The organism is Anaerococcus tetradius ATCC 35098 (assembly GCF_000159095.1).
Lineage (GTDB): Bacteria > Bacillota > Clostridia > Tissierellales > Peptoniphilaceae > Anaerococcus > Anaerococcus tetradius.
This window is the reverse complement of the sequence record NZ_GG666295.1, coordinates 227,022-283,642: the sequence shown is the minus strand read 5'-3', so window position 1 is coordinate 283,642 and position 56,621 is coordinate 227,022. Positions and strand designations below refer to the sequence as shown.

Sequence of the window (56,621 nt, the reverse complement as noted above, 5' to 3'; positions counted from 1 at the left end):
AAATCTATCCAACTTTAGAAAGATGGTCATAAAAAACGAAGTAGGTAATGATGTTCATTTGACAATGGATCAGAATATTCAAAATATAGTTTATGAGAATATGAAGGGGATTGTAGGAGCTTGTGTGGTTATGAATCCAACTACTGGAGAAATTTTAGCCCTAGTATCCAATCCGACCTATGATCCAAATAATGTAGATGAGAATTGGGATGAACTAATCCAAAACACCTACGGACCTTTAGTAAATAGGGCAACTTCTGGATCATATAGACCAGGATCTACCTTTAAAATTGTAACTGCTACAGGTATTCTAGACTATAACATAGATACAAGTTACTTTGATGATGGGGTAGAGAAAGTTCAAGGATATAACATCAAAAACTTCTCTGACCAAACCTTTGGTCAACTTAATTTAAGGTCTGCATTCGTAAATTCAGTTAATACTTATTTTGCAGCAAAAACTAATTTGATTGGTCATGAAAAATATGAAAAATTAGCCGGAAAATTTATGATAAATAAGGATTATGATTTTGATTTGGAAAAAAATAAATCTATAATACCTTTTAAAGATTTAAATGATGTCGACTTAGCTATGACTGGTTTTGGTTATGGTAAGAGTCAAATTACTCCCCTACACATGGCTATGATAACCTCAGCCATTGCTAATAATGGAAAGATGATGCAACCAAGGCTTGTAAAGAAGATTGTCGATAAGGATGGAAAGGTTGTTTCTGAAAGAAAAGCAAAAGTCCTATCTGAAGTGACAAGTCCTGATACTGCAAATATTATAAGAGATATGATGGTGGCAGTTGTAAACTATGGAACAGGAACTAGTGCTTATCTAGATTCTGTTCAAATTGCAGGAAAAACTGGAACAGCTGATAAAGAAAATGGATTACTTGATGCTTGGTTTGTTGGTTTTGCTCCAGCCTATGATCCTAATTTGGCAATTGCCCTAGTAGTCGAAGACAGCGAGGATACTGGAGGAGTAGCCGCTGCTCCTATAGCGAGGGACATTATAAGAGAAATCTATCAAAATGTAAATATTAACTAATCACATTAACTTATTCTTGATATTATTCCAGTAATGGTTTCTATTGAGAATAAGTTTTTTTATTTTAGTATCAGAAACATTGATTCTAATTTTATAATCCTTAGCAGAATATTCTCTGCCATCAAAAATGAAGACTGTATGAAAATTGTCTCTTTTAGAAATAGAAATATCAATTGTGGCATCATTCGGAAGCACGACAGGAGACCTTAAGGCCTTATTCATGTTAGAATAAATTGGTGCGATGGGTGTTAATTGAAAACCATTTAAAGATTGATGAAGAATGGCGCCTCCTGCAGATAAGTTGTAAGCAGTAGATCCATGAGGTGTAGAAATAATAAGGCCATCACCTGAATAATACTCAATAAAATTACCGTCTATAAAAACTTTTAATCTAACAATTTGATTTCGATTGCTTTTTATTACTACTTCATTTATAGAATTAATCTTTTTTCCTGCAAGGTGTGACTCTAGGACTGATAAATTTTCTACCCTATAATCTTTTTGATCGAAGGATCTTATAAAACTTTCTATCATATTTGTTTCAACTTCTTGATAAAAACCTAGATGACCTGTATTTATACCGATAAAGGGTATATCAGAAAATTCTGATTGATGAACAGCGTTAAGGAAGGTGCCATCGCCACCGATAACTAGATTTAATATAGCATCATGTTCATAACTACTTGTTAAAATATAGCCATAATTGTTGAAAATATTCTTGCACTTTTGATATATTGATTTTGAAAATTTTGATTTATTCTTAAATACATTAACCTTGTTTGTCATTTCCTTCACCTCTCATATAGTATAATATATTATATCATAAGGATGGCATATGAAATACATAAAATATAAAATTAATAATAATATTACTGTCCGAAAGTTTTTGGAAGCTAAAGATTATTCTAAGAGAAGTATAGATGAAATTTTGAATTCTGCTTATCTTCTAAATGGAAAGCTTAAAAATAAAAGCTTTGATTTAAAAAAAGGCGACGAGTTTAAAATTATTATTGAGGATGAAGATTTAGACTATGAGCCAATAGAAGGAAAATTAAAAGTACTTTTTGAGGATGCTAATAGCCTTGTAGTAAGTAAAACTTCAAATTTAACAGTCAATTCCAAAAATCAAGTGAATTTATCCAACTATCTGGCCTATTATTTTAAAGAAAATGATATAAGGAATAAGATTAGATTAGTAAATAGACTTGACATGAATACTTCAGGCTTAATGCTTGTCGCAAAAAATAAATATGCTCATGCTTATTACCAAAGGCAAGTAGAAAATAATTTGATTAAGAAAAAATATTTGGCAGTTGTTGATCCTAATACTGACTTAGATTTACTCTATGAAGCAAGAATCTCTTATGATGAGGAGAATAAAAAGTATATAGCTAGTAATAATGGGAAATTAGCTAGGACTTATTTCAAAACAATTGATAAGAATGATAGTTATTCCCTCATAGAATGTGAAATTTTTACAGGAAAAACTCATCAAATTAGGGTGAGTCTACAAAGTCTAGGTCACCCAATTTACGGAGATAAGTTGTACGGCTCAGATAAGGATTTAGATAGATTTTTACTACATTCATACAAGTTAGAATTCAAAACTTTTATAGATGAGGAAAACATCAAATTAGAAGATTGGCCGAATTTCATGACATTTCTTTGTGAAAAGTGAAAACAATTTGATTTGCAAAAATCCTTTTCATATTATATAATTAATATATCCTAAGGTGTTTGGTCCAAATTTAAACCTACAACTTTTATAAGGGATTGCGGAGTTCTAACTTTGATGGCAAGCCTCCTTCGAGAGGACGTCAGAGATTTTAGACAGCTTGCCCACCTTCACTTACGCGAAGGTCTTAAAGATAGGGCCCCCTTGGGATTTAATTAAATTGGTTATAATTTGACCTATAAGGGTATGAATATAGTAGAATTAAATAAAAGGAGATAATATGTCAATATCAGATTATATCGAACAAAAAGCACTAGCTAAAAAGAGAGAATTAAAATACGAAATTTGGAAAGCTAAAAATCATGATAGCAGAATGAGAGCACAAGGAGCTATTTTGGGAACATTACTTGGGGCTGCTGCAGGTCTACTATTGGCTCCAAAATCTGGAAGAGAAACTAGGGCAGATATAGTTGATGCCTTTAATGATACTGTTGATACAGTAAGAGATAGCGCTAAGACAGCAGTAGATAATGCTAAAGATGGTTATGAAGATTTAAGATTCAGAGCTTATACTGATTTGAAGCCAATCAAAGATGGTTTTGAACATGGAAGTGAAATTGTAAAAGAATCAGGTAGCAAAATCAAAGAAGCTTCAATAGATGCACTTGAAAATATCAAAGACGGAGCTAGAGAAGTTAAGGATATAGTAAAAGAAGGTGCCAAAGAGGCAAAGGATGTTGCTAAAGAAACTGGAAAAGAAGTTAAGAAAGATGCTGAAAAAGCAAAAGATCAAGCAAAAGATGCTGCTAAAGATGTGAAAAAAGAAGCGGAAAATACAGCAAAAGAAGTTAAAGAAGAAGATAAGAAGGCAAAGAAAGAAACCAGTAAAAACTAAGGAGAATTAGATGCTAACAATTAATGTAAATCTTCTTGGTAACATAATACTAACAGTCTTGGGAATTATTGCCTTGGTGTTTTTGATATTGTTATTAAAAAATATCAATTCATTAATCCAAAAAATCCAAGGAGTTCTTGACAAGAATTCTGATAATCTTGATCAAGTGATAGATAAATTACCTAGATTAGCTGCTGAAGCTAATACTCTTGTAGAAAATGTTAATTCAATCGTAGCTGATCCTAATCTAAAGATGGCAATAGCTAAAGCTAATGATACTATGACAAATGTAAATAGCATCACCGACGACATAAGAGATACTGTAAGTTATGTAGGAGTTACTGCTGTTGACAGTGTTGATACATTAGGTGCTGGAGTTGCCTCTATTACAGACTATTCGACATTAATTATGGATGTAATTGATATAGCGAGAAATGTAATATCAGGTAGATAAAGTTAAGGTCATCGACGATGGCCTTTATTATTTCATAATTTAAGGAGGGAAAATGGGTCAACCAACAATTAAAGATGTAGCTAAACTTGCTGGCGTATCAATCTCTACTGTATCCAGAGTGATGAATAATTCTAAGCCTGTAAGTCCTGAAGCAAGAAAAAAAGTTCTTGATGCTATAAATAAACTTGATTTTAAACCAAATGAGCTTGCTAGATCATTAGTTATGAGAAAGTCAAATTTGGTTGGTGTCATAGTTGAAGATATTGGCATTGAATATATGGCTCAACTTATTAGAGGCATAGAGGAAATAGGTAGGGTATATAAATACGATATTTTACTTTCAAGTTCTTATGGTGATGAGGAAGCCTTAGAAAACTCAATAGATTTTTTGGCTACCAAACAAGTAGAAGGTCTTGTTATTATAACAGAAAACATATCACCAGAAGTTTTGGTAAAATTAAGAGATAGAAGGATACCTTTTGTACTATTAGATAAGTATCATACTTATAAAAATGTTAAGTCAGTAAAGATTGACTACGCCCAAGAGGAAAAGAAACTTGTGGAAAATCTTATAAAAGCTGGTCATGATAATATTTTATATATCAATCATGATGATAATAATATACTTAATGAAAATATGCTAAGAGGTTATAAAGAAGCAGTTGAATCTTGTGGCAAGAAAGCATATGTTTATGATACAAAAGGTATAAAATCAGACGATGGCTACAATATCGGAGAAGATGTAATTAAATTAGTCAAAGAAAAAAATATTACAGCGGTTTCTTGTGTAAATGATGAGGTAGCTATAGGTTTTATAAACTATTGCGTTGATAACAATATATCTGTTCCTGATGATTTATCTGTAACCGGTTTTGGCGATTCAAATATAGCAAGTATCTATAGACCAAAGGTAAGTACAGTAGCTATTCCATATTATGATATTGGAGCTATATCTATACGTGCTTTGATTAAAAGAATCAAGGAAGAAGAAGATATTCTAGAAGAAGATTGGATTATAGATGGTCAAATCATAAAGAGAGAATCTACCAAGGCTATAAATTAATGATAAATGGATTTATTGTTAAATCCAAAAAATATAGTAAAATAATAATGTAATATAAATTTAGGAGGCATGCAATTATGGCAGAAAGAAAAGTCGTAGTAGCTAATGAAACTGGCCTACACGCTAGACCAGCAGCATCATTAGTTCAATTTGTTAAAAATTACCCAGGTGAAGTTAAGATAATTAAAGAAAACAAAGAAGCAAATGCTAAATCAATCTTCAACGTTATGAGCCTTGGAATTGCTAAAGGAACAGAAATTACCTTAGTAGTAGAAGGTGAAGATGAAGAAAAATTTGCAGATGAATTAGTTGAATTTATCAATAACTTATCTGAATAATACTAATGTATAGAAGGATACTGTTAAGTATCCTTTTTTTAAAATAAGGAGAAATTAATAATGGCCGAAAGATATAAAGGTTTAAAAGCTAGCGGTGGTTTAGCCATTGGAGAATTATACCTATTCACCAGAGACGAAATTGTAGTTGATGATAGAAAAATTAGCGAAGCAGAAACCAAGGCTGAATTTGCTAAGGTAAAGAATGCTATTGATGAATATGTGAAAGAATTATCAAATCTTGATGGAGCAAGCGAAGCACAAGCTAATATTGCAGCTGCCCACACTGAGTTGTTATCTGATCCATATTTTACTGATACAATTGAGTCTAAGATCACAAACGAACTTAAAAATGCAGAGCTTGCCTTAGATGAGACCATTAAAGAAATGGTTGAAATAATGAGTCAACTTGATGATGATTATCTAAGAGAGCGCGCAAGTGACTATAAAGACATAGGTTTTCAAGTTATGTATAAATTGAAGGGAATAAAAGCAAAGGATTTATCAAATCTTGCTAAGGGAAGTATTGTAATTTCTAAGGAGCTTACCCCTTCAGACACATCAAATATGAATAAGGAAGCTGTAGTTGGTTTCGCTACAGATCTTGGTGGTAAGACTAGCCATACTTCAATCATTGCCCAAACTCTTGATATGCCAGCCCTAGTGGGTATGGGAGATATTTCAACTAAGATTAAGGGTGGAGAAAAAGCTATACTTGATGGCAATGAGGGATTATTAATTGTTAATCCATCAGAAGAAGAAATAGCTAAGTATGAAGTTCTAATTAAAGAGCAAAAAGAAAAGAAGATAAGACTTAGAGAAATTAAAGATAAAGTTGCAATAAGCAAAGATGGTAAGAAAGTTGAAGTTTCAGCAAATATTGGAAATCTTGATGATTTAAGGTTAGCTATAGAAAACGGATGCGATGGTGTTGGTCTATTTAGAACAGAGTTTTTATATATGCAAAGCTCTGATTTTCCAACAGAAGAAAGTCAATTTGAAGTTTATAAAGAAGCTACACAAATGCTTGGAGATAAGCCACTTATTATAAGAACACTCGATATTGGCGGGGACAAGGGTTTAGATTATTATGATTTCCCTAAAGAAGAAAACCCATTCTTAGGTTATAGAGCAATAAGGTTATGTTTAGATAAAAAGGATATGTTTAAAAAGCAATTGAGGGCCTTGGTAAGAGCTTCAGCTTTTGGAAATCTTAAAATAATGATACCTTTTGTAGTAAATATTGATGAGCTAAAAGAAGCAAGAAGAATGGTAGATGAAATAAAAGTTGAACTAGATAAAGAAGGAATTGCTTATAACAAAGACCTTGATGTTGGAATCATGGTAGAAACATCTTCATCAGTAATTATGGCAGATAAATTTATTAAATATGCTGATTTCTTCTCTATAGGAACCAATGATTTAACCCAATATACCTTAGCTGTAGATAGAGGAAATGAAAATATAGCCAACCTTTACTCAAACTACAATCCAGCTGTATTAAGAGCTATTAAACATGTAATAGATGTTTCTCACGAAGCTGGAAAATGGACAGGAATGTGCGGGGCTTTCGCTTCTGATACAGATGCAGTAAAACTTTTGTTAGGTTTGGGTCTTGATGAATTTTCAGGTTCATCTGCAAAAATAGCTGAAATTAAGGATACAATTATTAATTCAAGCCAACAAGAAGAAGCAATATTTGCAGAAAAAATTCTGGATTGCGAACTAACAGAGGAAGTAGAAAAATTAGTAAAAGAGCACAAATAAAAAATGACTAATAATTATGATTTTTTGAAACGTAGCAAACTTTTTGAAAATAAAAAAAAGATACAATCAGTTGTTAAAATTTCTGAAAACAAATTTAAAATTAATGCCGATGACAAGTCATATGTTTTTGCCTTGTATGATATGGATTATCATGAATCAATAGCTAATGAAGGATATTTACAAGATATTCTTAAAAATATTGGTTTGGAGCCACTTGAGATTTATGAAGAAGGCATTATGCCAGACAAAAATAAAGCCTATAAAATTTTCGAATATAGGAAAGAAAAATCTCTAAAGGAATTTTTGGCAAAAAGTGATGAAGAAAAGCAGTTTTCTATTGGTAAAAAATTTGGTTTTCTTTTGGAAAAGTTTCACAAAAGCAAAATAACAGAAAATATTGATTGGGAGAAAAAATTCTTAACTAAATCTAATTATCTATTCTATATTCATGGATTATCTGAAGACATAGGAGATAGGGACTATATATTGATTGATTATATTCAAGACAATATTCACCTGACAAAGAATACTCCTATCAATCTCTTGCATGGAAAAATTAATGATAAAAACATTAGGGTCTACGATGGTGACAAACTAGACTTTAGGGGATTGAAAGAAATAGAATATGGCGATGGAGTTTTTGACTTCGTTGATATAAATAAAATTGCAATAGATTATCCAAAATTTGCTCAGGGAGTTTTGGATGGATATTTTAATGGCAAGAGACCTTCTAGAAAGTTTTTTAGGCTATTAAGCTTATACCAAGCTTATGTGATTTTATATAACAAGGTCGATAAGAACATTGATAAAGATCATAATTTAGACGAAAATCAAATTGATGATTTGATGAAAATGTACGATGATTTTAATCGTTTACTCCCAAGCTGGGCAAAGTGAAATGGAGGATGTTGTATATAATCTTAATACAGCATCCTTTTTAAATAATAAAATTTAATTAAGATTGAATATATGATGATTTTATGATAACATTTTATTATACATAACGGAGGAAGCATATGAAAAAATATATGTGGATATTTTTTGGGACCTTTTTAATTTCATTTGGCCTCTATTTTTTCTTAATACAACATGATATTGCAGCTGGCGGTATATCTGGATTTTCACTAGTATTATCAACAATTTTTCCAGCTTTAAGTGTCGGAATATATACCCTGGTTTTAAATATATTTGTTTTAGGACTAGGAATTTGGATTATGGGTTATGATTTTGCAAAAAAATCTTTGCTTGCATCCTTTGCTCTATCAGGCTTTATTATTATATTTGAAAGGTTATTTCCGCATCTTATATTAAGTCATGATAAGATTATAAATATTATATTTGGCGCTATAACAATGAGTCTTGGACTTGCTATAGTTTTTTACCATGGGGCTTCTACTGGTGGAACTGATTTGATTGCATCAATTGTAAACAAATTAACAAATCTACCTATACATATTTGCATGTTTTTAGCAGATTTTGTAGTAGTTAGTCTTTCTGTTTTTGTATTCGGAATAGAGCTTTCCCTATATGCAGTTTTAACTATAATGATTCAATCAATTGGTATTGATTATTTTATCCAAGGTTTTGGAAGGAAGATTGCTATTTTGATCATATCGGATAAGTATAAAGAGGTAAATACAGCTATATTAGAAAAGCATAAGAGGGGAGTTACCTTGCTAAAGGCTGAAGGAGGCTACTCTCAAAAAGAAAAGAATGTAGTAATGACGGTAACTACAATTAGAAATTACCCAAGAATTAGACAAGAAGTTATGAAAATTGATGATAGGGCCTTTATTTTCACATATCAAGTTTCAGAAGTATTAGGTGAAGGCTTTACATTTAGTAACTAACTTATTATTAGGAGAATATTATTAACAAATTTACAATTAAAAGATTTAGCAAAAACAAGGCTTACCTTAAAAGTAAATTGGGTGAAGCTGTAATAGACAAAAAAGAACTAAAAGGGACAAAGCTTGGTGATCAAGTTGATGCAATTATTTTTCATGACATAAATCAAGTACTTAGGGCATCGGTATCTTTCCCTTTCCATATAGGAAAGATTTATTCGCTCAAGGCTAAGGATGTTGATAAAAAGGGTGTATATTTTGAAATTAATGATAGGCAAAATATTTTCATGCCCTTTGCTGAAAGAACCTATAAAGTCTTAGTGGACATGACCTATCCTGTTGCATTCAAAGAAGATAGGTATGGATATGTATATCTTACTTCTAAGATTCGAGATTTATTGACTAATGAACATCCTTATGGAGAAAATGATGAAGTATCAGGAAGGATTTATTCTATTAATAAGTCTATAGGTGCATTTATAGCAGTTGACAACAAGTATGATTCTCTCTTAAGGATTAATGAGCTAAGGGGAGTGCATACAGAAGGTGAACTTATAAATGCTAGAGTAAAAGAAGTAAAGGATGATGGTAAGATTGAGCTATCTTTAAGACAAAGAGCATACTTACAGATGGATAGTGATAGCGATAGGATACTTGATTATCTATATGAAAATGATGGAAGGGTAAATTTATCAGACAAATCTTCACCAGATAAGATTTATAGAATATTTAATATGAGTAAATCTGCTTTCAAAAGAGCCATAGGCAGACTCTATAAGAATAATGACATAGCAATCTATAATGATAGAATTGAACTAAAGGAAGGTAAGAATGAAAGAAGATACTAATAAACTTTTAGCTGAAGTAAATGGCAAAAAGATTTATCAAGAAGATGTTTATCAATTAATGCAAAATATAGAGGATAATCAGAGATTCAATAGCGAAGAAGGACTTCATATTCTTGCAGATGAAATGATTAATCAAGAAATTTTATTAGCAGATGCCTACAATGAGGGCTATGATAAGGATAAGGAATTTGTTGACGAACTTGAGCTTGTAAAAAATAATATGCTAAAAAATTATGCTATGCATAAGATTTTTGAGCAGGTAAAACTTGATGAAGCTGAAGTTAAACAATATTATGAAGCCAACAAAGAAACTTTAAATCCACCTGTTTTGTATGAAGCTTCTCATATTCTGGTTAATGATTTGGCAGAAGCTCAAAAAATCAAGGAAGAAATAGATAAGGGCTTAGAATTTGCTGTAGCTGCAAAAAAATATTCTATTGACCCATCTAAAGCTAATGGTGGCTCTTTGGGAAAATTTCCTAAGGGTGTAATGGTAAAAGAATTTCAAGATGGATTAGATTCTATAAATATTGGCGAAGTATCAAAACCAATTAAATCTCAATTTGGCTATCATTTAATAAAACTGGAAAACAAAGAAAATGTTGATACACCAAGTTTTGACAAAATAAAGGATCAAGTTTATCAAAGATTATTGATGGTGAAAAGACAAGAAGCTTACTTGGATAAACTATCAAAAATAAAAAAGGACTTGGATATAAAGAAATATTACTAGGAAATAAATATGGATTGTAGGTCAGTCAAAGAGAATCTCGATAATTATATAAATAGCCTAAAAGGAGACGATAATCAGCTCCTTTTGGGTCCTTTAGAAGAGTTTATTATAAAAAAAGCAAAAGAAAAAAATCTTGAAATTATTGGGTTTTCTAACTTTTGGTATATTAAAAAGGGTCAAAGTCCCAAAATTTTACTTCATCTAAATATTGACGATAGAAAAGAAAAAAGCTCTGTTTTTTTTGATAACATCGAAAACGTTGACCTAATAAGATCGAATAATAATATAAATCTTATTACATCAGCCTTACTAATCAACTATCTAATCGAATATAGTGATGAAAGCTTTGATATACTATTAACTAATAATAATATACATATAGAAAATGATAATTTTATCAATCTTAAAAATATTATTAGATGCGATAATGTAGTAAACTTGAATTTAAGACAGGCTGATTGCATAGCAAATGAATTTTCAGCTCTTAAATTGTTTTTGAATCAAGTAAAAGTCAGAAGGTTTCAACCAGAATTTCCCTTCAAAACATATAGAGTTTCCTTAAATGGTCTAAGTGGAGGCCATGCTGGTGAAGAGGCTGATAAGGTAAAACTAAATTCAATCAAACTTATTATTGGCATTATAAGAAAGATAAAAGCCAAGGTAGACATTGATATAATCTCTTTAACAGCTGGTGAGAGATATGATTATATACCATCACAAGCCCAAGTAGATTTTATAGTTAAGGACGATTTTGAAGGTGAACTTTTAAATATATTTGATATTGTAAAAAGCGAAAGTATAGAAAAAAATCTAAAATATGAACCAGACATGAACCTAGAATTGGCTAAGCTTGAGGAAAGAAAATACTTACCAATAGATAATGAATCTTTTAACCATCTAGCTTCATTCATTGAACTTACTCCCACGGGAAGTTATTTTGTAAACTCAGTTGATGAGCAAATCGTAAGTTCAACTAATCTTGCAACTGCAAGAAGCCTTAAGAATTATATAAATATGATAATCGTCTTAAGATCTCTTTCAGATGAAAGTATGACGACTATGGTTGATAAGATAAAACTTTCTTCAAAAATATCTTCTTCGGTCATTACCGAAAGATTCAACATTGATAAGTGGAAAAATGATGATAATTTAATGACTGACGTTTTTATAAAGTCTTATATAGAATTATTCAATAGAGATTTAAAGTCGATTAAAACACAATTTTCCCTAGATTCTAGTATTATATTTAAAGATATAAATGTGAAAATCTTATCACTTGGGGTAAAATATAAACAAGGTGATAAGATATATTATTCGAGTATTGGATGGCTAGTTGAGCTAATTGCCTTGCTTGAATATGTACTTAAAAAAATTTAGTAAAAGATAGGAGAGACTATGGCTGAGAAATTTAATCTACATGGTCATGAGGTAGAATTCGGAAAAAATGAAGGCAAGGCTATTATTGAGATAGGCTTTGATGATAACACTGACCAATGTTACCTTATTGATATTTTCACTGTTGATGAGACTGATTATGTAGCCTTATTATTAAGTGAAAGCTCACAGGTTTACTTATTCTACTATAACGATTCATTTGACAATGACGAAATTAATTTAGAGATTATAGAAGACGAAGAAGAAATGGACGAAGTTTTTCATCTATTCTCCCATTATTGGGATGAGGAAGCTTTAGATAATCTAGTTGAGGATTATGAAAGCGATATGGATGATGAAGATATGATTGATGAATAATGGAGTTTATTATTCAGTAAGTGAGTATTACAAAGATACTTACAAAACTAAAGTATATAAATTACCTATAAAGCTTTCCCTTACATGTCCCAACAGAGATGGGGCTTGTTCGAGGGGTGGTTGTATATTTTGTTCAGATGCTGGTGGATCATTTGAGAATTTGCCGAGTTTTATGACAGTAGAAGAGCAACTAGAAAAAAACAAAGCCTATATAGGTAGTAGATATAAAGCGAACAAATTCATAGCATATTTTCAAAATTTCTCAAACACTTACATGTCACTAAAAGAATTCAAAGAAGTAATTAGAGCTTGTAATAAAGACTATATAGTAGCAATTTCTATTTCTACTAGAAGTGATTGCCTTAGCAGGGATAAACTTGATTTTTTGAAAGAATTCAGACAAAAAACTGGAATTGATATTACATTCGAGTTGGGTCTGCAAACAGCTAATTATAAAACACTAGACGTCTTAAATAGGGGAGAGTCCTTAGCTGACTTTATAGCTGCTTGTATTCTTCTAAAGGAGTATAAGATTAGGATTTGTACCCATGTTATTTTATCCCTTCCGTGGGATAATTTGAGAGATGTCATTGAAACTGCAAGGATAATTACTGCATTAGGAGTTAATGAAATTAAGATTCATTCTTTATTCGTGGTGAAAAATACAAAACTTTCTAAGATGTATGAAAATGGCGAAGTGAGTATGATTTCAAAAGAAGAATATCAAAGAAATGTGATTGAATTTCTAAGGTATATAGGCGAAAATATAGCTGTTTCGAGACTTGTAGGAAGGGCTCCTCAAGAAGATACAATTTTTTGTAATTGGGATACATCTTGGTGGCTTATTAGAGATGAAATAGTTGAATATATGAAGAAAAATGGAATTGTTCAAGGCGACAAAAGCAAAAAAATAATTTTTGACAAAATTAAGGGGGAAGAAAATGATTTATTTAGTATTAGGTGAACAAGGTGTTGGCAAAACAAAATATTTAGTAGAGCAAGCTAACAAAGAAAAGGAAAAAGGTAATAACAATATAGTTTTTGTCGATACTGACGATAGTCAAATCAATACCTTAGATCATAAAGTAAGATTGATTAACGCAAAAAGCTACAAAGTTTCAAATATAGACGGACTTTTGGGCTTTGTTGGCGGTATCCTTGCCCGTGATTATGACATTGGAAAAATTTATCTTGATGGAATATATGATATTATTGATATTAACAAAGATAATATAAAAGAAGTTAGTGAAAGACTTAAAAATTTATCTGAGTATTCAAAATCTGACATATACCTAGGATTAGATTGGAAAAAAGAAGACGTTCCTAGCTCTCTAGATGCAGAGATTATTGAATTGAAACTAGAAGATTAGTTATGACCGTCTCAGTTGAGACGGTTTTTTATTATGAACATAGAAGACAAAAAATTAACTATATTTGAAAATTGGAGAAAGGAATCCATTGATTTATTAGAGAAAGCTAAGATTGAGAAAGATGAGTTTTTGGATTTGAATTACAATTTTTTTAGAAAATTAGAACTTAAACCCTTCGCTCAAATAGATACACCACTTAAAGCGATATATAATTATCAATATTATAATGTCATGGCAAAGAAATCTAACTTCGAGGCTAGTTTATACCAAAATTTGAAAAAAAAGAAAAAGTTATATAATAAACTGATAAATGATAGGGAAAACTACTATTATCTCAAGGACTTGGCTACACAAAGATTACTAGAGATTATTGATTACAAAAATTTAGAGTGCTATTACATAAAATTGCAATCTAAAAGACTAAAGGGTAGTATTTATGAAATTCATATACTGGATAGAGAAAAACTTATCCTTCATTCAAAAAACAAGACGATTTTAGATAACTTAAAAGAAAAAGGTGTTTTCAGCGACTTAGCAAGGCAGTCTCTTATTGACTCTTACGTTAATAAATCTTATTAATATGATAGAAATAGTAATAAATGAAAATGATGGGGGTCAAAGATTTGACAGATTTTTGAGGAAATATTTCGAAAATGCTCCCTTATCATTAATTCAAAAGAATATAAGAAAGAAAAATTTTAAGATAAACGATAAAAGAGCTAAGAAAGATGATTTCGTCTATCCTGGTGATTCAGTAAAAATGTATATAAATGATAGTGATTATGACAAATGGCTCACTAGGACTGACTTTAAAGCTCAAGACTTTAATTTGGATATTGTTTATGAGGATGATAATATTATCATTATGGATAAGAGAGAGGGACTTCTAACCCACAGCTCATCAAGAAAAGATTATGGAAATAATCTTGTCGATAATATGTTAGCTTATCTTTATAAGACAAAGTCAATTGATATGACTGACAAAACATTTAAGCCAGCAGTTGTAAATAGACTAGATAGAAATACTGCAGGTCTTGTTATAGGGGCGAAAAATGCCAAGGCTCTCAGGTCTTTAAATAGGGCAATAAGAAATAAGTATATAGATAAGTATTATATGACTATTGTTAATGGTCATATAGATAAAGATTTTTCTATAAGAACAACTATAGCTAAAAATGAAAATAAGAATAGGATCCGAAAATCAGAAGATGGCAAGGAGATAATCACTCATTTTAGGCCTTTAGACTCTAACAAGAAATTCACTCTTTTGGAATGTAAATTAGAGACGGGCAAAACTCATCAGATTAGGTTTTCATTAAAGGAAAACAGGACTCCTATTATTGGCGATAGAAAATATGGAAGTGTCAATAGTAATAGAAAGTTAGAAAAATTTGGCATTCATAACCAAGTTTTATTAGCTTATAAGCTTAGCTTTAAAAAATTTGATGGCTTAGAATATTTAGAGAACAAGGAATTTTATTCAAGTAGAAAGAATTCGATTTTAGAATTAAAAGATAGAATTTTTAAGGAGATATGATGGCTAAAGTAATAGGAATAGATATTGGTGGAACTAAAATTAATGCATGTCTTGTTGATGATAGTGGAAATATTTTAGAAAGAAAAGAAGTTCCTACTAATGCAAATAGGGGACGTGATGTTGTTCTTGATAACATCAAAAACGCAATTTACTCACTATCTTATAAGGATGCTAGCGCAATTGGAATTGGAACACCAGGATTTATAGATTCTAAAAATGGAATTGTTACCTTTGCGGGTAATATAAAAGGATGGACAGGCTTAAATCTTAAAGAAGCCGTTGAGAAATTTGTAGATCTACCAGTTTTTGTGGAAAATGATGCTAATATTGCCCTTGTAGCTGAAAAATGGATAGGATCTTGCAAAGATTATGACAATGTTGTAATGATTACCTTGGGCACTGGACTTGGTGGAGCTATCTATACAAAAGAAGGGGGCTTACTAACAGGTTCTCATTTCCAAGGAGCTGAATTAGGTCATATGATTCTTCATGCAGGAGGAGATCCTTGCACATGTGGGCAAAATGGTTGTGCTGAAAGTTATTGTGCAGGCAGTGCTCTAACTAAGGATTATAAGAAATTGACAGGAAAAGAGCTAAGTGGACAAGCTATTTTTGACCTAGTAGATACAGATGATGCTGCTAGAAAGGTGCTTGAAAACTATCAATCAAATCTAGGATATCTTTTAACATCTTTAAGAAACATTTTTGACCCAGATGTCATAGTAGTTGGTGGCGGAGTAATTCATGCCAAGGATGTATTTTGGGATGGTATGATTTCAAAATATCAAGAGTATTGCAATAAACCTAGTGAAGTGGACATTATTCCTGCAATGTTTTTGAATAATGCCGGAGTTATAGGTGCAGCAAAGATTGCCTTCGAAAGGAATGATAATGGAGAATAAAAAGATTTTAATAGTGGATGATGAAGATCCAATAAGACAGTTTATGAAGATTAATCTTGATTATCAGGGTTATCAAACTGTAGAAGCTGCTAGCGGAGAAGAAGCTATTAAAGTTTTTGAAAAAGAAAGGCCAGCCTTAGCAATTCTTGATATAATGCTTCCTGGTATGAGTGGCTATGAAGTTTGCGAAAAAATAAGGACTGAAGCTCCTATGACTGGAATCATTATGGTTTCAGCAAAATCTCAAGATATTGATAAAATCCTTGGTCTAGAAAAAGGAGCGGATGATTATATAATTAAGCCTTTCAATCCACAAGAGTTAATACTTAGAGTAAGATCTCTTATGAGAAGGGTTAACTTTAGTCAAGACAAGGCAAACAACAAGATTAAAGAAAGTATTAGCGATGGTCCATTTACTCTGGATTTATACGCAAAAAGTTTCTACAAAAATGAAAGAGAAATAGACGTCACACCTACTGAATTTACAATTCTCCAATACTTTATTCAGAATAAAGGAAAGGCCATGACTCGTGATGAAATAATGACAAAGACATGGGGTGAAAATTATAGTAACGATACGAAAATCGTCGATGTGAATATTAGAAGGATAAGAGCTAAGATTGAGGATAACCCTGCAAAACCTGAATATATAGAAACAGTATGGGGTACAGGTTATAGATGGAAATAATAAATAGTGAAGAGTTTATTGATAAGGAAATAAGGTCATATAATAATCAAAATCCAAACGATAGTATTAAATTTACGGTTATAAAGATTATCATGCTTTTTGTAGTAACCATAGTTATAGGTTTTGAGATTTTTGCATACAATAGTATTAGGTCTTACTATGAATCAGCCTTAACTGATTCTATGAGAAATCAAGCAAGAATTAGCCAGCTACAATATAGCAATTATATGAACAGATACGATCTTAATGACATAATCATTGGTGATAAAAATATATTCTATAGGCAAAGCGATACGCAGGTTCAAATTCTTGATAATTCTGGTGTTGTTTTGTTTGATTCGATGGCATCTGATAATGTTGGCACTAATTTAGTAAGTCCTGATGTTAGTGCTGCTATCGAAGGTAAGCAAGATTTTTCTAAAAACAAGATTGAAAGCACAGGAGAAAATGTATTATCTTTGTCTTATCCCTTGTTATCAGCAAATCAGCAAGTAGGGATAATTAGACTTACAAGTTCTATGGATAAGGTAAACAAGAGGGTAAATGATGATGCCTTTTGGTATATTCTTTTTGGTACAATTGTAACGCTTGCTGCCTTAGTTGTTTCATTTTTCGCTGCTTCAAGCTTTATTAAACCAATTAACGGTTTAATAAAGGTATCAGAAAAACTTGCTAGTGGCGATTATTCCGCAAAAGCCGAAGTTAAAGGAAACAATGAGATTACAGAGCTTGCAAATACTCTAAATAATTTAAGCGAAAATATAATCAAAAGGGAAGATATGAAAAATGAGTTTATATCTTCTGTATCCCATGAACTTAGAACACCATTAACATCAATAAAGGGCTGGGCTATTACTTTACAAGCTCCAGAAATTCAAAAAAATGAAGACATGATGAGTCAGGGTTTAAAGATTATAGAAGATGAGGGAGATAGGCTATCAATGATGGTTGAAGACCTTCTAGATTTTTCAAGGTTATCCTCTTCAAGTTTTAAATATGATAAGGAAAAATTAGATATAGTTGCACTTTCCCTACAAGTTTACAGGCAACTTTATCCTAGAACTGAGAATCAGAAAATTGAATTTAATTTTGTTACAGTATATAAGTCAATACCCGTATTTGCTGATAAGAATAGGATTAAAGAGGTTCTGATAAATATAATTGATAATGCTATAAAGTTTACTGATGAAGGGGGACAGATTGATTTAATAATTGATCAAGAAAATGACAAGGTCCTCATAACTATAAAGGATAATGGGGAAGGTATAAAAGAAGATGAAATAGCATTTGTTGCTAGTAAATTCTATAAGGGCTCATCCTCTAAGTCCCAAACTGGTTTAGGTCTTTCTATATGTGAAGAAATAGCAAAAGCCCATGGTGGTAAATTAGTTATAAAGAGCCAGTACGGAAGTGGAACTTCCGTCACTGTTGAAATTCCGAGGTTTAATGATGAAAAAGATAAGTAAATTTTTATTATTTATACTCTCATTTATAATACTTTCATCATGTTCTAATAATAATCCTGAAGAATTAAATAACCTAATTCAAACCCCTAAACAAGGGCAACTATCAATTAATGGAACATGGGAAGTAAAAGAAGTTAGAGGCAAGAAAAACATAGATGAAAAGGACGTTCCACAAAAAGGTGATTTAATATATATTGACAAGAACTTGCTTGCTATTGGCGATAGTTATGCCTTCCCTCCTAGCTTTTCTTCAAAATACGTAAATTTGTCTAAGTATCTGAAAAACAGGGGAATCGAAGAAAATAAAATCGATAAAGATAAAAATGTAGTTGTGATAAATGCCTCCCAGGGACAACTATTCTCGAAGGATTTTATAAAGTTTAGTGATACTGAAATGGCAATAATATCAAATGATAACTTTATTAAACTTGAAAAAATATCTAATAAGGTTGATACGAAAATTTTAAATGTCTATTCGAAAAGGGCAAGCAAAGAAAGGACAACTACAGCTGAGGGTCAAGAGATAGCTGAAGATACAGCCTTACTTGTTGGTGTAAGAGAAAGAGTCGATAATAGCCTTGATGATTCGTTAAATAACTATTACACATATCTTATTAGAATAAAAGATGACGGAAATATTTCCTATAAAAAAGCCTATGGAATTTTCTTAAAGAATAAGGAAGAGTATTGGTTGGTAAATACAAAAAACAATAACATAACCAATAACTATGATGAGCTTTTAGCCTATCCTATAAGACTAAAATCTAAAATGTCAGATCCATCTCTAAGAGCAAAATATTCATTTAAAGATATCAATTTGAACATTAGATTGAATTATGTATCTAATGATTTCATATCAATTGATTATACTAGTATTGCCAATGACAATCCTATTAGAAAGTATGCAATCTTAGAGACTAATGCAGTAAATAATGGAGCATTCCTATCACTTCAAGAATTTACAGGCGAGGAAGACTCGGATCTAATCTTTAGAGAAAGAGTTCTAGAAGAAGCAAATATAAACTTTAAGGGTTTCGATGAGAAAAATCTTTCCTTTGATAATACTAATTTCGGAATAATAAGAAATCAAGGTCAATGGATTTTCCAATCTTCTATTTTCACAGGTGATGGAAAGAATTTTGTACAAAACTTTTTCCCTATGGAAATTGCTATCGGCAATCAGATGCTTAACAAAAATTCTGATAAAAATACTATAACTAGAGATCAAGTTAGAAATATTAATGGTCAGTTTAAAGATTACTACATTCTATCAAATGGTAACTATATAGTAATCCAAACACCTGATGAACTACTAGTCCATAGAATAAAAGATAAACTAATAGAGAAAAAACCTATTTATTCAATACCAACAATAAATTCGACAAGCATAGTAAGCCTGGCTGAACAATCTGGAAGCGGTGCGGAGAATCTAGAATCAGCTTTTGACAATAACAATGAAATAGTAGAGCAACAAAATTAATAACTTGACTAAGTCTTTATATTTCTGTTAAAATTTTAAGAGGAGATTTTATGGAACTATTATTTGCAAGTGGCAATAAAGATAAATTAATAGAGGTAAGAAAACTATTATCTAGCGAAGATATAAAAATGCCGCAAGATCTAGGTATTACTAATTTTGAAGTTGTAGAAGATGGAGAAACTCTAAAAGAAAATGCCTATAAGAAAGCCTATGCTTTGTACAAATTGACTGGAAAGCCGGTATTCTCCGATGATACTGGATTATTTGTCAAAGCTCTTGATAATAGACCGGGTGTTTATTCACATAGGTACGCTGGAGAAAACTGTTCATACCAAGATAATAGGGATAAACTTTTAAGAGAATTAAAAGATAAAGATGATAGAAGTGCATGTTTTAAAACTGTTATTGCCTATATAGATGAAAATGGTTACGATAGTTATTTTGAAGGCATCTTGGAGGGAAGCATTAGCGAGATTGAAAAAGGCAGTGGGGAATTTGGTTACGATAAGATATTTATACCTACTGATACTGACCTAAGTCTTGCTCAGATGACTACCGAAGAAAAAAATCAAATCTCACATAGGGCAAGAGCTATGCAAAAATTCAAAGAGTTTCTTAATTTATGAAAAAAATACTTGTAACAAGCGATACTCATGGCATGTATGATGCTATAAGTGATTATATATTACTTCACAATGATATAGATTTATTGATACATGCTGGAGATTGCCTGGAAGATGCAAAAAAAATAAATTACGAGACTGGCATAGATTACTATGCGGTTAAGGGAAACAACGATTACTTTGTCAATGATGAATATGATAAAATTATTGATATAGAGGATAAAAAGATTTTTCTTAGCCATGGTCACAGGTATGATGTCGATTTCACCTACGAAAAGATATTAGAAAAGGCAAAAGACTCATCTTGTGATATAGTAATATTTGGTCATATACATAGGTTTGTAAATGAATATAGAAATGGAATTCTCTTATTAAATCCTGGCTCTCCATCTCTAGCTAGGGATGGTTTATATGGTTTTGCAATTTTAGAGATAGGTGAAGATATCAAGGTTAAAAGGGTAGAAGCAAACTAGTGGAGGACTAATGACTGGCTTAATCAATCTAGTATCCCAATATTCATCAAGCTTGGCAATTTTGCCTATAGTTTCTTTTATAATGGGAGCTATTTCAGTAATAATATATTTAATAAATAAGAAAAGAATAGTTAAATTTATTCCTTCTATAATTACAGGTATAATTTCAATAATTCTTGCTATTATCTCTATTTCTACTTTTACAAGCAAATCAGGCCTAAATATTGCGTGGATAGCAATATTCTTAGGAGCAGCTTCACTAGTAGGAATTATAACTTGCTATATGATAGAATTAGTAGAAGATATTAGAGCTAAAACGGAGTTTTTGAATAATTCTGTGGCTAGAGCTAATGCTAGGAATTCAGAAAGATCAGCAAAAAAAAGAAAAGCCAACAAAGTTAACGATAAGGAAGTTTAAGATGAATAAAAAAAGGGCGGCTTTTTTCGATATAGACGGTACACTTTTTAGAAATTCATTACTAATAGAGCATTTCTTAAAACTATGTGAAGATGGAATCCTATCTAAGGATATATGGACAAATGAAATAGGTCCAATTTATTATAAATACCAAAATAGACTTGGAGCCTATGAAGACTATCTAGATAAGGCAGCTCTAGTTTACCAAAAGAGTATGATAGGATTAGATCGTAAGTTAATAGATGATTATTCCAATTTAGTTATTGAGGAAAATAAAAATAAAGTTTATATGATTACGAGAAAAGCTGTAGAGATGCACATTGAAAATGGTGATCTTATATTCTTTATTTCTGGATCACCTAACTTTCTTGTTGATAATTTTGCAAAATTCTATGGAGCTACAGAATCTATATCTACTGATTATGTTTTTGATGAAAATGATAAATTTACGGGTAAAGTAATACCTATGTGGGATGGCAAGAGTAAGCTTACGGCGATTAGAGAATTAGACGAGAAATATAAGATAGATTTAGATAATTCTTTTGCTTATGGTGATACTAATGGAGACATAACTATGTTTGAAATGGTTGGTAATCCCCATGCTATTAATCCAAGCTTTGAACTCATAGAGAAACTTTTCTCTGATCCTGAATTAAGACAAAAAGCGACAATTAATATCGAAAGAAAAGATGTTAATTATAATTTCAAATTAAGTGACATGCAAGTTGATTTTAAAAAGTTTTAAAAATTTTCTTGTATAATATTTTATTGTAAAATTCATAGTAGCTAAATTTAAAGAAAAATATTCAAAAATAATTTTTTCTTGAATATTATTTCTTTTGTTTAGCTATTTTTCTTCCGACTTCAAAAAATAATTGATTATTGAAGATTATTTTATGGTAAAATAGTATAAGAGGTAAGAATGTAATGAAGGCAAATTTAAGTGAACAATATCCTATAATTGAAAAACTTGAATATAATTATTTAGTAAATGAAGATATATACTCATTGAACACCCTTATGTCTTTATTGCATGATAAAAATTTCATCTATTTTTCTAAAAATAATTACTATGTTAAAGACTATGTTTTAAAAAATTTAAAAAAATATTTTTGGAATTTGAGAGATATTGATCAAGTTATAGACTCTCTAGATAGATTGATTTCTTCAGCTATTTATAGGTATGAATATATAATATCTATTAAAGCTCAATATAGGGCCTTTAGGGAAAAGAAAATGGTTGACCAGCTAGAATATGTGATTCTAGACCAACTTGGAGTTGACTATCTTATAGAAAGCACAAATTTCAACTACAATAGATTTGATCCTAAAATCATTGAAATATCTAAGAATTTTAAAAACAAAATATACGAAGATAGGTCTTTGGTTAAGGAACTAAACAAAGATATCAGGGTTTATGCTGACAAGATGTTGATGAAGAAAATTTATAATATTGATACAACAACTCATAAACAATTAAGTTTTGATACTGATTCAATTTATACTGAAGATATAACCAGTCAACAATCAAAGAAAATGTATGAAAAAACCCTTACTTATCTTTATAAGTCTATAGTAGATACATATGCGGAGTATTATTTTAGAGGTTTGATTAGAGAGGTGTTTAAAAGATATCAATAGGGCTTAGAGCCCTTTTTATTTTGGAGATTATGATTATATTAGGGATAGATCCTGGAATAGCAATAATGGGCTATGGGATAATTGAATTTAAAGAAAACAAGGTTAAAGTATTAGAAAATGGTGTTGTAACTACTTCCTCTAAAACAAAAACAGGAAGGAGATTGGAACTTTTGTATGATAATTTGCATCAGATAATAAAGGAGTTCAAACCTGATGAGTTTGCTATTGAAGAGTTATTTTTCAATTCTAACGTAAAAACGGCTATAACAGTTGGTCATGCTAGGGGAGTTCAGGTGCTTTGTGCTCAACAAAACATGCTCCCAATTTATGAATATACACCCTTACAGATCAAGCAGGCTATCACTGGTTATGGAAGGGCAAGTAAAAGTCAGATGCAATTAACGGTTACTAGGCTTCTAAATCTTAAAGAAATGCCCAAGCCAGATGATGCAGCAGATGCTTTATCTGTAGCCTTATGCCATGCTTTAAGCCAAAGATTTAAAGAAAGATTTAGGTTAAATTAATGATTTCATATATTATAGGTCATGTAAGAAATATTGATGAAGAAAGTTTTATAATTGAAAATAATAATATTGGATATTTGATTTATTCTTCTTTAGCTACCCTCAGCAATCTAGAAATAAATAGCGAATACAAGATTTATACTTCTATGCAAGTTAGGGAGGATGACATATCCTTGTTTGGATTTTTTACTAAAGATGAGTTGGAGATGTTTAGTCTGCTAACTTCAGTTTCTACAATAGGGCCCAAAACAGCTATGGGAATCCTATCATCCATATCTGTAAATGAAATAAAGACTGCGGTTGTTAATAATGATATAGACAAGTTAACCCTAGCTAAGGGGATTGGCAAAAAATCTGCTTCTAGAATAATATTAGAGCTTGTAGATAAAGTTAAGAAGATGAGTTTTGTTCCAGTAGAGAATATAAAACAAGATGATATGCTAAATGAAGATTTTGAAGTTGCCAAAGAAGCTCTTCTTAATCTTGGATATCAGAAAAATGATGTCGACAGGGTTTTATCTGAATTAAAGGATACAGATTTAAGTCTTGAAGGCCTGGTTAAAGAGAGCCTTAAAAGGTTGATTTAGGTGATTAAATGTATGATGAAAATAAAAGAATAGTAGGAAGTAATGAGCAAATAGAAGACCTTCAATCTGAAAATAGCATAAGACCTAAGTGGCTTAAAGATTATATAGGCCAAGACAAGGTTAAAGAAAAGCTCGATATATTTATCAAATCTTCACTTTCAAGAAATGAACCTCTTGATCATGTACTATTGCAAGGGCCACCTGGTTTAGGAAAAACTACCCTATCTACAATTATCGCTAACGAGTTAGGAGTTAATCTTAGAGTTACTAGCGGACCAGCCATAGAAAGGCCATCTGACCTTGCAAGTATCCTAACCAACCTGTCAGATGGTGATGTTTTATTCATAGATGAGATTCATAGGATTAATAGGTCTGTAGAAGAAATCTTATATTCTGCTATGGAAGATTTTGTTTTAGATATAATTGTAGGCAAGGGACCCAATGCACAGTCGATTAGAATTGACCTTGATAGGTTTACCCTTATTGGAGCAACGACTAGGGCAGGAATGTTATCAGCTCCACTTAGAGATAGGTTCGGGGTACTCTTAGCCTTAAATTTATATGATACAAAAGATTTGACTACTATAGTTAAAAGATCTGCCCAAATTTTAGGTATAGCTATTGATGAAAAGGGGGCAGTAGAAATTGCTAGACGTTCTAGAGGGACTCCAAGAATAGCTAATAGACTATTAAAAAGGGTCAGGGATTTTGCTATAGTAAGGGCAAACGATCAAATAGACTACGAAACTAGTAAAAAAGGCCTTGAACTACTTGAAATAGATCCTATGGGCCTTGACACTATGGATAAGAAAATAATTATGACTATGTATGATAATTTTGCAGGAGGCCCAGTTGGAGTTGATACTATTGCGGCCTCAACTGGAATTGAGAATGTTACTATAGAAGATGTATACGAACCATATCTTTTGCAAATAGGTTTTATAAGCAGGACACCTAGGGGAAGAGTTTTGACTAGGAAAGCCTATGAGCACTATGGTCTAAAAATAGAGGAGTAAGATGAAAACAGAAGATTTTGATTATTATTTACCAGAAAAATTGATAGCCCAACATCCATCAGATAAGAGGGATGGGGCAAGAATGATGGTTTTAGATAAAAAAAACGGAGCGATAGAGGATAAATACTTCTATGATATTATTGACTATCTAAATCCAGGCGATGTTTTAGTTATGAATGATACGCGTGTTATACCAGCCAGGCTTTTTGGTCATAGAAAAGACAAGGAAGAATCCATTGAAGTTTTCTTGCTCCACAACATAGAAGGAAAGGTCTGGGAGGTTCTTGTAAGACCAGGCAAGAAGATGAAAATAGGAGCTGAAGTTATATTTTCAGAAGAACTATCTTGCAAGGTAATAGACATCAAAGAGGATGGCAACAGGATAGTTGAGTTTACTTATGATGGAATTTTCAATGAAATATTAGATAAGCTCGGCAATGTTCCCTTGCCACCATATATAAAAGAAAAACTTAAAGACCCTGAAGAATATCAAACAGTTTACTCTAAAAATCCCGGTTCGGTAGCAGCACCAACAGCAGGCCTTCACTTTACAAAAGAATTACTAAAAAGAATAGAAGATAAGGGAGTAAAACTAGCATTCTTGACTTTAAATGTTGGACTTGGAACCTTTAGACCAGTAAATGAAGAAGATATAACCGATCATAAGATGCACTCAGAGTTTTATACTTTAAGCAAAGAAACAGCATCTATAATAAATGAAGGTAGAAAAAATGGCAATAAAATTATAGCGGTAGGAACAACCAGCATAAGAACACTAGAATCTGTCTTTAAGAAATGTGGTGAGATTAGAGAAGATTCAGGTTGGACGGACATATTTATCTATCCTGGCTTTGAATACAAAGTTGTTGATTCCGTAATAACTAATTTTCATTTACCAAAATCAACCCTTATTATGTTAGTTGCTGCCTTTACATCAAGAGAAATCATTCTCAACGCTTACAACTATGCAGTAAAAGAAGAGTATAGATTCTTTTCTTTTGGTGATTGCATGTTCATTCATTAAGGAGAAATATGGCTTTAAAATACGAATTAATTAAAAAAGATAAATATTCAAATGCTAGAGTAGGGGTTATCCACACAGCTCATGGGGACATACCAACACCGATATTTATGCCAGTTGGCACACTTGGCACAGTAAAGACCATGACACCAGAAGACTTAAAGGAAATGGGAGCAAAAATTATTTTAGGAAATACCTATCACCTCTACCTAAAACCTGGAATGGATATAATGAAAAAAGCAGGTGGTCTTCATAAATTTATGAATTGGGATAGACCAATATTAACTGATTCAGGTGGTTTTCAAGTCTTCTCTCTTTCCGACAATAGAAAAATAACAGAAGAAGGAGTTACTTTTAGATCTCATATTGATGGAAGCAAGCATTTATTTACTCCAGAAAAATCTATAAGCATCCAAAATGACATCCACTCTGATATAATGATGAGCTTTGACGAATGTGTCGATGCTAGGGCCTCTTATGACTATGTCGAAGATTCTATGAAAAGAACCCTTAGATGGGCAAAGAGGGGGTTAGAATATCACAAAACCCACTCCCATCCTGATCAATCCTTGTTTGGTATTGTTCAAGGGGGAATGTTTAAGGATCTAAGAGAAATATCAGCAAAAGAAACTACAGCTATGGACTTTGATGGCTATTCTATTGGTGGACTTTCTGTTGGTGAAACGAAAGAAGAGATGATAGATATATTAAATTTTACAACACCACTTCTACCAGAGGATAAGCCTAGATACAATATGGGAGTTGGAACACCAGATTATCTATTCGAATCTTTCCAGGCTGGAATTGATATGGCAGATTGCGTACTTCCAACAAGAATTGCTAGAAATGGGACAGCTCTTACATCAAGGGGGAGATTAGTTGTAAAAAATGCTCCATATAAGGATGATTTTACAGCATTAGATCATGACTGTGATTGTTATACATGTAGAAATTATTCTAGGGCATACATTAGACATCTTATGAATGTTAATGAAATTTTGGGTGCTAGACTACTTTCATACCATAATTTGTATTTTTTACTAAAGATGTGTGAAAACATAAGAGAAGCAATAATGAATGATCAGTTCTTAGATTACAAGAAAGAGTTCTACGAAAAGTATGGTTACTAATGAAATTAGAATATTTAATCCTAATAATTTTATTAATATATTATTATAAGACAAGCATAAAAGATAAGCTTTCAGATGACAAAAACAAAAAGTTTATCAAGGAGAATCTAAAGCTGGGTTCAAAGATTATTACAAAATCAGGTATAATTGCTGAAGTTATAGAAATAGATAATCCTTATTTGCTTGTAGTTACTGGAAATAATATGAACCAATCATACCTTAAGATAGAAGTAGATTCTGTAAGGGCGATAATAGATATGTGATTAGGGAGGCTTTAGCCTCTCTTCTTTATAAGATAAATTAATGTAGTATAGTTTATATGATAAGTAGGGGGCAAAATGGCTAATTGGTATATATACAATAAGAAAGAAAATTACATAAATAATTTAAAAAATAAGGACATAACTAAGTTACAGGCATTAGTATTAGCGAATAGGGATATAGTAGATCCTAAAGTCGTTGATATGTATATAAAACCAAGCCTCGATAAACTTCATGACCCTCTACTTTTACCAGATATGCAAAAGTCCGTTGATTTAATAATAGAAACTATCCAAAATAATGGAGAAATTCGTATTTTTGGTGATTATGACCAAGACGGAATTGCTTCAGTAATGACCCTTTTGGATGGCTTGCTTTTTTATTATGATAATATAAGTTATGACATACCCCATAGGGTAGAAGATGGATATGGCATATCAAATGGTATGAGTGAAAAAGCAATTTCAGATAAGGTTTCTCTAGTAATAACTTGTGATAATGGAATAACAGGATTTGAGCAAATTAAAAAGCTCAAAGAAAACAATATAAAAGTAATAGTTACAGATCACCACCAAATTGAGAAGGAAGATAATGAAGGATGGGTAAATCAAATTTTACCAGATGCCGATTGTGTTATTAATCCCCATAGGCTTGATAGTAGTTATCCCTTTAAAGACCTGTGTGGAGCCGGGGTCGCCTTTAAGCTAATGCAGGCTCTCTACCAAAGGCTTGAGGGTGATAGTGAATACTTAAACTCTCTTCTTGAATATGTAGCAATGGGCACGGTATGTGACATAGTCTCTCTTACAGATGAAAATAGAATATTTGTAATTGAAGGACTAAAGAGAATAAATTGTACCAAAAAGTATGCCATAAAGGCTCTACTAGAAGAAGCTGGATGGGATAAAGAAGTAACTGAATATACTCTTGGTTTTATTATTGGCCCCTTAATGAATGCGACAGGAAGGCTAGCTACAGCAAAGCTTGCAATAGACTTGCTGATGCAAGAGGATATTGATAAAATTCATGAACTTGCAAAAGAGCTGGTTGATCTTAACAATACAAGAAAAAGCTTAACAGAAGATGGACTAAATAAGTGTGATAAGATAGTTAAAGAAAATTCTTATGACAAAGACCAAGTGCTTGTAATATACGAGCCGTCAATTGATGAAAGTATATGTGGAATCGTAGCTGGCAGGATCAAAGAAAAATATTATAGACCAACTATTGTATTTACAGACTCTTCAACTGAAAATATCTTGAAAGGCTCAGCTAGGTCTATAGAAACTTACGATATGCATGAGTCGATTGTTCCATTTGCTGATAAACTTCAATCCTTTGGTGGCCATCCTATGGCTTGTGGACTATCCATAGAAAAAGATTTACTAGACGACTTTAGAAAATTTCTAAATGATAATGCTAATTTATCTAATAAGGATTTAGAGGAAATAATTAATATTGATGCTCAGATTAAGATTAGCAATCTATCACTTGAATTTGCTGAAAGTATAGAAAAACTTAGGCCCTTTGGTAAGGATAATCCAAGACCGGTTTTTGCTAATAAGGGAGTAGATATAGCAGATATAGCTATGATTGGTAAAGATAAAAAGACTATGAGGCTAAGCCTTTTTCAAAATGGAAGATATTTTAATGCAATCAAGTTCAACGCTCTTGATGATTATGAGTATTTATCTTTAAAGTTTAATGGAAAAATTAAGGCTAATAAGATTGATATTGTTTATTATCCTGATATCAACGAATATAAAGGAAATAGAAGTCTACAGATTAAATTGATAGACATAAGGTGATAATATGGCAACTGATTTTAATAAAGAATATAAATTATTTGAAAAAGATATTCTAAAGAATAATCCTAAGTCTGATATTAATTTAATAAAAAAGGCCTATGACTTTGCTGAATTACATCATAGGGGACAGAAGAGAAATTCTGGTGAAGATTATTTTATTCATCCTATAGCCGTTGCTAGAAAATTATCAGAGATGAAACTCGATGATGAAACCATATGTGCTGGACTTATGCATGATGTACTAGAAGATACAGATGTAAGTAGAGAACAAATGGCTGAAGTTTTCGGAGAAGAGATAACTTTTCTTGTGGATGGCGTTACTAAACTTAAAAATTTAAATTATACTTCAAGGGAAGAAAAACAAGCTGAAAATATCAGAAAAATGGTAATGGCGATGTCTAATGATGTTAGGGTCGTCCTTATAAAGCTATCTGATAGGCTTCATAATATGAAAACTCTAGAATATATGACTAGGAAAAAGCAGATACAAATAGCCGATGAAACCTTGGAAATATATGTTCCTCTTGCCCATAGACTAGGAATTTATTCTTTGAAATGGGAACTTGAGGACTTGTGTTTCAGATATCAAGAGCCAGAAAAATATTATGAATTAGCAGAGATGGTTAACGTTAAAAGACGAGAAAGAGAAGCCTATATCAATGAAATAATCGATACTCTTAGTAAGTCTTTATCTGGTACAAATATAAATTTTGAAATATCTGGCAGACCTAAATCCTTGTATTCAATAAACAAAAAAATGGAAAGAAACGGCATAGCCTTTGATGAAATATATGATTTAACAGCTATAAGGGTAATTGTAGATACTATAGCAGAATGTTATGCTGTCTTAGGTAAGGTTCATTCACTGTGGAGGCCAATTCCAAATAGGATAAAAGATTATATCGGCCAACCAAAGCCTAATGGATATAGGTCTTTGCACACAACAGTTTTTGGTGAAGATTCGAGGCCTTTTGAAGTTCAAATTAGAACTCGTAAAATGCACAAAGAATGTGAATATGGAGTCGCAGCCCATTGGAGATACAAAGAAAATAATAATACAAAATCTGACTTTGACGATGCTATGAGTTTTCTTAGAAGAATAGTCGAATGGCAACAAGAGGGTGGAAAAGACGAAAATAATCAAGAGTTTATGGAAACCCTCAAAAACGACTTTTTCTCTAGAGAAATATATGTCTACTCTCCTGCTGGAGAAGTCTATTCCCTACCTATGGATGCATGTTCTATTGATTTTGCCTACAAGATTCATACAGAAGTCGGTAACAAATGTGTTGGAGCAAAAGTTAATGGCAGGATGGTTCCAATAACATATAAACTTAAAACTGGAGATTTGGTTGAAATCATAACATCTAAAAATTCTCATGGCCCATCAAGGGACTGGCTAAATATTGTAAAAAGCAATCAAGCTAAAAATAAAATCAAACAATTCTTCAAGCGAAACGATAAAGAAGAAAATATAGAAATAGGTAAAAACTCTGTTATTAAGGAAATTAAAAAGAATAGGCAAGCCTATAAATCCTTACTAAAAGATGAGTGGATTAAAAAGATTGCAAATGATTTGGGCTATCCAACAGAAGATGAGATGTATGCATCTGTTGGTTACGGCAAAACAAACGTTGAACAAATAACACAAAAATTATTAAAGTTTGAAGCAGATGAGAAAAAGATAAATGATGAAACAAAAGCAATTGAGTTTACAGATAGGAAAATAAAAAATAGTGGCTCTAGTGAAATTAGGGTAAGCGATTTGGAAGAAAATATCGAGGTTAAACTTGCTAAGTGTTGTACACCAGTTCCTGGGGATCCTATTATAGGCTTTATAACAAAGGGAAATGGAATATCTGTTCATGTCAAGACTTGCCCTAATATAATCAATTTGAAGTCCCCAGAAAGACTAATTGATGTCTACTGGCAAAATACTAGAGAAGATAAATTTCCAGTTAAGATTCAGATTTTAACATCAAATGCGCCATCTATTCTTTATGATATTACAAAGATGATGTCTACTGTAAATATAAATATTTTAGCAATAAATGCTAGAACTGATCAAGACGAGGGAATTATAGATTTAATACTTGAAGTGAATAATATGGATCAACTGTCAGACTTGATAACTAAATTGAAGGCTTTAAAGACAGTTGACAATGTATATAGGGTTAAAAATTAATGAGAGCAGTAATACAAAAAGTAAAAAAAGCGAGTGTTAGTGTTGATAATAAGCTTGTATCTGAAATAGGATATGGCTTTATGATACTTTTAGGAGTCAAAGATACTGACAAAGAAGAAGATATAGAATATATAAAAAAGAAAATATCTAAGTTGAGGATATTTGAAGATAATGAAGGGAAAATGAATCTTTCATTGAAAGATGTTGGTGGAGAAATACTAATGGTTTCTCAATTCACCCTCTATGGGGACGCAAGAAAAGGTAACAGACCATCATTTAGTCAATCTGCCAAGGCAGATAAGGCTGAAAAATATTATGAAATACTAATAAATCAGCTTAAAGAAGAAGGATTTGAAGTAAAGACTGGAATTTTTCAAACCCACATGGAAGTTAGCCTAGTTAATGATGGACCTGTAACCATTATTTTGGATAGCGAAAGGATTGTTTGATGAAAATTAGAAAATTTGTAGAAGGTCCTGTTATGACTAATATGTATGTTGTAAGCGATGATGATAATGATGGATTTCTTGTCGATTGTGCATATCCAAGTAAGAGGGTAGAAGAGTATATTAAGGAAAATAAGATTAATATCAAATTTATAATTCAAACCCATACTCATTTTGATCACGTATTAGGTCTTGAATATTTTAAAAATCTTTATAAGGTGGATGTCTATGCATCAGAAGATGCTAAGGAAATAGCGAATGATAAAGACTATAATTTGGCATATTCTTTTGACTTGCATGTTCCGATTGATAAATATTTAAAAGATGGAGAAATATTTAGTGAGTATAATATAATGGCAATAAAAACTCCGGGCCATACCCTTGACTCGATGTCTTATAAAATTGGTGATATAATATTTTCCGGGGATACCCTATTTAGGCTTTCAATTGGAAGGACTGACTTTCCAGGAGGAAGTTATCCTCAAATAATTGATTCGATAAAAAACAAGTTAGCTGGCTTTAAACCGGATACAAAAATTTATCCTGGCCATGGTGAAGAAACAAGTCTAGCTTTTGAACTAGATAATAATCCGTTTTTAGTATAGGAGGTAGTATGGAATTTAAAAGAACAAATATGTGTGGAGATCTTAGAGTAGAAAATGTTGGTGATTCTGTTGTATTAATGGGTTGGGTTGCCAAAAAAAGGAATCTAGGATCTCTTGTATTTATAGATTTAAGGGATAAGACAGGTATTACTCAAATTGTAGTAAGAGATGAAGATAAGGACAATTACGAAAAGGCACGTTCCCTAGCACAAGAATATGTACTTGAAGTAAAGGGAACAGTACATGAAAGGGAGTCTAAGAATCCAGATATAGCAACTGGAGAAATAGAAATAATAGCTGATAAGATTAATATCTTAGATAGGGCTAAAACACCACCAATCTATATCAAAGACGATGATGATGTTAGCGAGAATTTAAGATTAAAGTATAGATATCTTGATCTTAGAAAAGCTTCAGTACAAAGAAACTTAAAGTTAAGAAGTGATATAGTAAGAACTATAAGAGAGTATATGTACAATAATGAGTTTACAGAGGTTGAGACTCCATTTTTGACAAAGCCAACTCCTGAGGGAGCTAGAGATTATCTTGTACCTTCAAGAATTAACGAAGGAAAGTTCTATGCCCTTCCTCAATCTCCTCAATTACTAAAACAAATACTAATGATAGGATCTTTAGATAGATATTTCCAAGTTGTTAAATGTTTTAGGGATGAAGACTTGAGAGCAAATAGACAACCAGAATTTACCCAACTAGATATGGAAATGAGCTTTTCAGACCAAGATGATGTTATAGCTATGAATGAAGGTTTACTAAAAGAATTATTCGATAAGTACACTGATTATGACCTAAAATTACCTATTGATAGGATGGATTACTCAGAAGCTATTAATTCATATGGATCAGATAAACCTGATTTAAGATATGGATATAAAATCCAAGATGTAAGCGAGATTTTCAAAGATTCTGATTTTAAGGTCTTTGCCGATAATACAAGCGATGGTAAGTCTGTAAGAGCTATTAATTTTAAGGCTATTGCCGATAACTATTCAAGAAAACAACTTGACAAGTTAACAGATTTTGTCAAGGATTATGGTTTGAAGGGTTTATCATATATTAAGTATTCAGATGAAGTTCAATCATCTATTAAAAAATTCTTAACTGATGAAGTGTTAGCAAATCTTAAAGAAAAACTTGCTATCGAAGATGGAGATTTAATTCTTTTGGCAGCAGATAAAAACAAAGTAGTATTAGATGCCATGGGAGCACTAAGACGTAAAGTTGCAAAAGACAATAACTTAATAGAAAAAGAATTTGCCCTTTGTTGGGTAGTAAATTTCCCAATGTTTGAATATAGCGAAGAGGAAGACAGGTATGTTGCTCAACACCATCCATTCACTATGCCTAACGAAGAAGATATAGATCTATTGTTGACAGAGCCTGAAAAGGTTAGAACTCAAGCCTACGATATAGTAATAAATGGTGATGAAATGGGTGGCGGTTCTGTAAGAATCAACAACTCAGATCTCCAGGAAAAAGTTTTTGAAGCTTTAAAGCTATCTGAAGAAGATATAAAGAATAAATTTGGATTCTTTATTGAAGCCCTTCAATATGGAACACCACCACATGCTGGACTAGCTTATGGACTAGATAGACTTGTAATGCTTTTTGCTAAGACAGAAAATATTAAAGATATAATAGCTTTCCCAAAGACACAATCTGCTACTTGTCCTTTAACAGAAGCACCAAGTATTGTTGACGAGAAAGCCCTAAAAGAACTTAATATAAAATTAAGGTAATTCATATGGATACAGTTCGAAAAGAAGGAATCGTTCTAGAAAATGATAATGGAAATTTGACTGTACAAATATTTAGGAATGGTGCCTGCGGTGCATGTGCTGCGAGAGGGACATGTGCCGAGAAGAAAACTACGGAGATACAAGTATTTTCTTATGAAGATATCAAAAAAGGGGATAAAGTTATAATCGAAGGTTCCTCAAGCGAGGTTACAAAATTAACAGCCTTTGTTTATATATTTCCTGTTGTCATGATGTTAGTAGGAGCTATTATTCCAAATGTTTTTCTTAAAAATACAGGAATGGATTCTAACTTGTTGACTTTAATATTTGTATTGATATTTTTAACAATATCTGTGTTCTTCATAAAGAAATTAGACAAAAAAGTTAAAGATAAAAAGCTAATGAGAGTTAGAAAAATCTAATTCTTAATTCTAAAGGATTTAAAAAGCTAAGACACATCTACTATTAATATGTAGATACAAGCTAAAATTAAATTTACTGGGATTTTGTTTTTACTAGGAAAAAACTTTAATTTAACTAGTAGTTTCCAGTTTATGGAGGTTAATTATGGCTATGCCGATTGTAACCCTGGTTGGTAGGACTAACGTAGGGAAAAGTACTCTCTTCAACAGATTAGTTGGAAAGAGAAAGTCCATCACTGAAGACATTTCAGGAGTGACTAGAGATAGAATAGTAGATAAAGTTGAATGGCAAAACAAGGAGTTTCTTTTAGTAGATACTGGTGGCCTTGATATTTCTAATAAGGAAATAATGAATGCTGAAGTCAAGTCACAAGTTGAAAAAGCCTTGCTAGAAACTGATTTAGTTTTATTTGTAGTTGACGGAAGAGAAGGTCCAAACCCTCATGATGTTGATATAGCAAATGAAGTTAGAAAGTACAACAAGCCTGTAATTATAGTTGCAAACAAAATAGATTCTTTCAAAATGCCAGATGAGATATATGATTTTTATCAATTTGGTTTTGATGATTTGCTTATGATTTCAGCTGAACAAAGTAAGGGCTTGGGAGATTTGCTTGATAAAATAGTTTCATATATAGATTTTGAAGCCTATGAAAAAATCGAAGATGAAACAAGAATTGCAATAATTGGGAAACCAAATGCAGGAAAATCATCTTTGGTGAATTTGCTTTTGAATGAAGAAAGAATGATAGTTACTGATATTGCTGGGACGACCAGGGATGCTGTTGATAGCTACTGGACCTATAATGGAAATAATTATGTACTTATAGATACTGCAGGCCTAAGAAGAAAGTCCAAGGTTAAAGAAAGCGTAGAGTATTATGCCAACCAGAGGACCTTCGATGCAGTTGATAGTGCAGAAATTTGTTTGTTCTTAATTGATGCAAATGTCGGAGTAACTGAACAAGACGCAAAGATTGCCGGTTATGCTCACAACAACAAAAAGGCGATAATTATAGCAGTAAATAAGTGGGATTTGGTTGACAAAGACACTAATACGATGAAAAACATGGAAAAAGATATAAGAGAAAAACTATCTTTTGCTCCATATGCACCGATTGTCTTTATATCAGTTTTAGAAAATAACAGGATTGATAGGCTTCTAGAATTGTTTGAGATTGTTTCAAATAATTACCATACTAGAATAAAAACAGGAGTTTTAAATAACATTCTTCAAGATGCAATTTTACTAAATCCACCACCACAAGATAAGGGCAAGAGACTTAAAATTTACTATATATCACAAGTATCAACAGCTCCACCAAAGTTTATGCTTTCAATTAACGATAGAGAACTAGTTCATTTTTCATACAATAGATATTTGGAGAATCAAATCAGACAAAACTACAGCCTTGTAGGTGTTCCATTTAGTTTTGTATTTAAACAAAAAGGTGAGTGATATGATTATTATAATAGCTATAATTTCGTACTTGCTAGGCTCCTTGCCATTTGGTTATATTGTAGGGAAAATATTCTTTAAGACTGATATTAGAAAACTTGGATCAGGTAATGTAGGAGCAACAAATGCCTTGAGGAATTTTGGTAGAAGAGCAGGATTTCTAACATTTTTGTTTGATTTCTTGAAGGGAACCATAGCCTGTATAATAGGAAAAAAATTAGGTGCTGACTTAGGTCAAGCAGTTAGCTTATTTTTTGTTGTTATAGGTCATATGTATAGCATATTCCTTCATTTTAAATCTGGTAAGGGTGTTGCAACATCCTTCGGTGCCATACTTGCTATAGATTTTAAACTAGCCTTAATGCTATTGGTCATTTTCATAGCCATAGTTTTGGTATTTAGGATAGTTTCTTTAGCATCTATAATTACAGCTATAATTGCAGCGATCCTTGTATTGTTTAATTATAGGTATGCTTATTTATCTCTTGCTGTATCACTGATTGCAATGTTGGTTGTTTACAAACACAAAGATAATATTAAAAGACTTAAACTTGGTGAAGAGAAAAAGATATTTTAGGAGTGATATGGAAATTTCTATAGTAGGTGGAGGATCTTGGGCAACAGCTATTGCAAACTTATTAAGCGATAAAGAAGATGTCTTAATTTTTGCAAGGGATAGAGATGTAGTCGAATCTATTAATCATAATCATTGTAACTTGAAGTATTTTCCAGAGGTACAATTAAATAAAAATGTAAAAGCAAGCAATAATATTAAAGATGTATTTAGGAATAAGTATATAATCAATGCTATACCAACTCAAAACATTAGATCAGTATATGAAAGTTTAAGTGATTTTATAACTGATGAGAAAGTTATCATTAATCTTTCAAAAGGGCTAGAGATGGATAGTCATTTGAGGATTTCAGAAATATTTAAAGAAATTTTTGGAAACCTTGCTTATGCGATTGTTAGTGGGCCATCTCATGCAGAAGAAGTGATTAAGAAGATGCCTACTACAGTGGTTTGTGCATCTGATGATATTAATTTAGCTAAAGATATACAAGAAATATTTAATAGGGATTACTTCAGGGTTTATACTTCAACAGACCTTATCGGTGTTGAGATTGCTTCTAGTATCAAAAACATATTAGCTTTTGGTATAGGAATGGCTGATGGCTTGTCCTATGGGGATAATGCAAAGGCTGCTTTAATAACAAGGGGTATCCACGAGATGGAAAGATTTGCTAAGTATTTTGGAGCTAAAGATAAAACTGTTAATGGCCTTTCTGGAATAGGAGATCTTATTGTTACAGCTACAAGCAAGCATTCTAGAAATAATAGGGCTGGAAGGCTAATCGGTGAGGGATATAGCCTAGAGGATGTAGCTTGTAAGATAAAAATGGTTGTGGAAGGAATTCCTACTACTAAAGTGGTATATGAAATTTCTAAAAAACATAATATTGATATGCCAATAACCAAAGAAATCTATGAAGTTCTATTTAATGGAAAATCTCCTAATGAATCAGTCAAAGATTTAATGGGTAGAGATTTAAAAAATGAATATTAAATTCGAAAAATTTTCTAATATAAGTTATAATATAAGTAGAAATATGAAAAAATGCAAAGGAAGTAATTATGCTAGAAAGGTTTAAGGAATTTATAGGTATTGATGATAAGTATGATGATTATGATGAAGATCAATTATACTACGATGATTTAGAGGAATCTAAGCAAGATAGCGGAAAATCTGAGAAGGAAGAAAAATCCGAAAAGAAAGAAACTTATGGTTCATTCTTCTCAGACAGTGATTACAAAGCTGATGATAATATAAGTACCTACAAGCCATCATTTACAGATAGTTTTAAGAGTACTACATCATCATTTAGAAATACAAGATCATCAAGAAGAGGAGATAATATAGTTAATATGACAGATAAGAATTTTCAAGCAACAGGCTCTGTTAGGATTTCAATTCAAGAACCACTAGATTATGAAACAGATGCCCCAAAAGTTATTGATGATATCTTAAACAAAAAAGTTGTGGTTTTAAACCTAGAGATGGTTGAAGCAGACATGAGAAGACAAATATTTGATTTTGTTAGCGGTGCTATTTATGCATTAAATGGAACTGTTGAAAAAGTTACAAAAGGAATATTTGTTATCAGTCCTAATGGTGTAGAAATAGATCCAGCTGTGACTGATCAAATATCTGAAGGAAACTATAATCAACTATAGATCGATCTAAAAAATCGATCTTTCTTTTTTATGAGTTTAGAATATAACTTAAATTTTATTAAAGATAAGTCAAAAAAATCTACAATTAAAAAAGCTATCTCTATACTAGAAAGAGCTTTTTATAGTAGAAACGAGCTTTCAAGCTTTTTCTTAGATCCTTACGAAAGGGAAGTGATTGAAAGTATTGCTAAAAAAAACAATATCGACCTTACTTTTATTGGGGGACACTCAGAAGCAGAGCGAAAGATATTTGTGGCGAATTATTACTATCTGCCACTAAATCTTCATGATTATATAGAAATTTTAAGCTTTAATTGCAAAGATATAAAGCATCCAGATGTGTTAGGAGCTCTTATTAGTCTGGGTCTGGATAGAGAAAGTATTGGAGATATTTCCGTTTTAGATGGAAAAGTAGAGTTCGCCCTCCTTGCTAGCGAAGCGAATTTTGTTAAATATAATCTATCGAAAATCAAAAATGAAAGTATTGATATACATATTAAGGAAGATGGACGATTGCTCCTAAAAGAATCCGAATTCTCATCTTCAAGTGGATTCGTATCTTCATTAAGGTTGGATAATATTATTTCGCAAATTCTTAATTGCTCAAGATCTAGGGCTAAAGTCTTAATAACTGGTAGGATGGTTAAAGTCGACCATCAAATTATTGTTGACCCTTCTTATCAGGTTAGTGAAGCTAGTCTTATATCTGTAAGAAAAGAAGGTCGTTTTATATTTGATGAGGTTACTGGCCTAAGTAAGAAGGGTAACTATCACATAGTGTATAGGAAATTATTATGATATATTTTTTAATTATTGTTGTGGGTATAGTGCTTGACCGACTCACGAAAATTTATGCAGTCAAGAATTTAATGGTTAATCCAATAGAAAGTAAATTGATTAATCTCACATACTTAGAAAATAGGGGAGCAGCTTTTGGTATATTACAAGATAAAAGAATCTTGTTTGTAATCTTAACCATAAGCATTGTTCTTTATTTGATTTATTATTTCGTAAAGAATATTAAAAAAAATCCACCTATCTTAAATATAGCCATGGCTATGATTATTTCTGGAGCAATTGGGAATTTTTATGATAGACTTTTCCAAGCTTACGTTGTTGATTTTATAGAATTTTCTTTTGTGAATTTCCCAGTTTTTAATGTAGCAGATATATTTGTAACTGTCGGATGTGGACTTATGATCATTTATATTATGCTTCATGGAGAAAAATCAAATGACCGTAAAGATAGGTAATGATTGGGATAAGCTTCTAAAAGATGAATGGGATAAGCCTTATTATCAAGATTTAAGAAAATTTTTGATTAGAGAGTATAGAAATTATAATATCTATCCAGATATGTATGATATATTTAATGCTCTAAAATATGTGGCTTATGAAGATGTAAAGGTTGTAATCCTAGGCCAAGACCCTTACCACGGAAGGGGTCAAGCTCATGGTTTTTCTTTTTCGGTAAAGAAGGATGTCCCAATACCACCATCACTTTTAAATATATACAAGGAATTGCGTGATGACTTGGGTCTTTTCATACCAGATAATGGTAATCTTACAAAATGGGCTAAGCAAGGTGTTCTACTTTTGAATACTGTCCTTACGGTTAGAGAAAAATCACCTAATTCTCATAAGGATAGGGGGTGGGAAAAACTTACGGACAGGATTATAGCCCTTCTAAATCAAAGAGAAAAACCAATAGTATTTATCCTTTGGGGAGCGAATGCACGATCAAAGACAAAACTTATAAATAATCGAAGGCATTTAATTCTAACTTCAGCCCATCCCTCTCCGCTTTCAGCTTATAGGGGATTCTTTGGATCTAAGGTGTTTTCTAAGACAAATAAATTCTTGAGAGATAATAATATGAAAGAAATTGATTGGCAAATTGAGAATCATAAGTGATTCTCAATTATTTTTTTAGCTAATTTTAGGATGTTTAAATAAGTGTAAGTATATTTTTCTTTAATGATAAGGAAATGTTCATCGACCTTTGTCATCGAAGAATTTACAATATTAAAATTATTGATAGAAACATAACCTGTCGATTTACTATTAAAACGTCCGTATAAAACTTGAAGATTAATTATAATTTCTTGCCCGTCTATAACAAGTTCGTAATTATCACCATAAAAGTAAGCCGAATCCATGGTCTTGTCGCTTTTGAATTTGAGATTTGCTATGTCATTATTAATATAGGAATCCAGCAAGGATATTGTTGAGTATTTTGTTTCTATACTTAATTTTTCAATAAAGTAGGATTCAATATTTCTTATAAGCTCTGTAGCTATTAAATCATTTTCATTGTGTTTCATAATTGGATATGGTCTATCTCTCTTATCAGTATCATTAATTAACTTACTTATACTCTTGTATCTTGAAGGGTCGTCTCTATGAAAATTTACGAGTTTTTCTATATCTGTTAATTTTAAAGAATCAAAGTCGAAAAATTTCCTATATTTTTTTACAACTTTCAACAGGTCTACACAATCTACTAAGACTGGGAATAACTTATGATCTATAAGTCTATTGTTTAAGAAAGCAAGGTCAAAAGTATCTCCATTATAGGTAACTAGTGTATTATTTTTGATTTTTTTAAGATATATTTTAAGAAGCCTTTCTTCTTCGTCGTCATTTTGGGCAAAGTATTGGACTATATATGTCTTGTCATAATTTTTTTCTATAAGACCGAGAAGGACTAATTTATCTACTCTAGAATCTAGACCAGTCGTTTCAATATCTAAAATCATTTCGTTTTCTTTTAAATTTTTACTATAATATCTTTTCTTAAAGGTAATCATGTTATTATTATACTATTATTTGTAATTGTCAGGGGTTATAATATAATATAGAAGTTAAGGAGTAAGTCATGATATACTTAGATAATGCAGCAACAACTAAAATGTACAAAGAGGCTATAGAAGCGGAAATAGATGTGGCAGAGAATTTCTATGCTAATTCATCTTCTATTCATTCCTTCGGAATGGAATCGGAAAATTTAATAAAAGAGACTAAGAAAATATTCGCTAAAGTCATTAATGCTAAGGAAAATGAGATATATTTTACCAAGGGTGCTAGCGAATCAAATAATATAGTAATCTCTTCTTTTGCTTCTTTGGAAAATACGGCTATAACAACTAGTATCGAACATTCCTCAGTTTTTGATGCTTTCAATAATTATAAATATAAAAAAGTTATCTATTTAAAAAATGATAAGTATGGCTTTATAGACCTAGAAGATTTAAAGAATAAGTTAAATGATAATATAAAACTAGTTTCAATAATTTATGTTAATAACGAAATAGGAACAATACAGGATATTGAAAAAATTAGTAAAATTATTAAAGACTATGACGAAAATATTTGTCTACATATAGATGCGACCCAAGCTCTTGGCAAAATTGATTGCAATGTCGCTAAATTATCTTGTGACATAATGAGTTTTAGTGCCCATAAGTTCCATGGGCCTAAGGGAGTTGGTGGTCTTTATATTAGTAATAAATTCATAGCAAAAATTAAACCTATTATCTATGGCGGAAGACAACAAGTTATCTCTTCCGGAACTGATAATCACCAGGCTATATATGCGGCTGGAGTTGCCATTAAAAAACAAACAGTTGATAAGGAATATGCTTATATCCAAAAACTTAATTCCTATCTTAGAGAAAAGATTAATAGTCATATAAGCGATTCTTATATTATAAGTCCAGAAAATGATAGCTCGCCATATATTCTAGATGTTGCTTTTAAAAATATAAAGGCAGAAGTCTTAGTTCATTATTTGGAGGATTCTGAGATTTATGTATCATCTGGCTCGGCATGCTCTAAGGGAGAAGATAATAGAATTTTAAGGGCTATTGATCTTGATAAGGCATATATTGATGGAGCTATTAGGTTTTCTTTTTCTTCATACATAAGTTTTGAAGACTTGGATAAAACAGCAGATGTTCTAAAAAGTGGAATTGAAATGATAAGGGAGTTTATGTGATGGAGCACTTATTAGCAATAAGTTTTGGAGAAATATTTCTAAAGGGTAAGAATAGGAATGTTTTTTACAAGACAGCTACAAATAATATTAAAAGAAATATAAGAGAGATTGGCTATTATGATATGTATACCGAATCTTCAAAGCTATATATTAAGGCAGATAAAGATAAGTTTGATAGTCTAATAAAAGAGATTAAAAAAGTATTTGGAATAGCATATATTTCAGAAGTTGTCAAATGCGAGAAGACAATTGAAGATATTAGCAGAACAAGCATACAATTAATCAAATACTATAAGATGGATCAGGGTTTAACTTTTAAGGTAGAAAGCAAAAGAACAGATAAATCCTTTAGTCTAACTTCTCCTAAACTTAGTGCAGAAATAGGTGGAGATATCTTGGCAGAGTTTAAAGATTTGAAAGTTGATATTCATAAGCCGGATTTTACAGTTTTTATTGATATAAAATCATCTGCCTACATTTATATTAGAAGAATTAAGGGACTTGGAGGCCTACCATTAGGCTCTAGTGGTGAAGGTTTACTACTCTTATCAGGAGGAATTGATTCACCAGTAGCGGGATACTTGATGGCAAAAAGAGGTATGAATATAAATGCTATACATTTTCACTCCTATCCTTTTACATCAAAAAGAGCTCATCAGAAGGCAATGGATCTTGCAAAAATCTTATCAGCTTATACAGGAAAGATGACAGTTTATTCTGTAAATCTTGCAGAAATCTATAAGGCTATAAGTAAAAATTGCCCAAGAAGAGAAACGACAATCTTATCTCGTAGGTTTATGATGAGAATAGCCAACAAGATATCAGAAAAATATGAATATCAAGCTTTAATTACAGGTGAGAGTCTTGGCCAAGTAGCAAGTCAAACTATAGAATCAGTCTCAGTTATTAATGAATCAAGCAGCCTACCAATACTAAGGCCATTGATTGCTATGGATAAGAAAGACATAATTGAAATTTGTGAAAAAATTGAAGCATATGAAAAAGCTATTGAGCCTTTCGACGATTGTTGTTCAATTTTCGCTCCAGATTTACCAGTTACAAAACCAAAGCTAAAATATATACAAAAATCAGAAGAAAATCTTGATATAGAAAAATTAGAAAATGAAGCCATAGATAGTATGGAAATTATAGAAATAGCTTGACAAAAACAGCTTTTAATAGTATTATGAATCAGTAAACCGCTCAGTCCGGGTACTGATCCCCAACACTGGCGAGAATTTTAGTAATAGGAGGTTTCCATGTACGCAATAATTAAAACAGGTGGAAAACAATACAAAGTATCAGAAGGTGACTTAGTAAGAGTTGAAAAACTCCCATACGAAGTTGGCGACACCGTTGAATTTGACCAAGTACTTTTAGTTTCAGGAGACGAAGTTAAAGTAGGTTCTCCAGTAATTGAAAACGCAAAGGTTACAGCAACAGTTGAAGATCAAAATAAAGATAAGAAGATTGTTGTATTCAAATACAAACCTAAAAAACAATACAGAAAAAAACACGGTCACAGACAACCTTATACTTTAGTAAAAATTGATAGCATAAATCTTTAATGATTAATGTTAGTTTGTTAGTCGATAAAGAAAGAAAAGTAGGATTTGAAATACGAGGCCATGCTGATTTTGCTGAGCATGGCAGCGATATAGTTTGCTCAGCAGTTACGATATTAGCTTATGCTTGCGTCAATACACTTGATAAGTATGCTACAGAGGTTGAATTTGTAGATGATGGTGACTTATTAAGACTTTTTAGTCCAGATAAGAATGATGAAATTGATGTGGTTTTTGACTATTTCGCAACGGGTGTGGAGACTTTGCTAGGTAATTATAGCGATTACGTAAAATTAAATTATAAGGAGACATGAAATGATATTAAATATAAATTTACAAAGATTGTCAAGCAAAAAAGGAGTTTCTTCTTCAAAGAACGGTAGAGATTCTAATGCTAAAAGACTAGGTGTTAAAAGAAGTGATGGACAATTTGTTAACGCTGGAACAATCATAGTTAGACAAAGAGGAACAAAAATCCACCCAGGTAACAATGTTAAAAAGGGTGCTGATGATACTCTTTATGCTTCATGTGAAGGTGTTGTTAAATTCGAAAGAAAAGGAAGAAACAGAAAACAAGTTTCTGTTTACGACAAAGCAGATATCGCTTAGAAGTCACAGCTTGCCAATTGGCAAGCCTTTTTTTATGAGAGGATATAAATATGATTGACTACGCAAGAGTAAGTCTTAAAGCAGGTGATGGCGGAAACGGAGCCGTTGCTTGGCGACGAGAAAAGTATGAACCAAATGGCGGACCAGCTGGTGGCGATGGTGGCGATGGTGGTTCAATAATAATAAAAGCTACTAGAAATCTATCTACCCTTGATGAGTTTAGATATAAAACTAAATATAAGGCTCAAAATGGTGAAGCTGGTGGTAAAAGCAAAAAATTTGGTAAAAAAGGCGAAGATTTAATAATAAAAGTTCCTGTAGGGACTTTAGTAAGAGAAGCTGAAAGCAAGGTAATAATAAAAGACTTGAATGAAGATGGTGAGGAATTTATTATAGCTAAAGGAGGCAGAGGTGGTAGAGGTAATGTTCATTTTAAAAACTCTATCAGGCAAGCTCCAAGATTTGCTGAAAAAGGAAGGGCTGGCCAAGAAATTGAACTAATATTTGAGCTAAAGATTTTAGCAGACGTTGGTTTAGTAGGACTTCCAAATGTTGGTAAGTCTACCTTGATCTCTGTAATTAGCAAGGCGAAACCTAAAATTGCTAACTATCACTTTACAACTATAGATCCTAATCTAGGTGTTGTTAATATAGATAGCGAAAGGTCTTTTATAGTAGCGGACATACCAGGTCTTATTGAGGGAGCTAATGAAGGAAATGGCTTAGGTCATGATTTCTTAAAGCACATCGAAAGATGTCGAGTTTTGGTTCATCTTGTAGATATTTCTGGAATTGAGGGTAGAAATCCTATAGATGATTTTAATATGATTAATGAGGAGCTAAAACTATATAATGAAAAATTGGCCGAAAAACCAATGCTTATAGCTTTAAATAAGTCTGATTTGGACTTTAATGATAATGCTTCATCATTTATAAAGGAGTTTTCTGATAAATATGATATCTATAAAATATCGGCAGCAACAACAACAGGTATAAAAGAGTTGATAGATGCTGTATCAGAACTATTGGCTAATAGTAAAATCAAAGAGTTTGATCCGATGGAAGAGGTAGATAATGATTTCTTGAACCAATATTACGACAAAGAAATTGAATTTGATTTAAACTTTAGAAAAGAAAATGATATTTACGTTGTAGATGGCAAGAGAGTTGATAAACTTCTAGAAAAAGTAGATTTAGACGATTATGATGGAAAGATGTACTTTGAAAAAACTCTTAGAGAGATGGAAGTTTTTGATAAATTGAAAGAAATGGGTATCCAAGAGGGCGACAGTGTTGCTTTTGGAGACTTGGTATTTGAATACTACGAATAGGAGGCAAGATGTTAACAGGTAAACAAAGAGCTTTTCTTAAACAAGAAGCCCACGATTTTAAACCGATTATAAATATAGGTAAATTTTCAGTAACTGATGATTTAATTAAAGCTATTGATGAAGCACTTCAAGCAAGAGAGCTTATTAAAATCAAAATCCTAAATAATAATATGGATGATCAAGATGAAATTATAGATACTATAATTGATAAGACCTCTTCTGAATTTATATCACATTTAGGTTCCATTTTTACCTTATATAGAAAAAACGAAGACAATAAGTACGGACTATAATGAGAATTGGACTATATGGAGGGACTTTCGATCCCATTCATACAGGACACCTAATTGTAATAGAAAACGCAATTAACTTTATGAAGCTTGACAAAGTTATTATTCTTCCAAGTTCTAATCCTCCACACAAGAAAAACAAGAAAAAGACCGATACTAATATTAGAGTAGAAATGGTTAGTGAAGCTATAAAGGACAATGATAAAATTGTCCTTTCTACTTTTGAGTCAACAGATGATACTATAAGATATACCCATGAAACAATTAGATACTTTAAGGAAAAATTTAACAAAGATGATGTTTTCTATATCATGGGTGAAGATTCTTTCCTAACTATTGATACCTGGAAGAATTACAAGGATATTTTAGGTGAAAAAATAATAGTTTTTACTAGAAGCAATATAGATAAAGATAGTGAATTGGTTAGAAAAGTAGATGAAATCAGAAAAGACAATCCAAATATTTTCCTCATTAATAATTTGAATATTAATATTTCATCAACTCTTATAAGACAATTGGTCAAGGATAGGCTAAGCATAAAGTATCTAGTTAGTGATAATGTTAAATATATTATCGAAAAAAGAGGTTTATATGTTTGATTATGATAAATACAAAGCAAAATTAATTAATGATATTGGAGAAAAACGATATAAACATAGCTTAAGAGTAATAGCATGTGCCTTAGAATTATCGAAAAATATGAAAATTGATAAGGAAAAAGTTAAATTAGCTTGCTTTCTACATGATTGTGCGAAATATAACGAAGAAAAGTATCTGAAAGAATTTGATGTTGATTTGCCAAAAGAAGTGGATATCAGGAATTCTATGCCAGTAGTTCATTCTTTTTTAGGAGCAGAAGTAGCAAAAAAAGTGTATAATGTAAAAGATAAGGATGTACTTGAAGCTATCAAATATCATACGACTGGTAAAGAAAATATGACCGATTTAGAAAAAATTGTATTTATAGCAGATGCGATAGAAGAGGCTCGATCTTATCCTGGCGTAGAAGATATTAGAAAAAAAGCTTTTGAAAATTTAGATGAAGGTATTTTAGCGTGCTTGAATCATAATATAAAGTACTTAATTGACATTGATAGTTTTATTAATCCTTTAACTATCAGTGCAAGAAATTATTTAATAAGGGAGAAAAATGGATAAGCTAGATATAATATTAAAAACATTAGACGATAAATTAGCTGAAGATGTAAAGGTGATAAATCTTGAAGGCTCTTCAATCGCTGATACATTTGTATTAGCAAGTGGTGCTAGTATTAATCAAACAAGGGCCTTGGCGGATTATATTGAAGATGATTTAGAAAAAGAAGGATATTCTTTAATTTCTAAAGAAGGCTTGAGAGAAGGTGAATGGATTCTCCTTGATGTTGGAGATATTATTGTTCACATCTTCACGATAAAAAATAGACAATTCTATGATTTAGATAATTTGTGGGAGAAATAATCTCCCAAATCCTTCTAGGAGTATTTTATGTCTGAGGATAAAAAAGATAAGATTATATATGGATTAATAATTGCAGTTTTTTTATTGCTTGCAAATTTTTTATATTCTAAAGATGTTACTGGGCTTTTTAATAAGTCTGAACAAATAAACATAGAAGATCAAAATGACCTAGAACAAACAGATGATAAAAGTCAAAAGCACGAAGCTGTTGAGAAAGTCCCTAAAGAAAAACTCGATAAGAAAGTTTATATTTCAGGTGAAATTAAAAATCCTGGAGTTTATGAGATTGAAGATGGAGAAAGACTTGAGGATTTGATTAAAAAAGCAGGTGGTATGACTGATCAGGCGAATGATAAAACACTAAATCTTGCTGAAAGATTAGAAGATCAGATGAAAATTTACATACCTAACAAGAATGAAGACAATTCAGAGGAAAACAATGATTCTAATCAAGTCAAAAGTGGACAAACTAGTGTGAAATCTGCCTTAATTAATATTAATACTGCTAGTAAGGAAGAATTGATGACTCTGCCAAATATTGGTGACAAAAGAGCTGAATCTATTATTGAGTATAGAAAGAAAAATAGATTTGAAAAAATTGAAGATATTAAAAATATTAGAGGTATAGGCGATAAGTATTTTGAAGCCTTAAAAGATTTGATTACAGTATAGGTGAAATATAATGAAATTATCTACAAGAGGCAGGTATGGTTTAAGGGCTATGTGTTATTTAGCTAGTAACAGTTCTAGGGGATATATTTCTGTATCAGAAATTAGTGATAAATTAAATTTATCCGAAAATTACTTGGAACAATTAATAAGACTCTTAAAAAAAGAAGGATTAATTTCATCGGCTAGAGGACCTAAGGGTGGCTATAAGATAACTAGAGACCTTGATGAGCTAACAGTTGGTGATATTCTTAGAGTGCTAGAAGGCAATATAACAATAAGTGATTGTGTTAGCGGAGATGTTAATTGCGATGATAAGTGCGATGCTTATTATGTCTTCGATAAAATTGATAAAGTATTAAATGAAGCAATCGATTCAATAAGTTTAAAAAATATAATTAATCAGGAAGTTTGAGGTAAAAAGATGAAAAACTTAGGTATGAACGAATTAAGAAGCAAATATTTGAATTTTTTTGGAAATAAAAAGGGACACACTCTCTTAAAGTCGTTTCCATTAATTCCTATAGATGATGATTCATTGTTGTTAATTAATGCAGGAATGGCTCCTCTAAAGAAATACTTTACTGGTGAGAAGAAAATGAAGAATAATAGAGCTACATCTTCTCAAAAGTGTGTTAGAACTGCAGATATAGAAAGAGTTGGTAAGACTGAGCGTCATGGGACTTTCTTTGAAATGTTGGGTAACTTTTCTTTTGGAGATTATTTTAAAAAGGAAGCAATTTCTTGGGCTTACGAATTTTTGACAAAAGAACTTGAGATTTCTAAGGATGATTTGTGGGTTACTGTATTTAAGGAAGATGATGAAGCCTATAATATTTGGCATGAGCATATAGGTATTGCTAGTGAAAGAATTCTTAGAGAAGGCAAAGAAGATAACTTCTGGGAACTAGAGGTTGGACCTTGCGGACCTTGTTCAGAAATATTTGTTGACAGGGGAGCTGATAGAGCTATAGATGAGAATGATAATAAACCAGGTAATGATAATTCAGATAGGTTTATGGAGGTTTGGAACTTAGTATTCACACAATTCAATAAGGATGCTCAAGGAAACTACACACCACTTTCTCATCCTAATATTGATACTGGAATGGGCCTTGAAAGAATTGCTATGGTACTTCAAAATAAAGATAATATTTTTGAAGTAGACGTAATGGCAGCAATTATCTCAGAAATTGAAAAACTAGCTAATAAGAAATACAAAGAAAATAAGAAAGACGATGTATCAATAAGAGTAATTGCCGATCATTCAAAGGCTATGACATTTCTAGTATGCGATGGGGTCATTCCATCTAACGAAAAAAGAGGCTACGTTCTAAGAAGATTAATTAGAAGAGCTTATAGGCACGGCAAGCTACTAGGAATAGATGGAGAGTTTTTAACAAAGATTGTAGATAAGGTAATAGATACTTACAAAGTCGAATATGATGAACTAGAAACTAATAGAGATAAGATTAAAGATATAATTAGAGATGAAGAAGAAAGATTCCAAAAGACTATTGACCAAGGACTTGAAAGACTCAATTCATTAATTGATGCTATAGAAAGAGTGCATGGCAAACTATTAGACGGAAAAGAAGCTTTCAAACTATATGATACTTATGGTTTTCCATTGGATTTGACAAAAGAAATCTTGGAAGAAAAAGATTTAGATGTTGATGAAAAAACCTTTAATGATCAAATGCAAATTCAAAAGCAAACAGCAAGGGATGCTAGGAAAAAAGATGCTGGTTGGTCATTAGATAATATTAACACAGATGGATTGGCTAAAACTGAATTTATTGGATATGATAAGCTTGCTATCGAGGCAGAAATATTGGATATATTTGAAGAAAATAGTGAAGCTTCTTCGATAAGTGAAGGAAATAATGGTATAATAATAAGTGATAAGACTTCATTTTATGCTGAAGCTGGTGGTGAAGTCGCTGATACAGGAATAATTTTTAACAATTCTTTCAGAGCTAAGGTTATAGATGTTCAAAAACAAAAAGACATATATTTCCATTATGTAGAAGTTTTAAGTGGCGAAATTACTAAGGGCCAAATCGCAACATTTGAAGTGGATAGGGATAGGAGATTTGATATTCAAAGAAACCACTCAGCTACCCACTTACTTGACCAAGCTTTAAGGGATGTTTTGGGAGAAGGTATAAAACAAGCAGGATCTCTAGTAGATGAATATAAATTAAGATTTGACTTCTCTTATAACAAAGCTATGACCAAGGAAGAAATCAAAGAAGTTGAAGATATAGTCAACAGACAAATAGCTAAACAAGAATTAGTTACCAAAGAAATTGTTGATTATAAACAATCTCAACAAATGGGTGCTATTGGTTTATTTGAAGATAAATATAAGGATAAGGTTAGGGTAGTTTCTATGGGAGATTATTCTAAAGAATTATGTGGTGGTTGCCATGTAAATTATACAAGTGATATTCTAATGTTTAAGATTAACCAAGAAACATCAGTTTCTGCCGGAGTTAGAAGAATTGAAGCTGTTACTGGTAGAAAAGCTTATGAACTATTAACAAAATCTGAAAATAGCTTAAAAGTAATTGCAAGTAAGCTAAATACAAATGTTTCTACAATAATTAATAGGATAGAAAGCCTTGAAAATGAAATAGAAAATTATAAGAAAGATATCAGCAGACTAAAATCTAACAACAGTTCGGATATTGTTAACGAATTGAAAGCAGATGTAAAAGAAATAAAGGGTATAAATTTATTAGTCAAGAAGTTTGATAATGTTCCTATGGATGAATTACGTGATTATGAAAATAGGATCAAAAATTCATTCGACAATCTAATTATAGTATTTGCGTCAGTAAGCGATAAAATAGTATTTACAGTTTCAGTAGATGATAATTTAACTAATAAGTATAATGCTGGCAAAATTGTAAGGGAAATCGCACAAATTACTGGTGGTAACGGCGGTGGCAAAAAGAACTTTGCTCAAGCTGGAGGAAAAAATATTTCTAAGCTTGATGAAGCTTTGAAAAAAGTCAGTGAAATAATTTAAAGGAGATATTATGACTGATAAGAATAACTTCAATGAGACCATGCTATTTAAAGCAGATAAAGATCAAGAAAAAGATATTAGAGAGATATTGACAACAGTATATAAAGCACTAGAAGATAAGGGCTATAAGCCAACAGGTCAAATAGTAGGCTATTTATTATCAGGCGATCCAACTTACATTACAGCCCATGGTGGTGCTAGAAAGTTAATAAGAACAGTAGACCGTGACAGAATACTTGAAGAATTACTAGAGAAATATATTAATGAGTAGAATAATGGGTCTAGATGTTGGTAATAAAACAATTGGGGTTGCTCTTAGTGACCCTATGTTTTTGCTAGCTAATGGTCTAGAAACGATTAAAAGAAAAAATGCCAGTTCAGATATAGAAAGACTAAGAGAAATAATCAATGATAATGATGTTGAATTAATTGTAGTTGGTCTGCCTAAGAATATGAACAATACTATTGGCCCTCAAGCAATGAGAGTCATGAGCTTTGTTGATCTTATAAAAAAACAAGTAGACATAGAAATTGTCTATCAAGATGAGAGAATGACTACTATTCAATCAGAAGCAGTGCTAATTGACATGGATGTAAGACGTGAAAATCGTAAAAAATACATCGACAAAATAGCTGCAACTTTCATACTACAAACATATTTGGATAGGAGAAAAAATGGATAAAATTATTTTACTTGATGAAGAAGATAATGAAGTCGAATTCGAAATATTAGATACATTCGGAGTTGATGAGGCAAATTATGCTGCCTTAAAACAAAAAGGTGATGATTTAATACTTATAGTTGAAGTGATTGAAAATAACGGAGATGTTGAATTTAGAACTATAGAAGACGAAGATTTATTGGATGAAATCATCGGAATTTACGAAGAAATGAAAGAAGATCTAGATGAATACTAATCAAATAAGAAAAATTTTTGAAGAGAATAATCAAAAATTCACTAAACAAAGGGAAATTATCTTTAATGCAATGAAAAATTCTGAGGCAAAACACATAACACCTGAAGAACTTTTTTCAACTGTTCACCTTGAACATAAACAAGTTGGTATTGCTACTATATATAGAACTTTAAATATATTTGAAGAGTTAGGTATAGTAAACAAGCAAGAATTTACAGATCAGGCTTATACTTATGAGCTTATAGATCCTAAAAATGATCACCATGATCATATAATATGTACAAGTTGTGGAAAAATAATTGAAGAAGAATTTTTGTCAAAAGATGAAATGAAAGAATCTTTAAAAAAGGAATTTAATTTTGATTTAGATTATTATTCATTGAGGATTTTTGGAACATGCTCCGATTGTCAAAAAAAGAAGGAGTAAAAATGCAAAATGACAAAAAATTAAGGATAATCCCACTAGGTGGATTACAAGAAGTGGGAAAAAACTGTACATTGGTAGAATATGGCAATGATATGATTATGATCGACTGCGGGCTTACTTTTCCTGATGCGGAAATGCTTGGTGTCGATATAGTTATACCAGATTTTACCTATGTAGAGGAAAATAAAAATAAATTAAGGGGGATTTTTGTAACTCATGGTCATGAAGACCACATAGGTGCAATCCCATATTTTCTAAAAAATGTAGATACCAATGTGTATTGTTCTAAGCTAACAAAGGGTCTACTAGAAAATAAATTTAAAGAACATGGCCTAAATCCTAATAAGATAAAGATGGTTAATGTAAATAATACTGTCAAGGCTGGATCATTAAGTGCAGAGTTCATTAGAGTAAGTCACTCTATACCAGATTCTTGTGCTATTGCTGTAAAGTCACCTATTGGAACAGTAATATTTACTGGTGATTTTAAGATGGATTTTACCCCAATAGACAATGACCCAACAGATATACAAAGGTTAGCTGAATTAGGTAAAAAGGGTGTATTAGCTCTATTTGCAGACAGCACTAATGTTGAAAGAGAAGGTTATTCATTAAGTGAAAAAACAGTAGGTGACACCTTTATTCAAATATTTGGAAGGGCTAAATCAAGGATAATAGTTGCTACATTTGCGTCAAACTTGCATAGGGTACAACAAATTATATATGCAGCAGAAAGATACAACAAGAAAGTTGCTCTTTCTGGTAGATCTATGCTAAATAACGTAAGAATTGCTAGTGAATTAGGATATTTAAAAATCAAAAGCAACACAATCATAGATATGAAGAATATCAAAAATTATGCTGACGATGAGATAGTAGTTCTATCAACTGGAACTCAAGGTGAACCCCTATCCGCCCTAACTAGGATGGCCAATAAGGAACATAAGCAAATTAATCTAAACGAAACAGATACAGTTATCTTATCTTCATCTGCTATACCTGGAAATGAGATGGCTATTAATAATACTATTAACAACCTAACCAAAATTGGATGTAAGATAATCTATTCGTCATTAGCCAAGGTTCATGCTTCAGGTCATGCTTGTCAAGAAGAAATAAAGCTTATGTATCAATTAACAACACCAAAATATCTAATACCTGCCCATGGTGAAGTAAGACAACTTCAAAAACACGCAGAAATCGCTGAGGATATGGGTCAAGCTAAGGAAAATATCCTCATTGGTAAAAATGGTGATGTTTATGAGTTTACTAAGAAGACTGGAGCAATCAATGGTAGGGTTCAAGCAGGAAATATTCTTGTAGATGGTTCTGGCATTGGTGATGTTGGAAATATTGTCCTAAAAGATAGAAAACACTTATCTGAAGATGGACTAATGGTTGTATCATTAACATTTGATAAGCACACTCAACAACTATTAGCTGGTCCTGAAATAGTATCTCGTGGTTTTGTCTATGTCAAAGAAAATCAAGATATTATTGAAAATGCTAAAGATGTTGTATTAAGATCAATTAAAAAATGTTCTGACAAAGACATTCGCGCTATAAGTCAAATTAAGTATAAGATTAGAGAGGACTTAAAATCTTATATTTATAATGAACTTGGACGTGATCCAATGATATTACCTGTTATTTCTGAGCTTGAAAGCAATGAATCCTATAAATAGAGAATATATTACGTCATTTATTGATGATTTGCTAGAAGACATGGATTTTTTAGAACTAAGAAAGTTTGCAGAAGAAAATTCAGTTCCTATTATGAAGGTAGAAACAAAAGAATTTTTGAAAAGTTTAGTCAAAATGAAAAATCCTTCATCTATTCTAGAGCTGGGAACTGCAATAGGTTACTCGTCTTTAGTGTTTGAAAAATATAGCCAAGCTAAAATAACTACTATTGAGTTATCAGAAGAAATGGCAAATATTGCAAGAGATAATTTTGAAAAATATAATGCAAATATCAATTTAATAAATGATGATGCCAAAAAAGCCTTGACTAATCTAAATCAAGGCTTTGATTTTGTTTTTATAGATGCTAATAAATCTAATTATAAATTTTACTTCGATTATGTCGATAAGAATCTCCTCAATGATGGTGGAGTAATAATTTGCGATAACATACTCTTTAGAGGTGAAGTTTGTAATGATGATCTGATTGAAAAAAGAAAGATTACTATAGTCAAAAGACTAAGGAAATTTCTTGCTTATATTACTAGTAGGAATGATTATATAACATCAATTATTCCTATTGGTGATGGAATAAGTATAAGTTGTAAGGGGAAAAATTATGAATAAGAAAGTTGAATTACTTGCGCCCGCTGGGGACATGGAAAGATTGGAAGCAGCAATTAAATTTGGTGCTGATGCAGTATTTCTAGCTGGTGATAGCTTTGGATTAAGAGCCAATGCTAAAAATTTCGATAAAGAAGAATTAAAAAAAGCGGTAGAAATAGCTCACAAAAACAATGTAAGAGTTCATGTTACAATGAATATATTACCTCATGATGAAGACATGAAGGGCCTAGTAGAATATCTGGAGTATTTGGACTCTATAAAAGTTGATGCTTTAATTATATCTGATCCAGGTATTTTTTCACTATCTAAGGAGCATACAAATATTGACCTTCATATTAGCACACAGGCTTCAGTAACTAACTCTTTTACTGTTAAGTTTTGGCATGATATGGGGGCTAAGAGGGTAATACTAGCAAGAGAACTTTCCTTTGAGGAAATAAAGGAAGTTAAGAAGAATGCTCCTGAGGATATGGAGATTGAATGCTTCATACATGGGGCTATGTGCATATCATATTCTGGAAGGTGTCTATTATCTAATTATATGACAGGAAGGGATGCGAATAGGGGTGATTGTGCTCAATCATGCAGATGGAAATATTCTATTCAAGAAGAAACAAGGCCAGGTGAATATTATCCTATAGAAGAGGATGGTAGGGGTGGAACCTTCATCATGAATTCCAAAGACCTTTGTCTTTTAGATGAGATTGATAAGTTGATAGAAATAGGCGTAGATAGCTTCAAAATCGAAGGAAGAATGAAGACGGCTTTCTATGTTGCAACTGTAATTAGAAGCTATAGACAGGCAATAGACGCTTATTATGATGGTAAATTCAACGAAGATGTAGCTAAAAAGTATTATAAGGAAATTACTAAAGCTAGTCACAGACATTTCACAAAAGGATTCTTTAATAAGAAACCTGATGCAAATGATCAAATTTATGAAAATTCATCATATATAAGAAATTATGATTTCATAGGAGTTGTGCTTGCTTATGATGAAGATAGTAAAATAGCTACGATAGAGCAAAGAAATAGATTTTTTCTAGGTGATGAGATAGAAATATTTTCTAACTCTCCAGATTTTTATGAATTTAAAATTGACAATATGAAAAATAAAAAAGGTGAGGACATTGATGTCGCAAACCAACCTAAGGAAGAAATTCTTATTAAAATCGACTATCCTTTATCTAAGGGCGATATGTTAAGGCGAAAAATTGAGGAATAAATAATATAAAAACCCGAGTTCATTAGTACTCGGGTTTTTATGGTGCGCTCGGCATGAGCATATTCTAACAGGTGAAAGTCCTAAGTGTGCCCGGTAGTGGGAAACACATAGCTAAAGGCAAGGGTGTCCATCGTGAGGTGGAATCTGAAGGAAGCCCTAGGCAAACTCTTGGTCCGACGAACAGAAATCACATAAGGCAGGTACGTAGGATAAGGCTGCCAAACAAGTTGAAGTCCAATAACTACACGGAATACGTAAATGTAAATGTGGCAGATAGATGAGAGGAAAGAACATGCCCTTACCCGA

At 31.7% G+C, this 56,621-nt stretch carries 67 protein-coding genes and 1 other RNA gene (1 of these 68 only partly in view); 66 read left to right on the top strand and 2 right to left on the bottom strand.

Features of this window, described 5'->3' with window-relative positions:
* Nucleotides 1–1,054 carry the 3' portion of a peptidoglycan D,D-transpeptidase FtsI family protein gene (locus tag HMPREF0077_RS01345; RefSeq protein ID WP_004836047.1) on the top strand. Its footprint begins 470 nt before the window's first position, so the window shows 1,054 of its 1,524 coding nt (coding positions 471–1,524); its start codon lies beyond the left edge, outside the window; its stop codon occupies nt 1,052–1,054.
* Here the strand turns inward: HMPREF0077_RS01345 and HMPREF0077_RS01340 are convergent, their stop codons facing one another.
* Entirely contained in the window at nt 1,055–1,840 is a 786-nt protein-coding gene (locus HMPREF0077_RS01340) for an NAD(+)/NADH kinase (RefSeq protein ID WP_040349220.1), read from the bottom strand.
* A 49-nt stretch (nt 1,841–1,889) separates the two neighbouring features.
* Between HMPREF0077_RS01340 and HMPREF0077_RS01335 the strand changes: the two genes are divergently transcribed.
* From HMPREF0077_RS01335 to HMPREF0077_RS01120, 45 genes are all read left to right on the top strand, one after another.
* Nucleotides 1,890–2,732, top strand: a complete 843-nt coding sequence (locus HMPREF0077_RS01335; protein WP_004836045.1) for an RluA family pseudouridine synthase — start codon at nt 1,890–1,892, stop codon at nt 2,730–2,732.
* A 44-nt stretch (nt 2,733–2,776) separates the two neighbouring features.
* A non-coding RNA gene (ssrS, locus tag HMPREF0077_RS10415) (6S RNA) lies at nt 2,777–2,944 on the top strand.
* 65 nt (nt 2,945–3,009) lie between these two features.
* Nucleotides 3,010–3,624: a YtxH domain-containing protein gene (locus tag HMPREF0077_RS01330; protein WP_004836044.1), complete on the top strand. Its 615-nt coding sequence runs from the start codon at nt 3,010–3,012 to the stop codon at nt 3,622–3,624.
* A 10-nt stretch (nt 3,625–3,634) separates the two neighbouring features.
* Nucleotides 3,635–4,078 (top strand): hypothetical protein, encoded by a 444-nt coding sequence (locus HMPREF0077_RS01325; RefSeq protein ID WP_004836043.1) that lies wholly within the window; start codon nt 3,635–3,637, stop codon nt 4,076–4,078.
* A 52-nt stretch (nt 4,079–4,130) separates the two neighbouring features.
* Nucleotides 4,131–5,141: a LacI family DNA-binding transcriptional regulator gene (locus tag HMPREF0077_RS01320; protein ID WP_004836042.1), complete on the top strand. Its 1,011-nt coding sequence runs from the start codon at nt 4,131–4,133 to the stop codon at nt 5,139–5,141.
* Nucleotides 5,142–5,218: 77 nt separating this feature from the next.
* Nucleotides 5,219–5,479: an HPr family phosphocarrier protein gene (locus HMPREF0077_RS01315; protein ID WP_004836041.1), complete on the top strand. Its 261-nt coding sequence runs from the start codon at nt 5,219–5,221 to the stop codon at nt 5,477–5,479.
* A gap of 60 nt (nt 5,480–5,539) precedes the next feature.
* The gene (ptsP, locus tag HMPREF0077_RS01310) at nt 5,540–7,243 is read left to right on the top strand and encodes a phosphoenolpyruvate--protein phosphotransferase (RefSeq protein ID WP_004836040.1); all 1,704 of its coding nucleotides are present in this window, start codon (nt 5,540–5,542) and stop codon (nt 7,241–7,243) included.
* A gap of 3 nt (nt 7,244–7,246) precedes the next feature.
* Nucleotides 7,247–8,140, top strand: a complete 894-nt coding sequence (locus tag HMPREF0077_RS01305) for a hypothetical protein (protein ID WP_004836039.1) — start codon at nt 7,247–7,249, stop codon at nt 8,138–8,140.
* Between the two features lie 119 nt (nt 8,141–8,259).
* Nucleotides 8,260–9,093 carry a YitT family protein gene (locus HMPREF0077_RS01300; RefSeq protein WP_004836038.1) on the top strand — a complete coding sequence of 278 codons (834 nt, stop codon included), beginning with the start codon at nt 8,260–8,262 and terminating at the stop codon, nt 9,091–9,093.
* Between the two features lie 17 nt (nt 9,094–9,110).
* The gene (locus HMPREF0077_RS01295) at nt 9,111–9,938 is read left to right on the top strand and encodes a S1-like domain-containing RNA-binding protein (RefSeq protein ID WP_345908454.1); all 828 of its coding nucleotides are present in this window, start codon (nt 9,111–9,113) and stop codon (nt 9,936–9,938) included.
* The gene (locus tag HMPREF0077_RS01290; protein ID WP_004836036.1) at nt 9,922–10,671 is read left to right on the top strand and encodes a peptidylprolyl isomerase; all 750 of its coding nucleotides are present in this window, start codon (nt 9,922–9,924) and stop codon (nt 10,669–10,671) included. The genes HMPREF0077_RS01295 and HMPREF0077_RS01290 overlap by 17 nt, the downstream gene beginning before the upstream one ends.
* Nucleotides 10,672–10,680: 9 nt before the next feature.
* A complete protein-coding gene (locus HMPREF0077_RS01285) occupies nt 10,681–12,048 on the top strand; it encodes a zinc-binding metallopeptidase family protein (protein ID WP_004836035.1) in 1,368 nt (455 codons plus the stop codon).
* An 18-nt stretch (nt 12,049–12,066) separates the two neighbouring features.
* Nucleotides 12,067–12,423 carry a DUF1292 domain-containing protein gene (locus HMPREF0077_RS01280; RefSeq protein WP_004836034.1) on the top strand — a complete coding sequence of 119 codons (357 nt, stop codon included), beginning with the start codon at nt 12,067–12,069 and terminating at the stop codon, nt 12,421–12,423.
* Complete coding sequence (mnmL, locus tag HMPREF0077_RS01275; protein WP_004836033.1) at nt 12,416–13,387, top strand: tRNA modification radical SAM protein MnmL/YtqA; 972 nt, start codon at nt 12,416–12,418, stop codon at nt 13,385–13,387. Before HMPREF0077_RS01280 ends, mnmL begins: the two co-directional genes overlap by 8 nt.
* The gene (locus tag HMPREF0077_RS01270) at nt 13,365–13,793 is read left to right on the top strand and encodes a hypothetical protein (protein WP_004836032.1); all 429 of its coding nucleotides are present in this window, start codon (nt 13,365–13,367) and stop codon (nt 13,791–13,793) included. Before mnmL ends, HMPREF0077_RS01270 begins: the two co-directional genes overlap by 23 nt.
* A gap of 33 nt (nt 13,794–13,826) precedes the next feature.
* Entirely contained in the window at nt 13,827–14,372 is a 546-nt protein-coding gene (locus HMPREF0077_RS01265; protein WP_004836031.1) for a DUF6648 family protein, read from the top strand.
* A gap of 1 nt (nt 14,373) precedes the next feature.
* The gene (locus tag HMPREF0077_RS01260) at nt 14,374–15,330 is read left to right on the top strand and encodes an RluA family pseudouridine synthase (RefSeq protein ID WP_040349306.1); all 957 of its coding nucleotides are present in this window, start codon (nt 14,374–14,376) and stop codon (nt 15,328–15,330) included.
* The gene (locus tag HMPREF0077_RS01255) at nt 15,330–16,232 is read left to right on the top strand and encodes an ROK family protein (protein ID WP_040349219.1); all 903 of its coding nucleotides are present in this window, start codon (nt 15,330–15,332) and stop codon (nt 16,230–16,232) included. The genes HMPREF0077_RS01260 and HMPREF0077_RS01255 overlap by 1 nt, the downstream gene beginning before the upstream one ends.
* Nucleotides 16,222–16,920, top strand: a complete 699-nt coding sequence (locus HMPREF0077_RS01250; RefSeq protein WP_040349217.1) for a response regulator transcription factor — start codon at nt 16,222–16,224, stop codon at nt 16,918–16,920. Before HMPREF0077_RS01255 ends, HMPREF0077_RS01250 begins: the two co-directional genes overlap by 11 nt.
* Nucleotides 16,911–18,386 carry a sensor histidine kinase gene (locus tag HMPREF0077_RS01245; protein WP_004836027.1) on the top strand — a complete coding sequence of 492 codons (1,476 nt, stop codon included), beginning with the start codon at nt 16,911–16,913 and terminating at the stop codon, nt 18,384–18,386. Before HMPREF0077_RS01250 ends, HMPREF0077_RS01245 begins: the two co-directional genes overlap by 10 nt.
* Complete coding sequence (locus HMPREF0077_RS01240; protein ID WP_004836026.1) at nt 18,367–19,866, top strand: hypothetical protein; 1,500 nt, start codon at nt 18,367–18,369, stop codon at nt 19,864–19,866. The genes HMPREF0077_RS01245 and HMPREF0077_RS01240 overlap by 20 nt, the downstream gene beginning before the upstream one ends.
* Nucleotides 19,867–19,916: 50 nt before the next feature.
* Nucleotides 19,917–20,492 (top strand): RdgB/HAM1 family non-canonical purine NTP pyrophosphatase, encoded by a 576-nt coding sequence (gene rdgB, locus HMPREF0077_RS01235; protein WP_004836025.1) that lies wholly within the window; start codon nt 19,917–19,919, stop codon nt 20,490–20,492.
* Nucleotides 20,489–20,962 carry a YfcE family phosphodiesterase gene (locus HMPREF0077_RS01230; protein ID WP_004836024.1) on the top strand — a complete coding sequence of 158 codons (474 nt, stop codon included), beginning with the start codon at nt 20,489–20,491 and terminating at the stop codon, nt 20,960–20,962. Before rdgB ends, HMPREF0077_RS01230 begins: the two co-directional genes overlap by 4 nt.
* Before the next feature lie 10 nt (nt 20,963–20,972).
* Nucleotides 20,973–21,380: a hypothetical protein gene (locus HMPREF0077_RS01225; RefSeq protein ID WP_004836023.1), complete on the top strand. Its 408-nt coding sequence runs from the start codon at nt 20,973–20,975 to the stop codon at nt 21,378–21,380.
* A gap of 1 nt (nt 21,381) precedes the next feature.
* A complete protein-coding gene (locus HMPREF0077_RS01220; RefSeq protein ID WP_040349216.1) occupies nt 21,382–22,125 on the top strand; it encodes an HAD family hydrolase in 744 nt (247 codons plus the stop codon).
* 182 nt (nt 22,126–22,307) lie between these two features.
* Nucleotides 22,308–23,021 carry a hypothetical protein gene (locus HMPREF0077_RS01215; protein ID WP_004836021.1) on the top strand — a complete coding sequence of 238 codons (714 nt, stop codon included), beginning with the start codon at nt 22,308–22,310 and terminating at the stop codon, nt 23,019–23,021.
* A gap of 29 nt (nt 23,022–23,050) precedes the next feature.
* Nucleotides 23,051–23,545, top strand: a complete 495-nt coding sequence (gene ruvC, locus HMPREF0077_RS01210; RefSeq protein ID WP_004836020.1) for a crossover junction endodeoxyribonuclease RuvC — start codon at nt 23,051–23,053, stop codon at nt 23,543–23,545.
* Complete coding sequence (gene ruvA / locus HMPREF0077_RS01205) at nt 23,545–24,132, top strand: Holliday junction branch migration protein RuvA (RefSeq protein WP_004836019.1); 588 nt, start codon at nt 23,545–23,547, stop codon at nt 24,130–24,132. Before ruvC ends, ruvA begins: the two co-directional genes overlap by 1 nt.
* A gap of 8 nt (nt 24,133–24,140) precedes the next feature.
* On the top strand, nt 24,141–25,148 hold the full coding sequence (gene ruvB, locus HMPREF0077_RS01200; RefSeq protein WP_004836018.1) for a Holliday junction branch migration DNA helicase RuvB: 1,008 nt from the start codon (nt 24,141–24,143) through the stop codon (nt 25,146–25,148).
* Nucleotide 25,149: 1 nt separating this feature from the next.
* Complete coding sequence (gene queA / locus HMPREF0077_RS01195; protein WP_004836017.1) at nt 25,150–26,172, top strand: tRNA preQ1(34) S-adenosylmethionine ribosyltransferase-isomerase QueA; 1,023 nt, start codon at nt 25,150–25,152, stop codon at nt 26,170–26,172.
* A gap of 8 nt (nt 26,173–26,180) precedes the next feature.
* The gene (gene tgt / locus HMPREF0077_RS01190) at nt 26,181–27,299 is read left to right on the top strand and encodes a tRNA guanosine(34) transglycosylase Tgt (protein ID WP_004836016.1); all 1,119 of its coding nucleotides are present in this window, start codon (nt 26,181–26,183) and stop codon (nt 27,297–27,299) included.
* Nucleotides 27,299–27,562 carry a preprotein translocase subunit YajC gene (locus tag HMPREF0077_RS01185; protein ID WP_004836015.1) on the top strand — a complete coding sequence of 88 codons (264 nt, stop codon included), beginning with the start codon at nt 27,299–27,301 and terminating at the stop codon, nt 27,560–27,562. The genes tgt and HMPREF0077_RS01185 overlap by 1 nt, the downstream gene beginning before the upstream one ends.
* A 75-nt stretch (nt 27,563–27,637) precedes the next feature.
* Nucleotides 27,638–29,368: a single-stranded-DNA-specific exonuclease RecJ gene (gene recJ / locus HMPREF0077_RS01180; protein ID WP_004836014.1), complete on the top strand. Its 1,731-nt coding sequence runs from the start codon at nt 27,638–27,640 to the stop codon at nt 29,366–29,368.
* Nucleotides 29,369–29,372: 4 nt separating this feature from the next.
* On the top strand, nt 29,373–31,553 hold the full coding sequence (locus tag HMPREF0077_RS01175; protein ID WP_004836013.1) for a RelA/SpoT family protein: 2,181 nt from the start codon (nt 29,373–29,375) through the stop codon (nt 31,551–31,553).
* Entirely contained in the window at nt 31,553–32,002 is a 450-nt protein-coding gene (gene dtd, locus HMPREF0077_RS01170; protein ID WP_004836012.1) for a D-aminoacyl-tRNA deacylase, read from the top strand. Before HMPREF0077_RS01175 ends, dtd begins: the two co-directional genes overlap by 1 nt.
* Nucleotides 32,002–32,604 (top strand): MBL fold metallo-hydrolase, encoded by a 603-nt coding sequence (locus HMPREF0077_RS01165; RefSeq protein ID WP_004836011.1) that lies wholly within the window; start codon nt 32,002–32,004, stop codon nt 32,602–32,604. Before dtd ends, HMPREF0077_RS01165 begins: the two co-directional genes overlap by 1 nt.
* Before the next feature lie 8 nt (nt 32,605–32,612).
* Nucleotides 32,613–34,361, top strand: coding sequence for an aspartate--tRNA ligase (gene aspS, locus HMPREF0077_RS01160; RefSeq protein ID WP_004836010.1), 1,749 nt, complete (start codon nt 32,613–32,615; stop codon nt 34,359–34,361).
* Between the two features lie 5 nt (nt 34,362–34,366).
* Nucleotides 34,367–34,783 carry a SoxR reducing system RseC family protein gene (locus HMPREF0077_RS01155; protein ID WP_004836009.1) on the top strand — a complete coding sequence of 139 codons (417 nt, stop codon included), beginning with the start codon at nt 34,367–34,369 and terminating at the stop codon, nt 34,781–34,783.
* A 145-nt stretch (nt 34,784–34,928) separates the two neighbouring features.
* A complete protein-coding gene (gene der / locus HMPREF0077_RS01150) occupies nt 34,929–36,242 on the top strand; it encodes a ribosome biogenesis GTPase Der (protein WP_004836008.1) in 1,314 nt (437 codons plus the stop codon).
* A 1-nt stretch (nt 36,243) separates the two neighbouring features.
* Complete coding sequence (plsY, locus tag HMPREF0077_RS01145; RefSeq protein ID WP_040349214.1) at nt 36,244–36,819, top strand: glycerol-3-phosphate 1-O-acyltransferase PlsY; 576 nt, start codon at nt 36,244–36,246, stop codon at nt 36,817–36,819.
* Between the two features lie 7 nt (nt 36,820–36,826).
* Nucleotides 36,827–37,810 carry an NAD(P)H-dependent glycerol-3-phosphate dehydrogenase gene (locus tag HMPREF0077_RS01140; protein ID WP_040349212.1) on the top strand — a complete coding sequence of 328 codons (984 nt, stop codon included), beginning with the start codon at nt 36,827–36,829 and terminating at the stop codon, nt 37,808–37,810.
* 68 nt (nt 37,811–37,878) lie between these two features.
* On the top strand, nt 37,879–38,478 hold the full coding sequence (locus HMPREF0077_RS01135) for a cell division protein SepF (RefSeq protein WP_004836005.1): 600 nt from the start codon (nt 37,879–37,881) through the stop codon (nt 38,476–38,478).
* Between the two features lie 30 nt (nt 38,479–38,508).
* Nucleotides 38,509–39,276, top strand: a complete 768-nt coding sequence (locus tag HMPREF0077_RS01130; RefSeq protein WP_004836004.1) for a YlmH/Sll1252 family protein — start codon at nt 38,509–38,511, stop codon at nt 39,274–39,276.
* Nucleotides 39,273–39,731 (top strand): signal peptidase II, encoded by a 459-nt coding sequence (gene lspA / locus HMPREF0077_RS01125; RefSeq protein ID WP_004836003.1) that lies wholly within the window; start codon nt 39,273–39,275, stop codon nt 39,729–39,731. Before HMPREF0077_RS01130 ends, lspA begins: the two co-directional genes overlap by 4 nt.
* The gene (locus HMPREF0077_RS01120; RefSeq protein ID WP_040349211.1) at nt 39,712–40,392 is read left to right on the top strand and encodes a uracil-DNA glycosylase; all 681 of its coding nucleotides are present in this window, start codon (nt 39,712–39,714) and stop codon (nt 40,390–40,392) included. Before lspA ends, HMPREF0077_RS01120 begins: the two co-directional genes overlap by 20 nt.
* Here HMPREF0077_RS01120 and HMPREF0077_RS01115 read toward each other — a convergent pair.
* Nucleotides 40,383–41,237, bottom strand: a complete 855-nt coding sequence (locus HMPREF0077_RS01115; RefSeq protein WP_248596422.1) for a ribonuclease H-like domain-containing protein — start codon at nt 41,235–41,237, stop codon at nt 40,383–40,385. The genes HMPREF0077_RS01120 and HMPREF0077_RS01115 overlap by 10 nt on opposite strands.
* 119 nt (nt 41,238–41,356) lie before the next feature.
* On the opposite strand from HMPREF0077_RS01115, the gene HMPREF0077_RS01110 reads away from it, so the two are divergent.
* The 20 genes from HMPREF0077_RS01110 (at nt 41,357) to HMPREF0077_RS01015 (ending at nt 56,315) form a co-directional block, all read left to right on the top strand.
* Complete coding sequence (locus tag HMPREF0077_RS01110; RefSeq protein ID WP_004836000.1) at nt 41,357–42,475, top strand: cysteine desulfurase family protein; 1,119 nt, start codon at nt 41,357–41,359, stop codon at nt 42,473–42,475.
* Complete coding sequence (gene thiI / locus HMPREF0077_RS01105; RefSeq protein WP_004835999.1) at nt 42,475–43,638, top strand: tRNA uracil 4-sulfurtransferase ThiI; 1,164 nt, start codon at nt 42,475–42,477, stop codon at nt 43,636–43,638. The genes HMPREF0077_RS01110 and thiI overlap by 1 nt, the downstream gene beginning before the upstream one ends.
* Before the next feature lie 96 nt (nt 43,639–43,734).
* Nucleotides 43,735–44,043: a 50S ribosomal protein L21 gene (gene rplU, locus HMPREF0077_RS01100; protein WP_004835998.1), complete on the top strand. Its 309-nt coding sequence runs from the start codon at nt 43,735–43,737 to the stop codon at nt 44,041–44,043.
* The gene (locus tag HMPREF0077_RS01095) at nt 44,043–44,354 is read left to right on the top strand and encodes a ribosomal-processing cysteine protease Prp (protein WP_004835997.1); all 312 of its coding nucleotides are present in this window, start codon (nt 44,043–44,045) and stop codon (nt 44,352–44,354) included. The genes rplU and HMPREF0077_RS01095 overlap by 1 nt, the downstream gene beginning before the upstream one ends.
* Before the next feature lies 1 nt (nt 44,355).
* Nucleotides 44,356–44,649 carry a 50S ribosomal protein L27 gene (gene rpmA / locus HMPREF0077_RS01090; RefSeq protein WP_004835996.1) on the top strand — a complete coding sequence of 98 codons (294 nt, stop codon included), beginning with the start codon at nt 44,356–44,358 and terminating at the stop codon, nt 44,647–44,649.
* Nucleotides 44,650–44,699: 50 nt separating this feature from the next.
* Nucleotides 44,700–45,980 carry a GTPase ObgE gene (gene obgE, locus HMPREF0077_RS01085; protein ID WP_004835995.1) on the top strand — a complete coding sequence of 427 codons (1,281 nt, stop codon included), beginning with the start codon at nt 44,700–44,702 and terminating at the stop codon, nt 45,978–45,980.
* A gap of 8 nt (nt 45,981–45,988) precedes the next feature.
* Nucleotides 45,989–46,273 (top strand): ribosome assembly RNA-binding protein YhbY, encoded by a 285-nt coding sequence (gene yhbY, locus HMPREF0077_RS01080; protein WP_004835994.1) that lies wholly within the window; start codon nt 45,989–45,991, stop codon nt 46,271–46,273.
* Nucleotides 46,273–46,869: a nicotinate (nicotinamide) nucleotide adenylyltransferase gene (nadD, locus tag HMPREF0077_RS01075; protein WP_004835993.1), complete on the top strand. Its 597-nt coding sequence runs from the start codon at nt 46,273–46,275 to the stop codon at nt 46,867–46,869. Before yhbY ends, nadD begins: the two co-directional genes overlap by 1 nt.
* Complete coding sequence (gene yqeK, locus HMPREF0077_RS01070; RefSeq protein WP_040349209.1) at nt 46,862–47,428, top strand: bis(5'-nucleosyl)-tetraphosphatase (symmetrical) YqeK; 567 nt, start codon at nt 46,862–46,864, stop codon at nt 47,426–47,428. Before nadD ends, yqeK begins: the two co-directional genes overlap by 8 nt.
* Entirely contained in the window at nt 47,421–47,729 is a 309-nt protein-coding gene (gene rsfS / locus HMPREF0077_RS01065; protein WP_004835991.1) for a ribosome silencing factor, read from the top strand. Before yqeK ends, rsfS begins: the two co-directional genes overlap by 8 nt.
* Before the next feature lie 27 nt (nt 47,730–47,756).
* On the top strand, nt 47,757–48,401 hold the full coding sequence (locus HMPREF0077_RS01060) for a DUF655 domain-containing protein (RefSeq protein ID WP_004835990.1): 645 nt from the start codon (nt 47,757–47,759) through the stop codon (nt 48,399–48,401).
* A 10-nt stretch (nt 48,402–48,411) separates the two neighbouring features.
* Entirely contained in the window at nt 48,412–48,813 is a 402-nt protein-coding gene (locus HMPREF0077_RS01055) for an RrF2 family transcriptional regulator (RefSeq protein ID WP_004835989.1), read from the top strand.
* A 9-nt stretch (nt 48,814–48,822) separates the two neighbouring features.
* Complete coding sequence (gene alaS, locus HMPREF0077_RS01050; protein WP_004835988.1) at nt 48,823–51,435, top strand: alanine--tRNA ligase; 2,613 nt, start codon at nt 48,823–48,825, stop codon at nt 51,433–51,435.
* 10 nt (nt 51,436–51,445) lie between these two features.
* Nucleotides 51,446–51,706 carry an IreB family regulatory phosphoprotein gene (locus tag HMPREF0077_RS01045; protein WP_004835987.1) on the top strand — a complete coding sequence of 87 codons (261 nt, stop codon included), beginning with the start codon at nt 51,446–51,448 and terminating at the stop codon, nt 51,704–51,706.
* Nucleotides 51,699–52,118, top strand: coding sequence for a Holliday junction resolvase RuvX (gene ruvX / locus HMPREF0077_RS01040; RefSeq protein WP_004835986.1), 420 nt, complete (start codon nt 51,699–51,701; stop codon nt 52,116–52,118). Before HMPREF0077_RS01045 ends, ruvX begins: the two co-directional genes overlap by 8 nt.
* On the top strand, nt 52,111–52,353 hold the full coding sequence (locus tag HMPREF0077_RS01035; RefSeq protein ID WP_004835985.1) for a DUF1292 domain-containing protein: 243 nt from the start codon (nt 52,111–52,113) through the stop codon (nt 52,351–52,353). Before ruvX ends, HMPREF0077_RS01035 begins: the two co-directional genes overlap by 8 nt.
* Nucleotides 52,343–52,780: a Fur family transcriptional regulator gene (locus HMPREF0077_RS01030; protein WP_004835984.1), complete on the top strand. Its 438-nt coding sequence runs from the start codon at nt 52,343–52,345 to the stop codon at nt 52,778–52,780. The genes HMPREF0077_RS01035 and HMPREF0077_RS01030 overlap by 11 nt, the downstream gene beginning before the upstream one ends.
* Before the next feature lie 2 nt (nt 52,781–52,782).
* The gene (locus tag HMPREF0077_RS01025) at nt 52,783–54,465 is read left to right on the top strand and encodes a ribonuclease J (RefSeq protein WP_040349207.1); all 1,683 of its coding nucleotides are present in this window, start codon (nt 52,783–52,785) and stop codon (nt 54,463–54,465) included.
* On the top strand, nt 54,449–55,090 hold the full coding sequence (locus tag HMPREF0077_RS01020; protein WP_004835982.1) for an O-methyltransferase: 642 nt from the start codon (nt 54,449–54,451) through the stop codon (nt 55,088–55,090). The genes HMPREF0077_RS01025 and HMPREF0077_RS01020 overlap by 17 nt, the downstream gene beginning before the upstream one ends.
* Entirely contained in the window at nt 55,083–56,315 is a 1,233-nt protein-coding gene (locus tag HMPREF0077_RS01015) for a peptidase U32 family protein (protein WP_004835981.1), read from the top strand. The genes HMPREF0077_RS01020 and HMPREF0077_RS01015 overlap by 8 nt, the downstream gene beginning before the upstream one ends.
* The last annotated feature ends 306 nt before the right edge of the window (nt 56,316–56,621 follow it).

Coding starts and splice junctions, on each gene's coding strand:
- HMPREF0077_RS01340 (WP_040349220.1), bottom strand. CDS start 1,840: ATGACAAACAAGGTTAATGTATTTAAGAATAAATCAAAATTTTCAAAA.
- HMPREF0077_RS01335 (WP_004836045.1), top strand. CDS start 1,890: ATGAAATACATAAAATATAAAATTAATAATAATATTACTGTCCGAAAG.
- HMPREF0077_RS01330 (WP_004836044.1), top strand. CDS start 3,010: ATGTCAATATCAGATTATATCGAACAAAAAGCACTAGCTAAAAAGAGA.
- HMPREF0077_RS01325 (WP_004836043.1), top strand. CDS start 3,635: ATGCTAACAATTAATGTAAATCTTCTTGGTAACATAATACTAACAGTC.
- HMPREF0077_RS01320 (WP_004836042.1), top strand. CDS start 4,131: ATGGGTCAACCAACAATTAAAGATGTAGCTAAACTTGCTGGCGTATCA.
- HMPREF0077_RS01315 (WP_004836041.1), top strand. CDS start 5,219: ATGGCAGAAAGAAAAGTCGTAGTAGCTAATGAAACTGGCCTACACGCT.
- ptsP (WP_004836040.1), top strand. CDS start 5,540: ATGGCCGAAAGATATAAAGGTTTAAAAGCTAGCGGTGGTTTAGCCATT.
- HMPREF0077_RS01305 (WP_004836039.1), top strand. CDS start 7,247: ATGACTAATAATTATGATTTTTTGAAACGTAGCAAACTTTTTGAAAAT.
- HMPREF0077_RS01300 (WP_004836038.1), top strand. CDS start 8,260: ATGAAAAAATATATGTGGATATTTTTTGGGACCTTTTTAATTTCATTT.
- HMPREF0077_RS01290 (WP_004836036.1), top strand. CDS start 9,922: ATGAAAGAAGATACTAATAAACTTTTAGCTGAAGTAAATGGCAAAAAG.
- HMPREF0077_RS01285 (WP_004836035.1), top strand. CDS start 10,681: ATGGATTGTAGGTCAGTCAAAGAGAATCTCGATAATTATATAAATAGC.
- HMPREF0077_RS01280 (WP_004836034.1), top strand. CDS start 12,067: ATGGCTGAGAAATTTAATCTACATGGTCATGAGGTAGAATTCGGAAAA.
- mnmL (WP_004836033.1), top strand. CDS start 12,416: ATGAATAATGGAGTTTATTATTCAGTAAGTGAGTATTACAAAGATACT.
- HMPREF0077_RS01270 (WP_004836032.1), top strand. CDS start 13,365: ATGATTTATTTAGTATTAGGTGAACAAGGTGTTGGCAAAACAAAATAT.
- HMPREF0077_RS01265 (WP_004836031.1), top strand. CDS start 13,827: ATGAACATAGAAGACAAAAAATTAACTATATTTGAAAATTGGAGAAAG.
- HMPREF0077_RS01260 (WP_040349306.1), top strand. CDS start 14,374: ATGATAGAAATAGTAATAAATGAAAATGATGGGGGTCAAAGATTTGAC.
- HMPREF0077_RS01255 (WP_040349219.1), top strand. CDS start 15,330: ATGGCTAAAGTAATAGGAATAGATATTGGTGGAACTAAAATTAATGCA.
- HMPREF0077_RS01250 (WP_040349217.1), top strand. CDS start 16,222: ATGGAGAATAAAAAGATTTTAATAGTGGATGATGAAGATCCAATAAGA.
- HMPREF0077_RS01245 (WP_004836027.1), top strand. CDS start 16,911: ATGGAAATAATAAATAGTGAAGAGTTTATTGATAAGGAAATAAGGTCA.
- HMPREF0077_RS01240 (WP_004836026.1), top strand. CDS start 18,367: ATGATGAAAAAGATAAGTAAATTTTTATTATTTATACTCTCATTTATA.
- rdgB (WP_004836025.1), top strand. CDS start 19,917: ATGGAACTATTATTTGCAAGTGGCAATAAAGATAAATTAATAGAGGTA.
- HMPREF0077_RS01230 (WP_004836024.1), top strand. CDS start 20,489: ATGAAAAAAATACTTGTAACAAGCGATACTCATGGCATGTATGATGCT.
- HMPREF0077_RS01225 (WP_004836023.1), top strand. CDS start 20,973: ATGACTGGCTTAATCAATCTAGTATCCCAATATTCATCAAGCTTGGCA.
- HMPREF0077_RS01220 (WP_040349216.1), top strand. CDS start 21,382: ATGAATAAAAAAAGGGCGGCTTTTTTCGATATAGACGGTACACTTTTT.
- HMPREF0077_RS01215 (WP_004836021.1), top strand. CDS start 22,308: ATGAAGGCAAATTTAAGTGAACAATATCCTATAATTGAAAAACTTGAA.
- ruvC (WP_004836020.1), top strand. CDS start 23,051: ATGATTATATTAGGGATAGATCCTGGAATAGCAATAATGGGCTATGGG.
- ruvA (WP_004836019.1), top strand. CDS start 23,545: ATGATTTCATATATTATAGGTCATGTAAGAAATATTGATGAAGAAAGT.
- ruvB (WP_004836018.1), top strand. CDS start 24,141: ATGTATGATGAAAATAAAAGAATAGTAGGAAGTAATGAGCAAATAGAA.
- queA (WP_004836017.1), top strand. CDS start 25,150: ATGAAAACAGAAGATTTTGATTATTATTTACCAGAAAAATTGATAGCC.
- tgt (WP_004836016.1), top strand. CDS start 26,181: ATGGCTTTAAAATACGAATTAATTAAAAAAGATAAATATTCAAATGCT.
- HMPREF0077_RS01185 (WP_004836015.1), top strand. CDS start 27,299: ATGAAATTAGAATATTTAATCCTAATAATTTTATTAATATATTATTAT.
- recJ (WP_004836014.1), top strand. CDS start 27,638: ATGGCTAATTGGTATATATACAATAAGAAAGAAAATTACATAAATAAT.
- HMPREF0077_RS01175 (WP_004836013.1), top strand. CDS start 29,373: ATGGCAACTGATTTTAATAAAGAATATAAATTATTTGAAAAAGATATT.
- dtd (WP_004836012.1), top strand. CDS start 31,553: ATGAGAGCAGTAATACAAAAAGTAAAAAAAGCGAGTGTTAGTGTTGAT.
- HMPREF0077_RS01165 (WP_004836011.1), top strand. CDS start 32,002: ATGAAAATTAGAAAATTTGTAGAAGGTCCTGTTATGACTAATATGTAT.
- aspS (WP_004836010.1), top strand. CDS start 32,613: ATGGAATTTAAAAGAACAAATATGTGTGGAGATCTTAGAGTAGAAAAT.
- HMPREF0077_RS01155 (WP_004836009.1), top strand. CDS start 34,367: ATGGATACAGTTCGAAAAGAAGGAATCGTTCTAGAAAATGATAATGGA.
- der (WP_004836008.1), top strand. CDS start 34,929: ATGGCTATGCCGATTGTAACCCTGGTTGGTAGGACTAACGTAGGGAAA.
- plsY (WP_040349214.1), top strand. CDS start 36,244: ATGATTATTATAATAGCTATAATTTCGTACTTGCTAGGCTCCTTGCCA.
- HMPREF0077_RS01140 (WP_040349212.1), top strand. CDS start 36,827: ATGGAAATTTCTATAGTAGGTGGAGGATCTTGGGCAACAGCTATTGCA.
- HMPREF0077_RS01135 (WP_004836005.1), top strand. CDS start 37,879: ATGCTAGAAAGGTTTAAGGAATTTATAGGTATTGATGATAAGTATGAT.
- HMPREF0077_RS01130 (WP_004836004.1), top strand. CDS start 38,509: ATGAGTTTAGAATATAACTTAAATTTTATTAAAGATAAGTCAAAAAAA.
- lspA (WP_004836003.1), top strand. CDS start 39,273: ATGATATATTTTTTAATTATTGTTGTGGGTATAGTGCTTGACCGACTC.
- HMPREF0077_RS01120 (WP_040349211.1), top strand. CDS start 39,712: ATGACCGTAAAGATAGGTAATGATTGGGATAAGCTTCTAAAAGATGAA.
- HMPREF0077_RS01115 (WP_248596422.1), bottom strand. CDS start 41,237: ATGATTTTAGATATTGAAACGACTGGTCTAGATTCTAGAGTAGATAAA.
- HMPREF0077_RS01110 (WP_004836000.1), top strand. CDS start 41,357: ATGATATACTTAGATAATGCAGCAACAACTAAAATGTACAAAGAGGCT.
- thiI (WP_004835999.1), top strand. CDS start 42,475: ATGGAGCACTTATTAGCAATAAGTTTTGGAGAAATATTTCTAAAGGGT.
- rplU (WP_004835998.1), top strand. CDS start 43,735: ATGTACGCAATAATTAAAACAGGTGGAAAACAATACAAAGTATCAGAA.
- HMPREF0077_RS01095 (WP_004835997.1), top strand. CDS start 44,043: ATGATTAATGTTAGTTTGTTAGTCGATAAAGAAAGAAAAGTAGGATTT.
- rpmA (WP_004835996.1), top strand. CDS start 44,356: ATGATATTAAATATAAATTTACAAAGATTGTCAAGCAAAAAAGGAGTT.
- obgE (WP_004835995.1), top strand. CDS start 44,700: ATGATTGACTACGCAAGAGTAAGTCTTAAAGCAGGTGATGGCGGAAAC.
- yhbY (WP_004835994.1), top strand. CDS start 45,989: ATGTTAACAGGTAAACAAAGAGCTTTTCTTAAACAAGAAGCCCACGAT.
- nadD (WP_004835993.1), top strand. CDS start 46,273: ATGAGAATTGGACTATATGGAGGGACTTTCGATCCCATTCATACAGGA.
- yqeK (WP_040349209.1), top strand. CDS start 46,862: ATGTTTGATTATGATAAATACAAAGCAAAATTAATTAATGATATTGGA.
- rsfS (WP_004835991.1), top strand. CDS start 47,421: ATGGATAAGCTAGATATAATATTAAAAACATTAGACGATAAATTAGCT.
- HMPREF0077_RS01060 (WP_004835990.1), top strand. CDS start 47,757: ATGTCTGAGGATAAAAAAGATAAGATTATATATGGATTAATAATTGCA.
- HMPREF0077_RS01055 (WP_004835989.1), top strand. CDS start 48,412: ATGAAATTATCTACAAGAGGCAGGTATGGTTTAAGGGCTATGTGTTAT.
- alaS (WP_004835988.1), top strand. CDS start 48,823: ATGAAAAACTTAGGTATGAACGAATTAAGAAGCAAATATTTGAATTTT.
- HMPREF0077_RS01045 (WP_004835987.1), top strand. CDS start 51,446: ATGACTGATAAGAATAACTTCAATGAGACCATGCTATTTAAAGCAGAT.
- ruvX (WP_004835986.1), top strand. CDS start 51,699: ATGAGTAGAATAATGGGTCTAGATGTTGGTAATAAAACAATTGGGGTT.
- HMPREF0077_RS01035 (WP_004835985.1), top strand. CDS start 52,111: ATGGATAAAATTATTTTACTTGATGAAGAAGATAATGAAGTCGAATTC.
- HMPREF0077_RS01030 (WP_004835984.1), top strand. CDS start 52,343: ATGAATACTAATCAAATAAGAAAAATTTTTGAAGAGAATAATCAAAAA.
- HMPREF0077_RS01025 (WP_040349207.1), top strand. CDS start 52,783: ATGCAAAATGACAAAAAATTAAGGATAATCCCACTAGGTGGATTACAA.
- HMPREF0077_RS01020 (WP_004835982.1), top strand. CDS start 54,449: ATGAATCCTATAAATAGAGAATATATTACGTCATTTATTGATGATTTG.
- HMPREF0077_RS01015 (WP_004835981.1), top strand. CDS start 55,083: ATGAATAAGAAAGTTGAATTACTTGCGCCCGCTGGGGACATGGAAAGA.